At 69.9% G+C, this 57,671-nt stretch carries 51 protein-coding genes, 2 tRNA genes and 1 pseudogene (2 of these 54 running past the window's edge); 39 read left to right on the top strand and 15 right to left on the bottom strand.

The window, feature by feature from the left end; all coding sequences use genetic code 11:
* Positions 1-763, bottom strand: partial view of a GntR family transcriptional regulator gene (locus AQI88_RS34340; protein ID WP_067006988.1) — the 5' portion only. 17 nt of this gene lie to the left of the window's left edge; the window shows 763 of its 780 coding nt (coding positions 1-763); the start codon lies at positions 761-763; its stop codon lies off the left edge, out of view.
* A 163-nt stretch (positions 764-926) separates the two neighbouring features.
* Between AQI88_RS34340 and AQI88_RS34335 the strand changes: the two genes are divergently transcribed.
* From AQI88_RS34335 to AQI88_RS46205, 5 genes are all read left to right on the top strand, one after another.
* The gene (locus AQI88_RS34335; protein ID WP_067006984.1) at positions 927-1,280 is read left to right on the top strand and encodes an SCO3933 family regulatory protein; all 354 of its coding nucleotides are present in this window, start codon (positions 927-929) and stop codon (positions 1,278-1,280) included.
* The gene (locus tag AQI88_RS34330) at positions 1,280-2,581 is read left to right on the top strand and encodes an FtsK/SpoIIIE domain-containing protein (protein ID WP_067006981.1); all 1,302 of its coding nucleotides are present in this window, start codon (positions 1,280-1,282) and stop codon (positions 2,579-2,581) included. The genes AQI88_RS34335 and AQI88_RS34330 overlap by 1 nt, the downstream gene beginning before the upstream one ends.
* A complete protein-coding gene (locus tag AQI88_RS34325) occupies positions 2,578-2,775 on the top strand; it encodes a hypothetical protein (protein WP_067006978.1) in 198 nt (65 codons plus the stop codon). The genes AQI88_RS34330 and AQI88_RS34325 overlap by 4 nt, the downstream gene beginning before the upstream one ends.
* A 295-nt stretch (positions 2,776-3,070) precedes the next feature.
* On the top strand, positions 3,071-4,426 hold the full coding sequence (locus tag AQI88_RS34320) for a replication initiator (protein ID WP_067007023.1): 1,356 nt from the start codon (positions 3,071-3,073) through the stop codon (positions 4,424-4,426).
* 575 nt (positions 4,427-5,001) lie between these two features.
* The gene (locus tag AQI88_RS46205) at positions 5,002-5,928 is read left to right on the top strand and encodes a hypothetical protein (RefSeq protein ID WP_159050461.1); all 927 of its coding nucleotides are present in this window, start codon (positions 5,002-5,004) and stop codon (positions 5,926-5,928) included.
* A 62-nt stretch (positions 5,929-5,990) separates the two neighbouring features.
* On the opposite strand, the gene AQI88_RS34315 is transcribed toward AQI88_RS46205, so the two are convergent.
* On the bottom strand, positions 5,991-7,610 hold the full coding sequence (locus AQI88_RS34315; RefSeq protein ID WP_067006975.1) for a recombinase family protein: 1,620 nt from the start codon (positions 7,608-7,610) through the stop codon (positions 5,991-5,993).
* Between the two features lie 428 nt (positions 7,611-8,038).
* Between AQI88_RS34315 and AQI88_RS34310 the strand changes: the two genes are divergently transcribed.
* A complete protein-coding gene (locus AQI88_RS34310) occupies positions 8,039-10,096 on the top strand; it encodes a restriction endonuclease (protein WP_067006972.1) in 2,058 nt (685 codons plus the stop codon).
* Positions 10,097-10,110: 14 nt separating this feature from the next.
* Here AQI88_RS34310 and AQI88_RS34305 read toward each other — a convergent pair whose 3' ends face one another.
* From AQI88_RS34305 to AQI88_RS34295, 3 genes are all read right to left on the bottom strand, one after another.
* Positions 10,111-10,911, bottom strand: coding sequence for a maleylpyruvate isomerase family mycothiol-dependent enzyme (locus AQI88_RS34305; RefSeq protein ID WP_067007021.1), 801 nt, complete (start codon positions 10,909-10,911; stop codon positions 10,111-10,113).
* A gap of 199 nt (positions 10,912-11,110) precedes the next feature.
* Positions 11,111-11,806 (bottom strand): DUF899 domain-containing protein, encoded by a 696-nt coding sequence (locus AQI88_RS34300; RefSeq protein ID WP_067006969.1) that lies wholly within the window; start codon positions 11,804-11,806, stop codon positions 11,111-11,113.
* A gap of 302 nt (positions 11,807-12,108) precedes the next feature.
* Positions 12,109-12,345 carry a hypothetical protein gene (locus tag AQI88_RS34295; RefSeq protein ID WP_067006966.1) on the bottom strand — a complete coding sequence of 79 codons (237 nt, stop codon included), beginning with the start codon at positions 12,343-12,345 and terminating at the stop codon, positions 12,109-12,111.
* Positions 12,346-12,541: 196 nt separating this feature from the next.
* Here AQI88_RS34295 and AQI88_RS34290 point away from each other — a divergent pair, with 196 nt between their 5' ends.
* Positions 12,542-12,949 (top strand): PPOX class F420-dependent oxidoreductase, encoded by a 408-nt coding sequence (locus AQI88_RS34290; RefSeq protein WP_067006963.1) that lies wholly within the window; start codon positions 12,542-12,544, stop codon positions 12,947-12,949.
* Positions 12,950-13,015: 66 nt separating this feature from the next.
* Here the strand turns inward: AQI88_RS34290 and AQI88_RS34285 are convergent, their stop codons facing one another.
* The 5 genes from AQI88_RS34285 to AQI88_RS34265 all read right to left on the bottom strand — a co-directional run bounded on the left by AQI88_RS34285 (position 13,016) and on the right by AQI88_RS34265 (position 16,230).
* The gene (locus tag AQI88_RS34285) at positions 13,016-13,321 is read right to left on the bottom strand and encodes an SHOCT domain-containing protein (RefSeq protein ID WP_067006960.1); all 306 of its coding nucleotides are present in this window, start codon (positions 13,319-13,321) and stop codon (positions 13,016-13,018) included.
* Between the two features lie 3 nt (positions 13,322-13,324).
* Positions 13,325-13,801, bottom strand: coding sequence for a DUF6325 family protein (locus AQI88_RS34280; protein WP_244184450.1), 477 nt, complete (start codon positions 13,799-13,801; stop codon positions 13,325-13,327).
* A 287-nt stretch (positions 13,802-14,088) separates the two neighbouring features.
* Positions 14,089-14,607, bottom strand: a complete 519-nt coding sequence (locus tag AQI88_RS34275) for a hypothetical protein (RefSeq protein WP_067006955.1) — start codon at positions 14,605-14,607, stop codon at positions 14,089-14,091.
* 181 nt (positions 14,608-14,788) lie between these two features.
* The gene (locus AQI88_RS34270; protein ID WP_079057984.1) at positions 14,789-15,706 is read right to left on the bottom strand and encodes a YihY/virulence factor BrkB family protein; all 918 of its coding nucleotides are present in this window, start codon (positions 15,704-15,706) and stop codon (positions 14,789-14,791) included.
* A 170-nt stretch (positions 15,707-15,876) separates the two neighbouring features.
* On the bottom strand, positions 15,877-16,230 hold the full coding sequence (locus AQI88_RS34265) for a DUF805 domain-containing protein (RefSeq protein ID WP_067006954.1): 354 nt from the start codon (positions 16,228-16,230) through the stop codon (positions 15,877-15,879).
* Between the two features lie 434 nt (positions 16,231-16,664).
* On the opposite strand from AQI88_RS34265, the gene AQI88_RS34260 reads away from it, so the two are divergent.
* From AQI88_RS34260 to AQI88_RS34200, 13 genes are all read left to right on the top strand, one after another.
* Entirely contained in the window at positions 16,665-17,264 is a 600-nt protein-coding gene (locus tag AQI88_RS34260; protein ID WP_067006952.1) for a hypothetical protein, read from the top strand.
* 37 nt (positions 17,265-17,301) lie between these two features.
* Positions 17,302-18,210, top strand: coding sequence for a hypothetical protein (locus tag AQI88_RS34255; protein ID WP_067006950.1), 909 nt, complete (start codon positions 17,302-17,304; stop codon positions 18,208-18,210).
* 46 nt (positions 18,211-18,256) lie between these two features.
* A complete protein-coding gene (locus AQI88_RS34250; RefSeq protein ID WP_067006947.1) occupies positions 18,257-19,033 on the top strand; it encodes a TIGR03936 family radical SAM-associated protein in 777 nt (258 codons plus the stop codon).
* 262 nt (positions 19,034-19,295) lie between these two features.
* Positions 19,296-23,579: an Rne/Rng family ribonuclease gene (locus AQI88_RS34245; RefSeq protein WP_208615984.1), complete on the top strand. Its 4,284-nt coding sequence runs from the start codon at positions 19,296-19,298 to the stop codon at positions 23,577-23,579.
* Positions 23,580-23,815: 236 nt separating this feature from the next.
* A complete protein-coding gene (gene rplU, locus AQI88_RS34240; RefSeq protein WP_041819941.1) occupies positions 23,816-24,136 on the top strand; it encodes a 50S ribosomal protein L21 in 321 nt (106 codons plus the stop codon).
* A 14-nt stretch (positions 24,137-24,150) separates the two neighbouring features.
* Positions 24,151-24,405 carry a 50S ribosomal protein L27 gene (gene rpmA, locus AQI88_RS34235; RefSeq protein WP_067006944.1) on the top strand — a complete coding sequence of 85 codons (255 nt, stop codon included), beginning with the start codon at positions 24,151-24,153 and terminating at the stop codon, positions 24,403-24,405.
* 107 nt (positions 24,406-24,512) lie between these two features.
* A complete protein-coding gene (gene obgE, locus AQI88_RS34230) occupies positions 24,513-25,961 on the top strand; it encodes a GTPase ObgE (RefSeq protein ID WP_067006941.1) in 1,449 nt (482 codons plus the stop codon).
* A 247-nt stretch (positions 25,962-26,208) separates the two neighbouring features.
* Positions 26,209-26,646, top strand: a complete 438-nt coding sequence (locus tag AQI88_RS34225) for an FG-GAP repeat protein (protein WP_159050460.1) — start codon at positions 26,209-26,211, stop codon at positions 26,644-26,646.
* A 219-nt stretch (positions 26,647-26,865) separates the two neighbouring features.
* Positions 26,866-28,416 (top strand): alkaline phosphatase D family protein, encoded by a 1,551-nt coding sequence (locus tag AQI88_RS34220; protein ID WP_067006936.1) that lies wholly within the window; start codon positions 26,866-26,868, stop codon positions 28,414-28,416.
* Positions 28,417-28,503: 87 nt separating this feature from the next.
* On the top strand, positions 28,504-29,667 hold the full coding sequence (locus AQI88_RS34215) for a hypothetical protein (RefSeq protein ID WP_067006934.1): 1,164 nt from the start codon (positions 28,504-28,506) through the stop codon (positions 29,665-29,667).
* Between the two features lie 186 nt (positions 29,668-29,853).
* Complete coding sequence (locus tag AQI88_RS34210; RefSeq protein WP_067006932.1) at positions 29,854-31,353, top strand: bifunctional cytidylyltransferase/SDR family oxidoreductase; 1,500 nt, start codon at positions 29,854-29,856, stop codon at positions 31,351-31,353.
* A 139-nt stretch (positions 31,354-31,492) separates the two neighbouring features.
* The gene (locus tag AQI88_RS34205; RefSeq protein WP_244184448.1) at positions 31,493-33,604 is read left to right on the top strand and encodes a CDP-glycerol glycerophosphotransferase family protein; all 2,112 of its coding nucleotides are present in this window, start codon (positions 31,493-31,495) and stop codon (positions 33,602-33,604) included.
* Positions 33,605-33,905: 301 nt separating this feature from the next.
* Positions 33,906-35,120: a glycosyltransferase family 2 protein gene (locus AQI88_RS34200; RefSeq protein ID WP_398698685.1), complete on the top strand. Its 1,215-nt coding sequence runs from the start codon at positions 33,906-33,908 to the stop codon at positions 35,118-35,120.
* Positions 35,121-35,133: 13 nt separating this feature from the next.
* On the opposite strand, the gene AQI88_RS34195 is transcribed toward AQI88_RS34200, so the two are convergent.
* Positions 35,134-36,531, bottom strand: coding sequence for a polysaccharide pyruvyl transferase family protein (locus tag AQI88_RS34195; RefSeq protein WP_067006928.1), 1,398 nt, complete (start codon positions 36,529-36,531; stop codon positions 35,134-35,136).
* A gap of 232 nt (positions 36,532-36,763) precedes the next feature.
* Here AQI88_RS34195 and proB point away from each other — a divergent pair, with 232 nt between their 5' ends.
* The 5 genes from proB (at position 36,764) to AQI88_RS34170 (ending at position 41,676) form a co-directional block, all read left to right on the top strand.
* Positions 36,764-37,870, top strand: a complete 1,107-nt coding sequence (gene proB / locus AQI88_RS34190) for a glutamate 5-kinase (protein WP_067006925.1) — start codon at positions 36,764-36,766, stop codon at positions 37,868-37,870.
* Between the two features lie 159 nt (positions 37,871-38,029).
* Positions 38,030-38,464 carry a hypothetical protein gene (locus AQI88_RS34185; RefSeq protein ID WP_067007007.1) on the top strand — a complete coding sequence of 145 codons (435 nt, stop codon included), beginning with the start codon at positions 38,030-38,032 and terminating at the stop codon, positions 38,462-38,464.
* A 107-nt stretch (positions 38,465-38,571) separates the two neighbouring features.
* Entirely contained in the window at positions 38,572-39,858 is a 1,287-nt protein-coding gene (locus AQI88_RS34180) for a glutamate-5-semialdehyde dehydrogenase (protein ID WP_067006922.1), read from the top strand.
* A gap of 85 nt (positions 39,859-39,943) precedes the next feature.
* Positions 39,944-40,516, top strand: coding sequence for an SCO2584 family spore wall biosynthesis protein (locus tag AQI88_RS34175; RefSeq protein ID WP_067006919.1), 573 nt, complete (start codon positions 39,944-39,946; stop codon positions 40,514-40,516).
* Positions 40,517-40,605: 89 nt separating this feature from the next.
* Complete coding sequence (locus AQI88_RS34170; RefSeq protein ID WP_067006917.1) at positions 40,606-41,676, top strand: SCO2583 family membrane protein; 1,071 nt, start codon at positions 40,606-40,608, stop codon at positions 41,674-41,676.
* A gap of 83 nt (positions 41,677-41,759) precedes the next feature.
* Here the strand turns inward: AQI88_RS34170 and AQI88_RS34165 are convergent, their stop codons facing one another.
* Positions 41,760-42,866, bottom strand: coding sequence for a M48 family metallopeptidase (locus AQI88_RS34165; RefSeq protein WP_067006914.1), 1,107 nt, complete (start codon positions 42,864-42,866; stop codon positions 41,760-41,762).
* Between the two features lie 103 nt (positions 42,867-42,969).
* Between AQI88_RS34165 and AQI88_RS45350 the strand changes: the two genes are divergently transcribed.
* The 9 genes from AQI88_RS45350 to AQI88_RS34130 all read left to right on the top strand — a co-directional run bounded on the left by AQI88_RS45350 (position 42,970) and on the right by AQI88_RS34130 (position 48,214).
* Positions 42,970-43,134, top strand: coding sequence for a hypothetical protein (locus AQI88_RS45350; RefSeq protein ID WP_107118746.1), 165 nt, complete (start codon positions 42,970-42,972; stop codon positions 43,132-43,134).
* A gap of 143 nt (positions 43,135-43,277) precedes the next feature.
* On the top strand, positions 43,278-43,442 hold the full coding sequence (locus AQI88_RS46860) for a hypothetical protein (RefSeq protein ID WP_167357499.1): 165 nt from the start codon (positions 43,278-43,280) through the stop codon (positions 43,440-43,442).
* 56 nt (positions 43,443-43,498) lie between these two features.
* A complete protein-coding gene (gene nadD, locus AQI88_RS34160) occupies positions 43,499-44,224 on the top strand; it encodes a nicotinate-nucleotide adenylyltransferase (protein WP_067006911.1) in 726 nt (241 codons plus the stop codon).
* A 17-nt stretch (positions 44,225-44,241) separates the two neighbouring features.
* On the top strand, positions 44,242-45,966 hold the full coding sequence (locus AQI88_RS34155) for an LCP family protein (RefSeq protein ID WP_067006908.1): 1,725 nt from the start codon (positions 44,242-44,244) through the stop codon (positions 45,964-45,966).
* 124 nt (positions 45,967-46,090) lie between these two features.
* Positions 46,091-46,537: a ribosome silencing factor gene (gene rsfS, locus AQI88_RS34150; RefSeq protein ID WP_067006905.1), complete on the top strand. Its 447-nt coding sequence runs from the start codon at positions 46,091-46,093 to the stop codon at positions 46,535-46,537.
* A complete protein-coding gene (locus AQI88_RS34145) occupies positions 46,528-47,202 on the top strand; it encodes a histidine phosphatase family protein (RefSeq protein WP_067006902.1) in 675 nt (224 codons plus the stop codon). The genes rsfS and AQI88_RS34145 overlap by 10 nt, the downstream gene beginning before the upstream one ends.
* A gap of 106 nt (positions 47,203-47,308) precedes the next feature.
* Positions 47,309-47,381: transfer RNA gene (locus AQI88_RS34140), tRNA-Ala, on the top strand.
* 422 nt (positions 47,382-47,803) lie between these two features.
* Positions 47,804-47,977, top strand: a complete 174-nt coding sequence (locus AQI88_RS45345) for a hypothetical protein (RefSeq protein ID WP_107118745.1) — start codon at positions 47,804-47,806, stop codon at positions 47,975-47,977.
* A gap of 3 nt (positions 47,978-47,980) precedes the next feature.
* On the top strand, positions 47,981-48,214 hold the full coding sequence (locus AQI88_RS34130; protein ID WP_067006897.1) for a hypothetical protein: 234 nt from the start codon (positions 47,981-47,983) through the stop codon (positions 48,212-48,214).
* Positions 48,215-48,469: 255 nt separating this feature from the next.
* Here AQI88_RS34130 and AQI88_RS48030 read toward each other — a convergent pair.
* Positions 48,470-48,637, bottom strand: a pseudogene (locus AQI88_RS48030) (glycosyltransferase 87 family protein); the annotation flags it as partial.
* Positions 48,638-49,022: 385 nt separating this feature from the next.
* Between AQI88_RS48030 and AQI88_RS34125 the strand changes: the two are divergent.
* Positions 49,023-49,095, top strand: a tRNA-Ala gene (locus AQI88_RS34125).
* Positions 49,096-49,216: 121 nt separating this feature from the next.
* Here AQI88_RS34125 and AQI88_RS34120 read toward each other — a convergent pair.
* Together AQI88_RS34120 and AQI88_RS34115 are read right to left on the bottom strand one after the other, a co-directional pair.
* Complete coding sequence (locus tag AQI88_RS34120) at positions 49,217-50,827, bottom strand: NADH-quinone oxidoreductase subunit NuoF family protein (protein ID WP_067006894.1); 1,611 nt, start codon at positions 50,825-50,827, stop codon at positions 49,217-49,219.
* Positions 50,824-52,107 carry a cytochrome b/b6 domain-containing protein gene (locus AQI88_RS34115; RefSeq protein WP_208615982.1) on the bottom strand — a complete coding sequence of 428 codons (1,284 nt, stop codon included), beginning with the start codon at positions 52,105-52,107 and terminating at the stop codon, positions 50,824-50,826. Before AQI88_RS34115 ends, AQI88_RS34120 begins: the two co-directional genes overlap by 4 nt.
* A gap of 416 nt (positions 52,108-52,523) precedes the next feature.
* Between AQI88_RS34115 and leuS the strand changes: the two genes are divergently transcribed.
* The 4 genes from leuS to AQI88_RS43935 all read left to right on the top strand — a co-directional run.
* Positions 52,524-55,397, top strand: a complete 2,874-nt coding sequence (gene leuS, locus AQI88_RS34110; protein WP_067006887.1) for a leucine--tRNA ligase — start codon at positions 52,524-52,526, stop codon at positions 55,395-55,397.
* Positions 55,398-55,565: 168 nt separating this feature from the next.
* A complete protein-coding gene (locus AQI88_RS34105; RefSeq protein ID WP_067006884.1) occupies positions 55,566-56,306 on the top strand; it encodes a hypothetical protein in 741 nt (246 codons plus the stop codon).
* 72 nt (positions 56,307-56,378) lie between these two features.
* A complete protein-coding gene (locus tag AQI88_RS34100; RefSeq protein WP_067006881.1) occupies positions 56,379-57,224 on the top strand; it encodes a DegV family protein in 846 nt (281 codons plus the stop codon).
* A gap of 119 nt (positions 57,225-57,343) precedes the next feature.
* Positions 57,344-57,671 carry the start of a ComEA family DNA-binding protein gene (locus tag AQI88_RS43935; RefSeq protein WP_079057983.1) on the top strand. Its footprint extends 833 nt past the window's final position, so 328 of the gene's 1,161 nt are visible here — the first part of the coding sequence; it begins with the start codon at positions 57,344-57,346; its stop codon lies beyond the right edge, outside the window.

The following is a 57,671-nucleotide window of genomic DNA, read 5'->3' as shown; positions in this document are numbered from 1 at the left end:
GCGCGGGCTGCTTGTCGGCGGTGATCCGATAGGCGAGTTCGGCACGGTCCGCGCCGAAGCGCAGCTCTTCGAGCAACAGCGGGCGGTCGTCGGTGCCATGCGCGACGCGGGCGACGTACAGGATCGGGGTCGCGTCCGGCAGCTGGAGCGTGGTCCGCTCGTCGGGCAGGGGCATACGCGCGCGCACTGTCTCGGTCCAGGACAGCTTGTGGTCGGCCCGGGTGAGCACCGAGTAGATCGCCGCCGGCGGCTTGCACGGCTCTTGTCCAAGCAGGGGAACAGTGTCGGCGACCTCGAACGGGATCAGCGTCCGGTGCATGGCGCGCGTGCCGGTGCTGGGGTCGATGAGCAGCCGGTCACAGCCGAACAGTGCTTCTTCCTGGCCGAGTTGGAGGAGTCGTCCGGTCTCTTTCGTGGTGCGGGTGCGGTACGTGCTCGGTTCGTCGGCTTCCTGCCAGATGTCGCCGTTGGGCATCGCGAACTCGCCCTCGCCGGTGCGGCTGATGCGGCGCTCGATGGTCAGGACCGGTTGCCCGCTGGAGCGTACGAAGCTGCCCTTGCCGTGTCGGACGTCGATCAGTCCTTCCGCACGAAGAGCCGAGATCGCGTTGCGGACCGTAGGGCGGGAGACGGCGTAGCGGGCCATGAGCTGGGCTTCGGACGGCAACAGGGAGTCGGGCGCGAACTCACCGGACAGGATCGCTTCGCGGATCGCTGAGGCCACCTGTTGGTAGAGGGCGCCAGGGCGCTGGATCTCGGACATTCGGTCATCTCCGGATAGGTCATAGGCACGTCGCACGCGCGACATCACTCGTCAGCATAAGTACTTGCGCCATCGCCGTACAGGACTCCATAGTCGTCACTCGTAAGGACAAGTGACGTCAGGATATGGATGGCGTCTCGATCGGCCAAGGAGGCCAAAGTCAATGCAGTCCATCCCCGTGGACACGGCGCGGCTGGGCGTACTGCGGTGCGCCATCGCGCCGGAAGCGAAGCTCAGCAACCCCGAAACGCAGGAGGTGAAGAGGGACCGGGACGGCAACCCGGTCTGGACCGTGGCCGTCACTGTGCGGCAGGACGGACGGCGTATCTCCGTGATCGAGATCGCCGTCAGCGGACAGCCGAAGGGCATCGAGGAAGGGCAGATCGTCAAGGTCACCGGCCTGACCGCGTTCATGTGGTCGATGGGCGACCGGCACGGCGTCAGCTTCCGCGCAGACGCAATCACCCCCGTCCCCAGCGGCAGCACAGTGGCGCACGCGAAGGGCGGTGACGCGTGATGGGACCCGTCCTGCTCGCCCTCGTCCTCGCCGTGCTGGCGTGGGGCCTGGTCGTCGGTGACCTGGTCCGCCGACACAGTCCGGTCTGGCACTGGTACCTGGTCCGATACCCGGCCACCGCGTGCCGGGTGGTGTGCACCTGGCGCAAGGTCGCCCAGCTCAACGACCTCTCCGTATCCCGACGCCCGCCGCGCGGGCTGCTCGGCGACCTGGTCGTCAAGGGTGATCCGCTGCGGCCGGTGGCACCGCGGATCTCCTTCCCGCGCGCTACCCGTATGGGCCTGACCGTGATCGTGCGCCTGCACGCGGGCCAGACCCCGGCCACCTTCCTTAAGGCGGCGGATGCCTTCGTGCACGCCTGGAAGGTCCACGCTGTACGTGTCACCTCGCCGGAACGCGGGATCGTCCTGCTGACTGCGACGGCCATGGATCCGCTTCAGCGACCCGGCCTGGCCACGGCTCCCGCCGAGCTGCTGTCTGCGCTCATCGGTGTACTGGAGAGCGGCGGCGCATGGGTGATGAACCTGCGGCTGGTGCCGCACTGGCTCATCGCCGGGGCCACCCGGTCGGGCAAGTCCACCTTGCTGGCACGGCTGATCACACAACTCGCCCCGCAGCCGGTCGCCCTGGTCGGCATCGACTGCAAGGGTGGCATGGAACTCGGGCTGTTCGCCGGACGGCTCAGCGCCCTGGCGACCTGCCGCAGGGAAGCGGTCGCCGTGCTCTCGGCGCTCATGGTCGACATGCAGGAGCGCATGAGTGCCTGCCGGTCCGCCGGAGTGCGCTCGATCTGGGAGTTACCCGACAAGCTCCGGCCGGTCCCGGTCGTCGTGATCGTTGACGAGATCGCCGAACTGTACCTCTCCGACGGCACCCGCGAGAGCAAAGCGGAAGCCGAACAGTGCTCCACTCTCCTCCTCCGCCTGGCGCAGCTCGGTGCCGCGCTCGGCCTTCACCTGGTCGTCGCCGGGCAACGCGTCGGCTCCGACCTCGGCCCCGGCGTCACCGCACTGCGGGCCCAGCTCGGCGGACGGATCTGCCACCGCGTCAACGATCCCGGCACCGCCGAGATGACGTTGGGCGATCTGAACAAGGACGCCGTGGCTGTCGCCCAGTCCATCACAGCGGAGGAACGCGGAGTGGCCGTGTGCACCAGCCCGGACGGCGGCTGGAGCCGCGCCCGCTCCCACCTGACACCCACCGAAGAAGCCGTCGCCACCGCCCGCAAGTACGTCGCGATAGTCCCGGAACTGCCCGCCCTGGACAGCGCCCTCACTGCGCCGGAAGGAGACGACAAGTGATCAGCGAAGGAACAGCGTTCACGTTCGCGGTGATCTTCGGGATCATCACCGTCCTCCTCGTCCGCTCCCGCGACGTAAAGGCTTGGGAAGCGGTCTGCGTCGGCCTCTTCGGCCTCTACCTCGGTCAGACCCCCGTGGCCTTCACCGTCCACGACCTCGTCATGTGGCTGATCAACGGCTTCGCCCACCACTGAGCAGGAAGGACACGATCACATGCCCATGCCCCGCGTGAGGTGCCCCCACTGCAAGGGCGACGGAGCCCGCAGGACCTGGACCGGACGGATGCACCGCTGCCGCGTCTGCAGGGGCACCGGAACCATCCGCTGAACCTCACCCCGCCTGACCATGCAAGGGAGTAATCCCCATGACCGACAACGCGCCACCACCCATTCACTGTGCCGCCTCGGCGGCCCACCCCGGAAGGTCACCACCATCACCCCGGAGTACACACCGGCTGACCGGCGCGCCGTCCTCGACCGCGCGGCGCGCCTGCGTCAGCTTCCCGAAGCAGATCGCGACGCAATCCGTCTCGCACAAGACCCCAAGTTTCCCCGCCTGCTGGAGCAGATCGTCGCCACCGGCGGTTGCTCCCATCCCGTCCACCTCTCCGGCTCCACCACCACAGTGGACGGCACGACCGGCGAGATCCTCCACCACTACGACACCCGCAACGAGCCCGGCGAACGCCTCCTCGTCCGCTGCCGCAACCGCCGCGCAACCATCTGTCCGGCCTGCTCCCGCCTCCATGCCGGAGACACCTACCACCTCGTCCGCGCCGGCCTCCTCGGCGGCAAGAATGTCCCCGACTCCGTCCGCCATCGTCCCCGACTGTTCGTCACCCTCACTGCTCCGTCGTTTGGCCTGGTGCACCGGTCATCGGAGCCGTGCCGTCCCCGCCGCGACGGCGGCACGTGCGAACATGGGCGCCCCCTCGGCTGCGGCCTCGTCCACACATCGGATGTACTGAGTGCCGGCCAACCGCTCTGCCCCGACTGCTACGACTACACCGCCCACGTCCTGTGGCATGTACACGCGTCCAAGCTCTGGGACCGTTTCGTCATCGACGTCCGGCGGCGCCTCGCCTCGTCGGTCGGCCTGGTGCAGTCCCGCTTCGCCCGGCATGCCCGGCTGTCCTTCGCCCGCGTTGCCGAGTACCAGAGGCGTGCAGCCGTCCACGTGCATGCGGTCGTTCGCCTCGACGGCCCAACCGGCCCCGGAGACGAACCCCCGGCCTGGGGCACTGCCCAACTCCTTATCGACGCTGTACGCGCCTCCGCCCGGCGGGTCCTCGTCCGCACGCCCTATAGCCCGGCCGTAGGTGAGATGAGCCTGCGCTGGGGCGCCCAGATCGACGCACGTCCCCTACGGACCGATGGTGGCGGCCCGGATGATGATGCGGTGGCCGCGTACGTCGCCAAGTACGTCACCAAGGGCGCGAGCGACATAGGCGCCGGCACTGACTACCGGCTCTCGACCTGGGGCGACATCGAGTCGGCGCCCGTGACCGAACACGTCCGTACCCTCATGCGGACCTGCTGGCGCCTCGGGGGCCTTCCCGAGTATGCGCCCCTCCGCCTACGTGCCTGGGTCCACACGCTCGGCTATCGGGGCCACATCCTCACCAAGTCCCGCGCATACTCCACGACCTACACAGCACTCCGAGCTGAACGTGCCCACTATCGGGGCCACACCGACCTACCCCACGCGATCACCGAACGGCACTGGCGATACGTAGGCTCCGGTCACACCCCCGGCGCAGCACTCGTCGCCACTGGCATCGCAGAGGACCTTGCGGAGTCCCGGCGGCTGGCCCTAGTCACGGTGCAAGAGGGGGAGTGGTGCTGATAACTGCTCTGCCTGAACGTTACTCACGGCAGCCTCAGCCTGCGCCGAATCGCCAACGCTCCGACGGCCGACCGATGCCGCTGATCCAGAGTGAAATCGTGATCATCGATGATGATGGAACGGAAGAGCCGTTCGACCCAGCAACGTGGCGTGTTGAATGACCGGCGAGTCCCGTCAGCCGGTGAGGGGGAGGCCCCGAGCTGCTCCTCATGGCTGTGTGGGGTGTGTTGCCGTTTTCTGGTGAGGTCCTACGGTGTACCACCGACGGTCCACGGTAGGACCATTGTGGGTGTCCATAGATCATTTGCGGGGCACCCTTTAGTTAGTGCCCGTCACAGAAGTAATCGCCGAGGGCCTCCGGCCCTCACGCCCCCGCCCGCCGCCACCTGCTTCCAATTCATATCTGCTCCTCGGTCAGTAATTGCAGATTTGACTGAACTGGCAACCTGTTGCTGAGTCTCGCGGATGGTCGTACGTTGGGAAGGAAGGTTAGGTGACTGTTCCGCTGTGAACCAAGACATTTCCGCCGGTTTCTCAGTGGCTCTCCAGTCAATATTCTCGTCACGGAGAGCAAAATGCCTGAATACAATGAACCCGTGGTTGTCCACGAAGCGGATGATCGGGTTGGAATGCACGCGTATGCCATAGGTACCGGCGTGGCTGGAGAGAGCTCCACATGGATGGGTGTGTACGGCAAAACTGACAGTACGTCAGGCGGGGCGGGAGTCATGGGGGAAGGTGCGGCAGGCGGGCCCGGAGTCATAGGAAAAAGCGCGACGTGGCACGGGGTCTATGGGGAGACGTCGGGCTCGGGCCCGGCAGGAGCGGCAGCTGTTGTCGGAGAAAACAAGTCCAATGGGGCCGGAGTTGTGGGGATAGGCAAGGGCGGAGCGGCCGGAGTCGTTGGGCTCGGCGGTCCCGGGCCTGGTGTTCTTGCCAAGAGCAATAGCCCTGTTGCCGCGCGCGTCGAAGGAATCTTGGAACTCACCGGATACCTAGACGGGCAACGCACCCTCGTAGGTAGGCAGTCAGTCATCGACTCGTGGTCCGGGGAGTTCTTCGGAGATGTAAAGGTCCACGGTCACGTCCATCAAGATGGCCACGACTACGCTGAAACCTTTGCCACGGAGGAGGGCGCGGAGCCGGGAACAGTCCTAGTCATCAGCGAAAACGGACTTCTCACCCCGTGCAGCGATGAATACGACACGAGCGCCACAGGTGTCGTCTCCGGAGCTGGAGGACTGAGCCCTGGGAGCGTCCTGGAGGGCGAAGCCAATGGCCAGCATCCCGTGACAGTCGCCCTTGCGGGGCAGGTATATGTCAAGGCGGATGCCACCTATGGCGCCATCTCCGTCGGAGATCTCCTGACCACCTCGTCCCATCACGGCTTCGCTATGCGGGTCGAAGACCGTTCTCGCGCCGTTGGCGCAATCATCGGCAAAGCACTCGCACCGCTGCCCAGCGGAACTGGGCTAGTGCGCATGTTGGTCGTGTCCTCCTGACACAGAACGGGCGCCCGTCCCGGCACCTGTAAGGGGCGGGCTGCTTCTCGGCTGAGTTGCGGTCAGAAGGCTTGCGCGAAGTCGTCCTCCTTCAGTATCAGCCGGTCCCGCACATTCTTTGGAATCATGAGTTTCATGTGGATGTGTGGAGCGCGGACGCCCTTCACCCTGGTCCGTTTGATCTCGCACTTCACGCCGACCCTGAGCAGATCGGCGGCCATGGCTTCCATGCCGCCCTCCTCCCAGCGTTCCCGGAACGTCTTGCCGTTGTGGACGGCCACCCAGCGATCCTTGGTCGACTCGGGGTCGATGGCCTGCAGCTGCTTGATGAGGTCGTCCAGCGTCTTCTCGGCCTGCTCCTGAGTGAACTGGGTCTTCGTGAAGCGGCCTCCTGGTTCCAGGCCGGTCATGTAGTAGCTGACGGACTGTTCGAGGCGCTGCTGCTCCTTACGGGTTTCGGCTCCCTGGCGGTACTCGCGTGTCATGACCGGCTCGTCCCCGAGGACCTTCAGCACGTCGTCGACGAGTCGGCCGTAGACCCCCTCGGGGTTCGGGGCGCCTTGGCCTCCGCCCTTGCATTTCCCGCACCGCAGGTACTCGTACGATCGGCCTTTGCTCCGTGTCTTCTGCACGGTCATGTTGGTGACACAGTCGTGGCAGATCAGGACTCCGAGAAACCTCGTGGCTCCCTCGGGGTTGCGCGTGGGCTGGTTCTTTCCGTTCCCGTCCAGGACCTCTTGGAGGCTGTAGAACTCGTCTTCCGTGAAGACACCCTCGGCCACACGGATGGGCTTCCCATCGGACCTGAGCACGATTTTGGAGCGGCGTACGCCTCCGTTCTTTTCCTCTTCTACCCGGTAGCCCATGAGTGCCGGGTTCCGCAGTCGGCGTAGGTGGGTCGATGCGGTGAGGCTCGACTCGCACAGGCTGGCGCGAACGAGAACCTTGACCATGCGGCGGGCCGAAGCTGGGCGCTCTCTCATGGCCGCTTTGCGGCTCCAGTGGAGGGCCCTGTAGGCGGTCTCGTTGATGACGAGGATGGTTTTGCCGTCCCCGTCCACTGCTGTCTCGTAGCCATAGGCGGGCTTCCCCACAAGCCACTCGCTCTGGGTCTTCGTGTACTCCCACAGGCTCGCCACGCGGGTGCTGGTGTTGGCCGCCTCGATCTCAGCGATGCCGCCGACGATCGTGACCATGATTTTTCCGGCCGTCGTGGTGAGGTCGATGGAGTCGTTCTTGGAGACCAGGTTCTTCCCGTACTTCAGGCACCAGTCGATCACGGTGCTGAGGTCGGAGAGACGGCGGACGAAGCGGTCCAGCTTCCAGAAGAGGATCTCATCGAACTCAGGCGCCCTGTTGTTCAGCCAGCTTCCCAGCTCTTTGCGCCGCCATGGCGGAACCTTCGTGGCTGACACGTTCAGATCGCTCGCGACGCCGACCACCCGGGATCCCCGCTCCCGCGCGAGCATGCGGAGATCGAGTTCCTGTCGGACGGGCGATGTCGTCTCGTCGGTGAGTACCGACAGTCGGACTGACAACAGCGCTCGTGGTGCGTCGTCCGGCAGGAGTGCCTCCGCCCTCTTCAGCTCCTCTAATAGGGCTAAGTCAGCCTTCGTCCACTCGGTATCAACTGCGTACTGGGTGCGGTCAGTTGCCCCGCGAGTCCTCGTTCGCTTGGCCATGACCTGCACGGTACTGGATGTGGCTCTGTTGGTATATGGCCGCAGATGGACACCCACATCCAAATCGGCCCGACGGGCAAGAAGCTGCTGCCTCTGACGGTCAAGAACGCTGCGCCGGCGCCGGCTTCGAGTGGTCACGCGCACTGAGGTGGGCGAGGCGCCGGCGGGCGCGGCGAGGACGAGGTAACCGCCGTGTCGGCTGAAGCGCCGGCTGACAGTTGAGCCCCCTCTCGATCGGGAGAGGGGGCTCATGGCGTTCAGTGCAGCCGGGGCTTCGTCACCTGCGGGACGGGGGCCTTCAGGTTGCCTTTGGCAAGTTGATATGCGGCGCGGCGATTGCTGGATAAAGTCGATTCGTTACTGCTGGTTGTGGGGACAGCCAGAGTTCGGTCGGCGGTGCCGACTTCCTGGGGAGGGCTATCTAGGGCATGAGTCGTCGCTCTACTGGTTTGGTCGGGGTCTGGGCTGAGGTACAGCGTCAGCAACAGCGCGCGAGGGAAGCCGAGGCCAGGCAACGTAGGGAGCAGGAGCGGCAAGCGCGGGCCTACCAACGACATGTGGCCCAAAGCCACCGGGAGTACCGGCAGGCGGAAGCGCGGCGGCGTACGGAGGAACTCGAGGCTCAGGTCGCCACCTTGCAGGCCCTGCTGTCTGCGGGATGCCGGGCTTCTGCCTTCAGGGCAGCTGCGCTGATGCGGACCGAGGAGATACCCCCGTTTGATCCGGGACCACTCGCGTGGCCTGTGCCCATGCCGGATCAGAACCAGTACCAGGCGCAGGGTGGCTGGACGGCGAATCGGCGCGCGCAGGCACAGGCCGAGGCTCAGGCCCGCTTCGAACGGGACTGGCATGCCGCACAGACTGCCGAGGCCCAGCGGCGGCAGCAGCTGGCGGCTTATCAGCGCGAGTATGAACAGAGGGCAGAGGCCCAGCGGTCGGAGGTGCGTCGGCACAACGCCGGCATCACCGAGGTGACCGAGGGGGTGAGACAGGGCGATCCTGACTCCGTGGTCGAGTACTTCTCGGCGGCCCTCTATGCGTCGACAGCGTGGCCCGAAGGATTTCCTCGGCAGGTCTCGGCGGCTTACGACTCGGCGGCCCGGCAGCTGGTGCTGGACTGGGAACTGCCCGGGTACAGGGTTGTCCCCGAGGCGAAGTCGGTGCGGTACATGCCCACGCTCGATCAGGACAAGGAAACGCCGCGTCCCGTGGGGCAGCGTCGGGCGCTGTATCGGGAGGCCCTGGCGCAATGCATGCTGCTGGTGTTGCACCAGCTCTTCGCGGCCGATGAGTCGGCGGCACTTGAGTCCGTGGCGCTGAACGGATTCGTGGACGACCATGATCCGGCGACGGGGAGGCAGGCGCAGATCGTTCTGGCGACGGTCATGGCCCCGCGGGCTGTGTTCACCGAGTTGCATCTGGAACAGGTGGATGCGGTCAGCTGCCTGACCGAGGCGCTGAGAGGGCAGCTTTCATCGCGTCCCGATCAGCTCGTCTCCGTGCGGCCGAGTCGGCGGCCGCAGGACGTCGCAAACCGGGTGGCCACGCGTGGCGGCGATGAAGAGCCGGATCTCTATGAGATGGACCCGATCGCATTCGAGTCCCTTGTCGCCGACCTGTTCCGGGCCATGGGGATGCAGGCTGTGACGACCCAGCGCTCGAATGACGGTGGCGTGGACGTCGATGCCCTGGACCCGACACCGATCCGAGGGGGCAAGATCGTCGTACAGGTGAAGCGCTACCGCAACACCGTGCCACCCACAGCAGTACGCGACCTGTACGGCACGGTGCAGGACAGGGGTGCAAACAAGGGTGTCCTGGTGACGACGTCGGGGTTCGGCCCCGGCTCCCGCACCTTCGCCAACGGCAAGCCCCTGGAACTCATATCGGGCAGCGAACTGGTCGATCTTCTGCACCGCCACGGGCTTCGTGGATGCTTGGGGGAGCGGGGACGGACAACCCCGGCACAGCCTGCACCGTCCAGTCCCACAACTCGTTCTGACGACTACAACGTGTTGGGCATGTCCTGGTCCGGCAGCGTCGCTCTGGACGTGTGCGCGCTTGTCTGCACCGGCAATCAGGTCCTCAGCGACGACCACCTCGTCTTCTTCAACAACCCTCGAACTCCGGACGGTTCGGTACGAGCGGTCCCGGCGACGCCACCGGACAAAGCGGCCATCCGTGTCTCATTCGACGCGCTCCCGGACAGCGCAGACCGCTTTGTGCTGGTGGCTGCCATTGACCCAGAGGTCAACCCGGACGCTGACCTGTCTGGATTCACTGACGCCTGTATCCGACTGCTGAACCCCGCGATGGTCGAGCTCGGCCGGCTTGAAGTCTCCGACGGCCGTCCCCGGGAGACTGCCCTGGTTCTCGGATCCTTCCGCCGCAGATCCAACGGCGACTGGGATTTCGTGCTCGGAGGAAAGGGCTACACGGGCGGATTGGAGGAACTCGTTCGAGATCACGGCATCGAGGTCGAGTAGCGTGTCGTCGCGTCCTACTGCTCTGGGTCCCAGGCCACGAGCTGGTCGAAGAGACGTCGGTTGCCGTCGAGCTTCAGGGAGTCCAGCGGAATACGGCCGTAGAAGGCGAGGACCAGCTCATTGGCCGTGCCTCGGGCGGAGGCGTCGGCCGCGTCCGGGTCCTCGTCGGCGGCAATGGCGGGCAGGGTGCCGGGTGCGGGCAGGCGGGCGGCCCGTGCACCGTCGTCGGAGAGCCAGTTGCGCCAGGAGCGGCCCTCGGTGGCGTGGTAATCGACGGCAGCGGGCTCGTGCGGCCAGGCGACCGTCGTGGTGCAGAGGGTGGACAGGAACTCCTCGACACCGTCGAGTGCCACCTCGTCCGGCAACGGCTGCGGGGCGCCCAGGGTGAGCTGGGCGTCGTAGGTGTGTATCGCGACCTCGTGGAGCTGGTGCCGGGCGACGGCACCGCAGGTCTGCGGCGACTGCGACTTGCCCCACCACGTCCAGCAACCGCGATCCGGGCCGGCCTCCCGCAATGCGTCCAGTAGCTGCTGCGTCGATGCGGCCGGCCAGGCCAGCAGGGCCTCGCGCTCCCGAGGTGCGGCCGGGTCGCCCTGCGGTGCGGACTTGGCCGTGGCGTCAGGCCCTGCGGCGATGGTGGCGGCCCAGGCGCGGCGCCCTTCGCCCAGGTGCTGCGCCAGGTCGAACAGCGTCCACTCGGGGCAGGTCGGCACCTGCACGTCGAGGCTGGGCGCGGCGGCGACCGCGGCCCGGAACGCGATCGACCGCTCGTCGATCAGCTGCAGCAGAACGGGGAACTCCAGAGACTTTTCCACAGTGATCATCTGTCACCGTGCTCTGACAACCGCACGCGATTTTCACGGCCGACGCGGGGGCCCGGTGTGCCGGATCAGCCACAAGAGCCCACAGCGCCGGACAGAGTTCGGCTGTGCCGGACCCGTACAAGCGCGGCACCTACTTGCCGCGCACCGGCAGCATCACCGAGTCCCCCCCCGCTCATCGGCCGTGATCGGTTCAGCCGCCGCCGGAGCCCGAGCCATAGAGCGCAGCGATGTCCTCGGACGTCGCCCACCGGCTGTAGGTGGGCGACTGGGGCCAGCCCTCGGGCGAGTCCTGCCATTCCTCCTGCCGTCCGTACGGCAGGAGGTCGATCAGCGCGAAGGTGTGACTGAGCTGCTCGGTGCCCCGGCCGTTGGTGTGCCAGGTGCGGTAGACGGTGTCGCCGTCGCGCAGGAACACGTTGACCGCGAATCCTCCGTCGGGCGGTGCGCCGACGTCGGCCCCGAACGAGCTGTTGGCAGTCGAGTACCACGTCATCCGGTTGCCGACCCGCTGCTTGTAGGCGAGTGCCTCTTTGATCGGCCCCTGGGTGACGATGACGAATCGCGCATCGTAGTTGTCCAGGAACTCCAGGCGGGTGTACTGCGAGGTGAAACCCGTGCAGCCCGGGCACTGCCATTCCTTGCCGGCGAACCACATGTGGTTGTAGACGATCAGCTGCCTCTTGCCTTCGAAGACGTCCGCCAGCCGAACGGGGCCGTCCTCGCCCTCGAGGGTGTAGTCGGGCATCTCGACCATCGGCAGGCGACGACGCTCGGCGGCGATGGCGTCAAGCTCCCGTGTCGCGGCCTTCTCCCGGGCACGCAGTGCCTCGAGCCGGCGCTCCCAGGTCGCGGCGTCGACGACGGGTGGTAGTGCGTGGGTGGTCATGATCCCCTCACAGAGCTCGTGCGCAGCTTTCGCTTGTGCAGGGGTAGACCCCACCGGGCTCCGGAACTCATCGGTCGCAGGCCGGCGAGGCAGCAGGATGGATCGGCTCTGAGGCCCCGTTCCAGGCTTGTGCGTGACCGCCTGGCCTTTGAGCCCCCTCTCCTGGGGGGAGGAGGGGGCTCAATAGTGCTCCTATCCCGCACGCCATCGGCCCAGGCAGAGCCGAGCAGACGGGGTCCATGGCGCCCGCGTACGGGATGGGAGCTGGGGGGGAGAGGTGCGGTGAGGGGAGACCGTTCGGCCTAGAAGCCGAAGTGGTCGATCACGTTGCCGTTTCCGCACTTGTTGGTGGGGACGGGGAGGTAGCCACTCAGGATGGGTACCCCGATGGCTCCCGAGAGACAGGCGGGTGCCGGCGAGAAGGTCCAGTTGTTCCCGCCGGTGACGCCACCGCCCCAGTTGGCGTTGTCGGCGTTCGCGGGAGCGGCCATGGCCGCGGTGGCGAGAGCCAGCGCGGCAGTGATGATGATCTTTCGCATGCTCGCTGTAACGATCGGAATGATCGGAGGGCACCGCTGCCGCAGGCATATCCCCCGTCTGCCCCAAGCAACGAGCACCCAAGGCATGCAAGCAAGGGCGGTGAGGTGGGCGCGTTGGGCCGAGGGTGTTGAGGTGATCCTTCTACGCTGATCAGGCCGTTTCCGGAGGGGGGCAGCCAAGGAAAGGACCCGCACTGTGCCGGCTCGACTTTCGGATGACCTCAAGGCTCTCATCGACGACAATGCGCTCTTCGTGTGCCTGGCCACCATCCAGCCCGACGGCAGTCTCCAGCAGTCGATCACCTGGGTCACGCATGACGGTGACGACCTGCTGATCTCCACGACCGTCGGCCGTCGCAAGGAAAGGAATCTCCGACGGGACCCCCGCGTGTCCGTCATGATCAACCCGCCGGACGCGCCGTACACCTACGCCGAGATCCGGGGCACGGCCACGCTCACCACCGAGGGCGGGCAGCGGCTGATCGATGAGCTGTCCCGCAAGTACACGGGCAAGGAGTACGCGGACTTCAACCCGGCGGCGAAGGACGATGCGGAACGAGTCGTGGTCCGCGTCACTCCGCGCAAGGTTGTCGGTTCCATCTGAGGGCCGTCCGGTCGGCAGAGCGGCCCTCCACCTGGTTGCGTCGGCGGTGGAGGGGCCGTGGTCGGGTCAGCCCAGGATCGTGCGCTTCTGGGCTGCGAACTCCTCCTCTGTCAGGACGTCCTGCGCGCGCAGTTCGCTCAGCTCCTTCAACTGGTTGATCTTGGTGGTCATGTCGTCGCCGGTGGACGGTGGTGCGGGTGCGGGTGCGGGTGCGGGTGCGGGTGCGGGTGCGGGCTCGGGTGGCGGTGGAGCCTGTTGTTCGGCCTGGGCGGCCCAGCGGCCGGCCTGGCGGCGTGAGACGCGGTTGGACACGGCCGTTGCGGTTCCCGCGACGACCGCGGTGCGGGCGATACCGCGCAGCAGTCCGGGCATGGCTCACCTCCGAGGTGACGCCGAGGCGGGCTCGGCATTGTGGGACTCGGCGGCCTCCAGGGACGCGAGCAGCGCCTGCACCGGGATGCGTCCGGCCGCTACGAGCTGGGCGCCGCCGCGTCGGAGGGCGACGGCCAGGGGCGCCGCCCAGAGGTTCTCGTACACGATGATCGCGGCGGAGTTCCCGGGCTCCAGTGCCGTACCGGCGTCGTCGATGTCGGACTGGTCCAGCAGCCCGGAGGAGGCGCCCTCGAACACGGTCAGGTCGATGTCTCCTTCGAGGTCGCCCAGGTCCAGCGCGATGATCGTGCCGTCGCTGTCCTTGCGTACGAACAGGAGGTCGAGGACCCGGATGATGCCGCGCTCGACCAGGTCCAGGAGCAGGGGGAGACCCTCGCCCGTCAGACGGTGGCCCGGGAACTCCACGACCAGGTAGTCGACGGGCCCCATCTCGTCCAGGTATTCACTGTGTTCGCTCATGGCTGTCAACTCGCTAGGGGTGGTTGCGGTGGGAGTGCCCGATGGGGCGCCTGCGGCGAGTCCAGGAGCCCGAAGACCGCCAAGGTGATCATCGCCGCGGCACAGGCGCCGTGCCGAGGCCGAAGACGCGGATGGTGCCGGTGACGGCGGACTCCCTCCGTCACACCGCGGGGGCGGGGTGTGCCGGACGTGTGCCCGTAAAACGCTCGCCGAAGCGACCGCCCGTGGCTTCACCCGGAGTGGGTGACATCGGGGGTGGCATCGGACCGCTGGATGATCTCGCGACGTCAGTGCTTCAGGGCCAGTTTCAGGGCGACGATCAGCAGTCCGAGTACGAGGTTGACCGCATCGGTGAGCATCACCTGGCCCCGGGTGGCGCCCGAGCGCAACGCGGCAGCCGTCGACCAGCCCACCTGGCCGACCAGGGCGACGGCGAGGGCGAGCCAGGCCGCGCCCACGAGGTCGAGGCCCAGCAGGGGGCTGACGAGCACCGCCACCGTGGGCGGAACGGCGGCCTGCACGATCGGCCACTCCTCACGGCACACCTCCACGACGACCGCACGGTTCAGGGCGCGCTGCGCCATGCGGGCGCCGAACAGCTGGGCGTGGACGTGCGCCAGCCAGAAGATCACCCCGGTCGCCAGCAGCAGGAGCGCCAGTTCCAGCCGGGGGAAGGGGCCGAGCGCACCGGCTCCGATCACGACGGAGGCGGCGAGGAGCGAGCCGTAGAGGCCCCCGGTGTAGTCCGCGTGGGCCCGGCGCTCCGCTCGGCGCGCGCGTGCCTGTGTTCCGGTGTGTTTCGGCATCCTCGCTCCAGGGGCCCTCGGGAGGTTGTCGGGCCGGCCGCCGGACCGGCCCCCGGCGGCGGGTTCCGGAGCATCCAGGCTGCGCCGCCGGACCGCGGGGCGCCTCGCCTGCTCCGGGTGAGCTGCGGCGGGCGCTCGCACCTTGCTACGACGGCGGGGGCGGCGCAGGCCCAGGCCCTGCTCAGCGGTCGTGCGGGTTCTCGGGACGGTGGCGGGACACCTGCTGCCGTACGGTGCGCCAGCGCGAGCGGGTCTGGTCGACCACGCTGTCCCACTGACGGCGGACCTCGTCGTCCGGGGTGCGCTGTCCCTCGGCGATGCGGGACAGCTCGTCCTGCACCTCGCGCCCCAGCGCGGCCGACCCGACGACGACGAGCATGGCACCGAAGAGCGCCGAGATCATCGCGAAGACCGCGCCGACCACCCCGTACCGCTGGGCGGAGGAGTTGAACAGATGCGGCAGGTAGACGGTCGTGCCCACGGAGTAGACCGCCATCGCGACGGCCGCAGTGACGCCGAAGGGGACCAGGTCCCGCCAGGCGACCCTTCTGGCGGACAGGACGTGGCCGCTCCAGATCAGGAAGACGGCGCTCACCGGTACCTCGCAGACCGCGGCCGCAAGGCCGGTCGGGCCGGCGCCGAGGAGGGCGCTCAGCCACGCGGTGACCAGCGCGTAGCCGCCGGCGGACAGCAGCCACCACAGGCCGTTGCGGGTGTTGCGCACGCTGAGGGGCTTGAGTTCCCAGGTCTGTTCGAACATGCGCTGCAGGACCCGTGTGAAGCTCAGGGCCGAGATCGCCAGGAAGAGCACGCCGAACACGCTCACGCTGGTGCTGCCGCCCTCGGCAGGCGAGAAGAGGGCGTTCACCGCTTCGGCGCCCGCCCCGGTGAGGCCGTACCGCTTGATGATCCGCTGTGCGGCGTCGTAGGAGGTGAGGCTGCCCAGCAGGGTGCTGCCCAGGATCGCGACCGGGACCAGTGCGGTCAGGGCACTGGAGGCCAGAGCCATCGAGCGGTCGAAACCTGCGACTCGCTGGAAGCGGTTGAGGACCCGCAGCGCGAAGGCGGGACGCAGCCAGAACGTCAGCGTTCTGACCATGCGCCGGTGACTGTACTCCGCCGTTGTGCCCTCCCTGATGGCTGTTCAGGATGTATATGGGGATGGGGATATATGCGGGGAATCTGACGAAGTGACCCTAGCCGAACCGGGGATGGAGCGGCGAAAGGCCCGCCGGAGAACTCCGGCGGGCCTTTCGGTGCGTCGCGGGCTCAGGCGGCCGGCGCGTACTTCGGGTTGGGGCCGTGCTGGTTCGGCTCCGCCTTGCCCTCGGTGGCGAGGAAGACGATGAGGATGATCGCGCCGACCAGGGGGATCAGCGCGATGAGGATCCACCAGCCGGACCGGTCCGTGTCGTGCAGGCGGCGGACGGCGACGCCGAGGCCGGGCAGCAGGGTGGCGAGGCTGTAGATGATGCCCAGGATGCTCGATCCCATGGCACCGTCGATGATCGCCAGCACGATGCTGATGATCACGTTGAACAGGAAGAACATCCAGTATTCCTGCCGCCGCGCGCGGCCGCTGAACACCGCGTACTTCTTCAGTACGTCCACGTACCAGTGCATTGTCGCCCCCCAAGATGGTGATGTGCGTTACCCCATCGAATCAGTCGGCATGGCCGGAAGCCATCTCCCTGGCGTGCACAGCTCAAGGCGTTATCGTGCTGCGGCCGTTCGGTGACCAGGACCTCCCGAAGACGTGCCACCGAGCCCCGTCTGCCGGGGAGGGTGGGCCCGGTGGGGCCGGTCGCTCCCGTGGGGCGCCGGGCCCGCAGGAGGTGACGTACCGGCTCCCGAGGCTGTGCCACCGGCCCTCCGCGACTGCGACGACTCCCGGACCGGCGACCGCGGCCGCGCTCAGGACAGGCCGTGCCGGCACCCCTCGAAGGTCCGGACCGCATCGTCACCGTAGGAGTCCTGCCCGGCGGCATGCGGCCCGTTGCGGCCGGCAGCACGATGGGAAGGAGGGGTGGCCGCGACACCTGACGGGAGGTGTGCCCATGGCTCAGCAGGCGGCGACGAAAGCCCCGGCCAAGAAGCCCGTCAGTACGGGCAGCGTGTTCCTCTCCTTCGCCCCGTGGATCATCTTCGGAGTGGTCGCCAGTCCCAGTACCTGGGAGTACGCGGCGCTCGCCGCGCTGATCGCCGCGATCGTCCTGTCGGGGCAGGACATCCTGTACGGCAAGCTCCGCGTCCTCGACATGACCGGCATCGTGTTCTTCGCCGTCCTCTCGGTCCTCGCCCTGGCCCTGAACCGCGGACAGCTCCTCTGGGTGGAGACGTACGCCCAGGTCATCTCCAACGGGCTGGTGGCCGTCGTGGCCCTCGGATCGCTGTTCTCCGACCCCTTCACCTCCCCGTACGCCCGGGAGTCGGCGCCGCGCAGCCTGTGGGACACACCCGCCTTCAAGCACATCAACAGGGTGCTGACGGCGGCGTGGGGCGCGGTCTTCGCCCTGATGACGGTCTCGACCTGGCTGGCCATCCGCTTCCCGTCCCAGGACGACTGGTTCAACTGGGTCATCCCCATCGCGCTGCTGGTGTGGGCCGTGAAGTTCACCCAGCGCTATCCGGAGTCGTACAAGGCGCGCATGGCATAGCCGGATCCGGACGGGCAGTGCGGGCGTCTACTCCGGTATGGATCTGGAAAAGCCGCCGTCCCGGCCGCAGCAGCCCGAAGGGTGCCTGGTGGTCGCGCTGCGCCTGCCCGTACGGATCATCGCCCTGGTCGTGGTGCTGCCGGTGCGGATGGCGTGGGACGCGCTGGTCGTCGGTGGCCGGTGTCTGACCGACACCGTGCTGCGTCCCGCCGGACGCGTGCTCCAGTGGCTCTACGCGCGCGTGCTGACCCCGGTCGGGCACGGCCTCGCCCGCATCGCCCGGGGGATCGGGGCCGCTCTCGGGTGGCTGTACGCGCGCGTGCTCGCCCCGGTGGGGCGGGGCATCGCCTGGCTGGTGCGGTATCTCGTCGTCGTCCCCGCACGGTGGCTGTACGAGTGGGTCCTCGCCCCGGTCGGTCGCGGCATCGCCTGGCTCGCGGGCGTCATCGGCGCAGGGGTCGGCGCGGTCCTGTACTGGACGACGCGCGTCCTCGTGGTCCTGCCCGCCCTCGCCCTGTGGAACCGGCTCCTCGCCCCCGTCGGCCGCGCCCTCGCCGTCGTCGCACACGAGGTGGGGGAGGCCCTCGGGCATGCCTGGCGGATCGCCGGGCGGATCTCGCAAGCCGTCGGGCGGGGACTCGGCACCCTCTTCCGGTGGATCTTCGCGGATCCCCTGCGCTGGGTGTACCGGACCGTCCTCACCCCGGTCGGACACGTCGTGCGGGACGCCGTCGTGCGGCCCGTCGCCGAGGCCGCGCGCGTCGCGGGCCGGGCCGTGGGGCAGGCGCTGAGCGCCGCCCGCGACACCGTACGGCAGGCCCGCGCCGATCTGAGGCGGATGCTCCTGGGCGAGCCCCGTCCGCCGGCCGCGGTGGACCGGCGGGAACCCACGGGCCGCGCGACACGTACTCTTGGTAGCAGTACGACCGCTCTCACGAAGGACTAGGACACTGGGCAAGCGACAGCCCGAAGGCCCGCCGCCCGCACCCGCGGTGCAGCGCATCCGACTGCGCTACACCAAGCGCGGCCGCCTCCGGTTCACCAGCCACCGTGACTTCCAGCGCGCTTTCGAGCGTGCGTTGCGCCGTGCCGAGGTGCCCATGGCGTACTCGGCGGGGTTCACACCGCACCCGAAGGTGTCGTACGCCAATGCCGCACCCACCGGCACGGGCAGTGAGGCGGAGTTTTTGGAGATCGCCCTCACCGAGGCGCGGGACCCGGAGAAGCTCAGGGCGCTGCTCGACGAGTCGCTGCCCGCCGGGCTCGATGTCGTCGACGCGGTCGAGGCACGGACCTCGGGGCTCGCCGACCGGCTGACCGCTTCCGTCTGGGAGCTGCGGCTGGACGGGGTGGACCCGGCTCAGGCCGAGGAGGCCGTCGCGGCCTTCAACTCCGCCGAGTCCGTCGAGGTCCAGCGCAAGACCAAGAACGGCATCCGGACCTTCGACGCCCGCCCCGCGGTCGTAGGGCTGGAAACGCATAGTGAACCGGCTGATAGGCCGACCGACCAGCCCTGTGCGATACTGCGGCTGGTTGTTCGGCACGTGACGCCTGCCGTACGACCCGACGACGTCCTGTCCGGTCTCCGCGCCGTGGCCGACCTGGCGCCGCCGGTCCCCGCAGCGGTGACCAGGCTGGCGCAGGGGCTGTTCGATGAAGAGACCGGCACGGTGACCGACCCGCTCGCGCCCGACCGCGAGGCAGCCGAGGCCCTGACGGCCCAACCGGCTGCCGCCGCGACGGCGCCGACGCCGGAAGGTTCCGCGTAGGGACGGACGTCGAAGCGCCGCCCTCGTACTCGGGAGCCACCTGGGTCGGGCAGCGCACCGACCAGAAGACTTTCGCCAGGCCGTACCGACAAGGCGTACGGAACCGGCGAGACAGGACACAGAGTGCTCCCGTGCGGCGCCCGCGCCCCGGACGGCGGCCATTGCGCATCGCGCGGGCCGCGGACGTCAACGGCGGACGGTCCATCGAGACCGTTGCCGGACCAGGCGCGGCGCCCGGGAGCCTGACGGGAGATTCGCCCGCATGCTCGAACCGACCGAACCCACTGAGGGTTCCGAACTGAACACGCCTAGCGACACCCTGCCGCCGCGCAGGCGTCGCCGTGCCGCCTCCCGCCCGGCGGGCTCGCCGGCCGCGGCCGAGGCGCCCGAAGAGGTCACCGTGCCGGCCATACCGGCCGCGGAGGCCGACGAGATCACCGAGGCGGAGGAGAAGGCCGGGGCCGCGCAGCCCGCCCCCGTCGAGGAGCCCGCTCCGGCCGGCCGTCCGCGTCGCCGGGCCACCCGCCGCGCCTCCGCGCCCGCCGGGGCGCCCGCGTTCATGGAGGCCGTCGAGACGGTCGTACCGGCTGCCACGGCTGCTGCTGCCGAGACCGCCGAATCTGCCGGGGCCCCCGAGTCCGTTGAGACTGCCGAGGCTGTTGCGGCTGCGCAGGCCGTCGAGGAGCCCGCGCCGGCCGGCCGTCCGCGTCGCCGCGCCACGCGCCGCGCCTCCGCGCCCGCCGGAGCTCCGGCGCCGGTGGAAGCCGCGCTGTCCGCTGCCGCGTCCGGTGCGTCGGCCATCGCCGATGCCGCCGCGACCGAGATCGCCGCTGAGGCCGAGGAGAAGGCCGAGGCGGAGACCGTGCAGGCCGAGGCTGCGTCCGCCGGCCGTCCGCGCCGCCGTGCCACCCGGCGCGCCACCGCGCCCGCCAGTGCACCGAAGGCCGCCGAGACGCCCGAGTCCGTGCCCGCCGCGGAAGCTCCGGCCGCCGAGGCCGCCCCCGCCGCGGATGTTGCCTCCGAGGCGCCCGCTGAGGAGGCCAAGCCGGGTCGTACCCGTCGCCGTGCCACCCGCCGGGTGTCCGCGCCGGCCGCTGCTGCTGTGGCCGAGGAGGCCGCCGTGGCGGCTGCCGAGGTCGCCCAGCCCGTCGAGGAGACCGAGACCGCCGAAGCCGCGCCCGTCGCCGAGGCGCCCGCCGAGGAGGCCAAGCCGGGTCGTACCCGTCGCCGTGCCACCCGCCGGGTGTCCGCGCCGGCCGGTGCTGCCGTGGCCGAGGAGGCCGCCGAGGCTGCCCAGCCTGTCGAGGAGACCGAGATCGCCGAGCCCGCCGTCGTCGCCGAGACCCCCGCCGCCGAAGCGCCGCAGGCCCCCGTTGCCGAGGCCCCCGCCGAGGGCGCGGCCCCGCGTCGTCGCCGTCGCGTCGTGCGGCAGGCCGCGGCCGGGTTCTCCGCGCCCGCGCAGTCCCCGGCCGCCGAGCCCGCCGAGCCCGAGGCACCGCGTCGCCCGGCCCGGCCCGCCGTGGCCGTGTTCCAGGCGCCGGTGTTCACCGAGCCGAGGTTCCAGACCCCGCAGCGGGCCGCTGCCGAGGCCGCCGCCGAGGCCGAGGCCACCGAGGCGGAGGAGACCGAGGAGTACGCGGAGGAGCGCGCCGAGTCCGGCCCGCGTGGCCGCCGCCGTCGCCGCCGGGGCGCCGCCGAGGAGACGCAGGCCGTGGAGGCCCCCGCCGAGGCCGAGCAGCCGGCAGAGGCCGAGGAGCCCGAGGAGTCCGTCGAGGACCTCGCCGACGCCGAGGAGGCCGAGGAGGCCGAGGGCGCGGAGAGCTACGAGGAGTCCGGTTCGCGCCGCCGTCGCCGCCGGGGCGGCCGTCGCCGTCGCCGCGGTGACACCGCGGAGGGCGAGGGCATGGACGCCGAGGCCGACGAACTCGCCGCCGAGCAGGCCGCGCAGGACGCCGAGGACACCGCCGAGCAGGAGGAAGAGGACGCCGAGGACGCTTATGGCGACGAGTCCGGCGGCTCCAGCTCCAGCCGCCGTCGCCGCCGGCGTCGCCGCCGGGCCGGTGACACCGCTGCCGACGCCGAGCCGAACGCCGACGACCCGGAGCGCACGGTCGTCAAGCTCCGCGAGCCCCGCAAGCCCGCCGAGCCGTCCGACGAGGTCCAGTCCATCAAGGGCTCGACCCGGCTGGAGGCGAAGAAGCAGCGCCGCCGGGAGGGCCGTGAGCAGGGCCGCCGTCGCGTCCCGATCATCACCGAGGCCGAGTTCCTGGCCCGCCGCGAGGCCGTCGAGCGCGTGATGGTCGTGCGCCAGCACGGCGAGCGCACCCAGATCGGCGTGCTCGAGGACGGCGTGCTCGTCGAGCACTACGTCAACAAGGAGCAGTCGACCTCGTACGTCGGCAACGTCTACCTGGGCAAGGTCCAGAACGTGCTGCCGTCGATGGAGGCTGCCTTCATCGACATCGGCAAGGGCCGCAACGCCGTCCTGTACGCCGGTGAGGTCAACTTCGAGGCGCTGGGCATGGCCAACGGCCCGCGCCGCATCGAGTCCGCCCTGAAGTCCGGCCAGTCCGTCCTCGTCCAGGTGACGAAGGACCCCATCGGGCACAAGGGCGCCCGCCTGACCAGCCAGGTCTCCCTCCCGGGCCGTTACCTCGTGTACGTCCCCGAGGGCTCGATGACCGGCATCAGCCGCAAGCTGCCCGACACCGAGCGCGCCCGGCTGAAGACCATCCTCAAGAAGATCGTCCCCGAGGACGCGGGCGTCATCGTGCGCACCGCCGCCGAGGGCGCGAGCGAGGAGGAGCTGCGCCGGGACGTCGAGCGGCTGCAGGCGCAGTGGGAGGACATCCAGAAGAAGGCCAAGAGCGGCAACGCGCCGACGCTGCTGTACGGCGAGCCGGACATGACCGTCCGGGTCGTGCGCGACATCTTCAACGAGGACTTCTCCAAGGTCATCGTCAGCGGTGACGAGGCCTGGGAGACGATCCACGGGTACGTCTCGCACGTGGCCCCGGACCTGGCCGAGCGGCTGTCGAAGTGGACCTCCGAGGTCGACGCCTTCGCCACCTACCGGATCGACGAGCAGCTCGCCAAGGCGCTGGACCGCAAGGTCTGGCTGCCCAGCGGCGGTTCGCTGGTGATCGACCGGACCGAGGCGATGGTCGTCGTCGACGTCAACACCGGCAAGTTCACCGGCCAGGGCGGCAACCTGGAGGAGACGGTCACCAGGAACAACCTGGAGGCGGCCGAGGAGATCGTGCGCCAGCTGCGGCTGCGCGACCTCGGCGGCATCATCGTCATCGACTTCATCGACATGGTGCTGGAGTCCAACCGCGACCTGGTGCTGCGCCGTCTGCTGGAGTGCCTGGGCCGCGACCGCACCAAGCACCAGGTGGCCGAGGTGACCTCGCTGGGCCTGGTACAGATGACCCGCAAGCGGGTCGGCCAGGGCCTGCTGGAGTCCTTCTCCGAGACCTGCGTCCACTGCAACGGCCGCGGTGTCATCGTGCACATGGAGCAGCCCACCGCCCCCGGTGGCGGCGGCAAGCGCAAGAAGCGCGGCCGGGGCGGTGACGGACACGTGCCCGAGCACGAGATTGCCGCCGAGGCCGTGGAGACCGGCGAGGCCGTCGAGCCGGAGATCGAGACCGCGGTCGAGGTCGCGGCCGAGATCGCCGAGCCGGTCGCGCTGCCCGCCCCGGACTTCGCGGCGGACGAGGAGCTGTACAGCAGCATCGCCGAGGCGGAGGCGGCGGCCACCCGTGGCCGTACGCGTCGCCGCGCGAGCCGCCGGGCCTCGGCTCCGGCCGGCGCGCCGAAGGCCGAGAGCCGCAAGGCCAGGACCGGGAAGGCCGCGCAGTCCGCCGAGACCGCCGAGACCGCCGAGGCGCCGACGGCACAGGCGGTCACGCCCGCCGAGGAGGCCGCGCTTCCCGTGCAGCCGGTGACGGCCGCCGAGGCGCTCGCCGAGCCGGTCGCCGTCGAGGAGCCGGTGGTGGCCCAGGAGCCCGCCGCCGAGGAGGCCGCGCCCAAGGGCCGTACGCGCCGCCGTGCGACCCGGAAGGTGTCGGCGCCGGCCGGTTCCCCGGCGGGCGCGGAGGCGGCCGTGGTGACGGTCGCGGAGACCGCGCCCGAGGCGCCGGTGGAGCAGCCCGAGGCGGCCGAGGCCGCGGCTCCGGTCGAGGAGGCGCCCGTCGAGAGCGCCGCCCCGGCCCGCCCGCGGCGCCGTGCCGTGCGCAAGGCCACCGCGCCGACCGCGTCCGAGGAGACGGCCGTCGTGGTCGTCCCGGCCACCGAGGCGGAGCCCGCCGGGGCACCCGCTGCCGAGGAGGCGGTCGAGGAGGCCGTGCCGGCCAAGAAGACTGCCCGCAAGGTGGCCAAGAAGGCCACGGCGAAGAAGGCGGCCACCAAGAAGACCGCGGCCAAGAAGACGGCCGCCAAGAAGACGACGGCCAAGAAGGCGGCCAAGACCGCCAAGACGGCCGCCGCGAAGTCGACGGCGAAGAAGACCACCACGGTCTCCGCTGCCACCGACGAGGGCTGACGAAGCCCGACGGGGTGTGCGGCCGGTCCACGTGACCGGCCGCACACCCCCGGGGCCCGGTTTGACCCCCTCGGCCGTGGCCCCGTAACCTAGACCGTCGGCGTGTCCACTGAGCGCGCCACATCCCCGTAAACCTCTTCCTCCTGGGCGCAAGGCGGGCCGGGAGAGGTCGTCCGTGGTGATCCCGGGCGGCTGGCCTGCGGGGGTGCCGTTCATCGAGCGAAAGAGAGATCCGCGTGTACGCCATCGTGCGCAGCGGTGGTCGCCAGCACAAGGTTGCTGTCGGCGACATCGTTGAGGTTGACAAGATTTCCACTGCCAAGGTTGGCGACACGGTCGAGCTCTCGACCCTGCTCGTTGTCGACGGCGACTCCGTGACCAGCGACCCGTGGGTGCTGGCCGGCATCAAGGTCCAGGCCGAGGTCGTGGACCACCACAAGGGCGTCAAGATCGACATCCTTCGCTACAAGAACAAGACCGGCTACCGCCGTCGTCAGGGCCACCGCCAGCAGTACACGGCGATCAAGGTCACTGAGATCCCCGCGGCTGCGAAGTAAGGGACTGAGGAGAGATGGCACACAAGAAGGGCGCATCGTCCACCCGGAACGGTCGCGACTCCAATGCCCAGCGGCTCGGCGTGAAGCGCTTCGGCGGTCAGGTCGTGAACGCCGGTGAGATCCTGGTTCGCCAGCGCGGCACCCACTTCCACCCCGGCGCGGGCGTCGGCCGTGGCGGCGACGACACGCTGTTCGCGCTGCAGTCCGGTGCGGTGGAGTTCGGTACCCACCGTGGCCGCAAGGTCGTGAACATCGTTCCGGTCGCCTGACCGAACGTTCACTTCGCGAGGCGGACCTCACTTCCCGGTCGGGAAGGCGGGTCCGCCTTTCGCGTGTTACTCAAGAAACACCCGTACTTCCCTGGAGGCACTGAACCATGACCACCTTCGTGGACCGCGTCGAGCTGCATGTCGCCGCGGGTAACGGAGGCCACGGCTGTGCCTCCGTCCACCGTGAGAAGTTCAAGCCGCTCGGCGGCCCGGACGGCGGCAACGGCGGCCGTGGCGGTGACGTGATCCTGACTGTCGACCAGTCGGTCACCACGCTCCTCGACTACCACCACTCCCCGCACCGCAAGGCCACCAACGGCAAGCCCGGCGAGGGCGGCAACCGCTCCGGCAAGGACGGCCAGGACCTGATCCTGCCGGTGCCGGACGGCACGGTCGTCCTGGACAGGGCGGGCAACGTGCTCGCCGACCTGGTCGGCCACGGCACCTCGTACATCGCCGCGCAGGGCGGCCGGGGCGGCCTCGGCAACGCGGCGCTGGCGAGCGCTCGCCGCAAGGCGCCCGGCTTTGCGCTGCTCGGCGTGCCCGGGGACCTCCAGGACATCGTCCTGGAGCTGAAGACCGTCGCCGACGTCGCCCTGGTGGGCTACCCGAGCGCCGGCAAGTCCTCGCTGATCTCCGTACTCAGCGCGGCCAAGCCGAAGATCGCCGACTACCCGTTCACGACGCTCGTGCCCAACCTGGGCGTGGTGACGGCCGGTTCCACCGTCTACACCATCGCCGACGTGCCCGGTCTGATCCCGGGCGCCAGCCAGGGCAAGGGCCTCGGCCTGGAGTTCCTGCGGCACGTGGAGCGGTGCAGTGTGCTGGTGCACGTGCTGGACACCGCGACCCTGGAGTCCGACCGCGACCCGGTCTCCGACCTCGACATCATCGAGGAGGAGCTGCGGCAGTACGGCGGCCTCGACAACCGCCCCCGGATCGTCGTCCTGAACAAGGTCGACGTGCCGGACGGCAAGGACCTCGCCGAGATGGTCCGCCCCGACCTGGAGGAGCGCGGCTACCGCGTCTTCGAGGTGTCGGCGGTGGCCCACATCGGGCTGAAGGAGCTGTCGTACGGGCTCGGCGAGCTGGTTGCCAAGGCGCGCGCCGCGAAGCCGAAGGAGGAGGCGACGCGGATCGTCATCCGGCCGAAGGCCGTGGACGACGCGGGCTTCACGGTCACCCGCGAGGAGATCGGCGGCGAGCCGCTGTTCCGGGTGCGCGGCGAGAAGCCGGAGCGCTGGGTGCGCCAGACCGACTTCAACAACGACGAGGCCGTCGGCTACCTCGCCGACCGGCTCAACCGCCTCGGTGTCGAGGATCGGTTGATGAAGGCGGGCGCCCGGACCGGCGACGGCGTCGCCATCGGACCCGAGGAGAACGCGGTCGTCTTCGACTGGGAGCCGACGGTCATGGCGGGTGCGGAGATGCTCGGTCGCCGTGGCGAGGACCACCGCTTCGACGCGCCGAGGCCTGCGGCGCAGCGCCGACGGGACAAGGACGCCGAGCGGGACGATGCTCTGCGCGAGTACGACGACTTCGACCCGTTCGAGTAAGGCTCGGGTGGTCTGGGGGTGCCGTCTGGGGGCCGCCGCCCCCAGACGGCACCCGCTTCAGCCCTGAACGGGCCTTGCCCTCAAGCGCCGCCCGGCCGGGGTGAAGAAGCGCACGCTCGGCCCGCCGGCGCCGTGCCGGTCCCGGCGGCGAACGCCGCCACCCGGGCGCCGGTCAGGCACGCGGCATGAACTCCGGCTGCGCGGAGGTCCTCTGGGTGAACGGGGACGGCGCGACGGACCAATGCTGGTGTGCGGCATCGACGCCGCCGGACTCCGGAGCGGCGAGAGCCTCGCCCGGGGGCGGATCGCCCGGATCCCGGGTGCCCCGGACGGCCCCGACGGGGTGAAGGCCGCCTTCCTCGACCAGGACAGCCCGGGCGTGCCCGGCACCGCGGAGCGCGGCGACGTTTTCGGTACCGATGTGCGGGTCGCCGACGTCGATGGTGACGGCTGCCCGGACGTCCTCGCCGGGCGCCGGGCGAGGACCTGGGCACCAGGAGCAGCCCGGGCACGGTCGTCGTCCTGCACCGCGGGGGCTTCGGGGCGGACCGGGACCGGCGCCCGGGTGATCGGCCAGGACACGCCCGGCGTGCCCGGCACCGCGGAGAAGGGCGACCCCTTCGGCGCCCTCGTGCTCTGCACTCCCGCGGCGAATGGCCGGATTGGTTCGGGATTCTCCTACTGAACACCCGTTACGGTAAACATTCCCTGACACTTGGTTAGACCCGTTGTGGCAAGATCACGTCTTTTGCTGTGGTTCCGGTGCCGCAACGGGTCTTCTGTTGTCTGGCTATTTGTCATGCACGCGAGTGCTCCCGTTCAGCGGACGGACCGGCCGGCCGTGGGAGCTTCCGTAGGTCCGCGAGAGAAGTCCAAGAGGCCCCCGTGGCAAGGGAGTTAGCGAATGACCGCAGCACTGACCCCCGACCGACGCCGCTTTCTGACCGCCGGTGCCGCCGTCCTCGGCGCCGCGGCCTCCGCCCAGCTCTGGCTGCCGGCCACCGCCCGTGCCGCCGAAACCCCGCTGCCCGACGGCGTGTTCACCCTCGGCATCGCGTCCGGCGACCCGCTGCCCGACGGCATCGTGCTGTGGACCCGGCTCGCTCCCGACCCGCTGGGCGGCGGTGGCATGCCGGACGCGGTGTTCTCCGTGGACTGGGAGATCGCCGAGGACGAGCGGTTCAGAAAGACCGTGCGCAGAGGCACCACCGAGGCCCGGCCCGAGTACGGGCACAGCGTTCATGTGGATGTACGGGGGCTGCGCCCGGACCGCCCGTACTGGTACCGCTTCCGGGCGGGCGGCCAGCTCTCGCCCACCGGCCGCACCCGCACCGCTCCCCACCCTCACCGCAAGGGCGGCTCGCTGCGCGTCGCGCTCGCCTCCTGCCAGAACTGGCAGCACGGCTATTTCACGCCATACGCTGACATGCTCGCCCAGGACCCCGACTTCGTGCTCTTCGTCGGCGACTACATCTACGAGTCCAAGCCCTCCGCCGCCGCCGTACGCCGGCACGAGGGCAGCGACGAGCCGTACACCCTCGTCCAGTACCGCAACCGCTACGCCCAGTACCGCACCGACCCGGACCTCGCCGCGATGCACGCGAACACCCCCTGGGTGGTCACCTTCGACGACCACGAGGTCGACAACGACTGGGCCGGCGAGATCCCGCAGGACCCCGACAAGCAGTCGCACGACGCGTTCGTGGCCCGGCTGACCGCGGCCTTCCAGGCGTACTACGAGCACATGCCGGTCCGCGCCACCGCGATCCCGAACGGCCCGCACATCCAGATGTACCGCCGGCTGGAGTTCGGCCGGCTGGCCCGGCTCAACGTGCTGGACACCCGGCAGTTCCGCACCGACCAGGCGACCACCCAGGACGGCGCCGAGTCGCCGTCGATGACCATGCTCGGCGCCCAGCAGAAGCAGTGGCTGCTGGACGGTCTCCACGACTCGCCGGCCCGCTGGAACCTGATCGCCTCGCAGATCATGATGGCCGAGACCGACCTGCTGCTCGGCGAGGGAAAGCTCTGGTACTACGACGCCTGGGACGGCTACCAGGCCGAACGCAACGCCCTGCTGGAGGAGTTCGCCGGTATCCGCAACCCGGTCGTGCTCAGCGGCGACCGGCACCTGACGATGATCAGCGACCTCAAGGAGGACTTCGCCGACCCGGACTCCGACGTCGTCGGCGCGGAGTTCGTCGGCACCTCCATCTCCAGCAACGGCGACCAGGACCAGGCCGCCTTCCACGCCCAGTGGGACCCTCTGAAGGCGGACAACCCGCACTGGAAGGTGATCGACGCCCACCGCGGCTACCACCTCTTCGACATCGACCGCGACGGCATCGACGCCCAGGTCCGGATCGTCGACACGGTGGTCAAGCCGCAGGCCACGGCGAGCACGCTGGCACGCCTGCGGGTGGAGTCGGACGAGCCGGGCGTCCAGGTCGTCTGAACCCTGTGTGACGGGAGCCTGGGACTCATCTGCGTCCCAGGCTTCTCTCAGCTCCGCCCAAGGCAACGCTCTTACCGTTCGTTGACCATGGAGACGGACTGTACGAGAGCGACCCCCGCGCCCCTGCCCGCCGGCACCCGCCTGCTGCACATCGGCCCGCACAAAACGGGGACCACCGCCATCCAGGGCGCGCTGTTCGCCGCGAAGGACACGCTGCCGCAGTACGGCGTCGCGTTCCCGGCGCACAGCAGGCACCCCATGGAAGCCGTCCTCGCCGCCTGCGCCCGGCCCGCGATGATGGGCGACACCGCGCCCACGGACCGGCACTGGACCCGGCTGCTGGACCGGGTCCGGGCCACCGGGAAGCTGGCCTCGGTGATCAGCAGCGAGTTCTTTGCCGACGCCCCCGACGACGGGACGATCGCCCGGATCGTGCGGCAGCTCGGCGGCGACCGTGTGCACGTCCTGGTCACGCTGCGCCCGCTGGCGAGGATCATGCCCTCGCAGTGGCAGCAGTACGTGCAGAACGGGCTGCGCATGGGCTACGAGGACTGGCTGGAGCACATGCTCCGCACACCGCCGTACGAGAAGCCGAACCCCAGTTTCTGGCAGCGCCACCGGCACGACCGGCTGATCGAGCGCTGGGCCCGGGCCGCCGGGCCCGAGCGGGTCACTGTCGTCGTGGTCGACGACAGTGACCGAAACGGACTGATGCGCACGTTCGAGTCACTGCTCGGGCTGCCGGAGAATCTGCTGCGGCCGGTTCCGGACACCGCAAATCGGTCCCTTACTCTGGCCGAGACCGAAATGCTGCGGAATCTTAATGTGGAATTCCGCGGCAATGGACTGCCCGACGAGCTGTATTCCCGGCTCGTCCGTAACGGTGCCGTGCCGCATATGAAGAACGCGTGCAGCCCCACATCCGGGGACGTGAAGATCTCCACGCCCCGCTGGGCGGTCGAGGCCGCCCCGGCGATCGGGGCCCGGGCGGCCGAACGGATCGGTGCGCTCGGCGTCCGCGTCATCGGCGCCCCGGCCCTGCTGTCCGCGCTGCCCGAGCGGCCGGGACAGACCACGTCCGAGCCCCGGATCACCCCGGAAACGGCGGCCCGGGCGCTGTACGGCGCGCTCGCCGCGGCCGCCTCCACACCCCTTGGCCAGGCGCCTGCGCGCAGTGTGCACCAGACGTCGTCGAAGGAACTCGTCCGGGTGCTCGGCCACCGCTGTCTGAAGCGGCTCGGGCGGCGCTGAACGGCACCTGTGGACTTACTCACAGCAATTTCATGGGCGTTCACGGCGGCCGCGCCCAATCACCAGGAGTGCTAGGTGAATGACAGGTTGCGTGCACATATGCATGGGACGTCACTCACCTTGCACTGCGGTTACCCGAAGTGGGACCATTTCCCGGTTCCCTGTCGCCCCAAGGTAGGTCAGCCTGTGTCCCAGCACATAGCCAAGCCCCGAACCACCGCAGTGATCCTGGCCGGTGGCACCGGTCAGCGGGTGGGTCTGTCGATCCCCAAGCAGTTGCTGAAGATCGCCGGCAAGGCAGTCATCGAGCACACACTGACCACCTTCGAGAACGCCGATTCGATCGACGACATCATCGTCCTGATGGCGCCGGGCTATGTGCCGGACATCGAGAAGATCGTCGCCAAGGCCGGGTTCCAGAAGGTCAAGAAGATCATCGAGGGCGGCTCGACCCGGAACGAGACCACCGAGCGCGCCATCTCGGCCCTCGGCGAGGGCCTGGCCGAGGGCGAGGACCGCAACGTCCTCTTCCACGACGCCGTACGCCCCCTGCTCTCGCAGCGCGTCATCGACGACTGCGTCACCGCTCTGGAGCGCTACCAGGCCGTCGACGTCGCGATCCCGTCCGCCGACACCATCATCGTGACGCGCACCCACGGCGAGGACGGCGAGTTCATCACCGAGATCCCGGACCGCTCCCGGCTGCGCCGCGGCCAGACCCCGCAGGCCTTCAAGCTGTCCACGATCCGCCGCGCCTACGAGGTCGCCGCCGGCGACCCCAACTTCCAGGCCACGGACGACTGCTCGGTGGTCCTCAAGTACCTGCCCGACGTGCCGATCCACGTGGTCGCGGGCGACGAGTACAACATGAAGGTGACGCAGCCGGTCGACGTCTTCATCGCCGACAAGCTCTTCCAGCTCGCCTCCACCGCCGCGCCCGAGCAGAACGGCGAGGAGGCCTACCGCGAGCTGCTCACCGGCAAGACGATCGTGATCTTCGGCGGTTCGTACGGCATCGGCAAGGACATCGCCGAACTCGCCGGGTCCTACGGCGCGCACGTCTACGCGCTCGGCCGCTCCACCACCGGCACCCACGTGGAGAACCCGGAGGAGGTCGACGACGCGCTGTCCAAGGCGTACGCGGAGACCGGCCGGATCGACTACGTCGTCAACACCGCGGGCGTGCTGCGCATCGGCCGCCTCGCCGAGACCGACAACGCCACCATCGAGGAGGCGCTGAAGGTCAACTACCTGGCCCCGGTGCAGATCGCCCGTTCGTCGTACAAATACCTGGCCGAGACCAAGGGGCAGTTGCTGCTCTACACCTCCAGCAGCTACACCCGCGGCCGCGCCGAGTACAGCCTCTACTCCTCCACCAAGGCCGCCATGGTGAACCTCACCCAGGCCCTGTCCGACGAGTGGGCCGCCGAGGGCATCCGCGTCAACTGCATCAACCCCGAGCGCACCGCCACCCCGATGCGCACCAAGGCCTTCGGCCAGGAGCCGGCGGGCTCGCTGCTCTCCTCCGAGGCCGTGGCCGGGACCTCGCTCGACGTGCTGCTGTCGGAGCTGACCGGCCATGTGATCGACGTCCGCCAGCAGGACCCGACGGCGCCCGCGGGCAAGGCCTCCGGGTTCGAGCAGGCACTGGCCACGGTTCTGGACCGCCAGGACGGCGTGGCATAATTAACCGCAAATAGGTAACTGTCATTCAGGCCTCTGTGGCTGCGCGTTTGCGGAGCATTCACAGGGGCCTGAATCCGTAAAATCCCCCGATCGCCCGCAAGGTCTGAATTCCGGCCTTTTTGTCAGTAAAAGGTTATCCGTGATATCCACCGCTATTCGCGTCGCCCGGGTGGGCAGCGCGGCCGAGCTGGCCGCGGCGGCCCTCATGATCCTGGGCTTCCCGGCGCTCATGCTGGCCGCGCTCGTCCCGAGCGCTCCCGCCTTCGCGGCCGCGGCCGCCGTGACGTACCTGGCGGACCACTATCTGCACCGCAAGAGCAGCTACCTGATCAACCGCCTCAGCAAGGTCCGGGCCGGAGTCTCGATCCGCTTCCTGATCCGGCAGCTGCTGCTGATCCTGCTGCTGGCCCGCATGTCCCACGCGGACGACCTGATCTTCTATGGCGCGATCGCCTGCTTCATCGCCTTCTACGGTCTCCAGGCCCCGCACGGCGCGCTGGTCACCCTCATCCGCAACCGCCGCCGGATGCCGGTCGCCACCCGCAACATCGACCTGAAGTCGCGCATCCGCATCCCGGACGCCCCGCCGCGCCGCCTGCTGCACCGCTCCGCGGAGAAGATGCTCCACCTCGACCTGTTCGCCGTCATCGGCATCCTGGTCTCCGCCGTCGTGGACCCGGACGTCGTGGGCTTCGTGGGGATCGGGCTCACTGTGGGCCTCGGCTGCCTGTACGTGGCGGTGCTGCTGCCGTACGTGCGCGGCAAGAAGGTCCCGCCGAAGGCCGACGTCGTCCTCGCCTCCGTCGACGACTGGCTGGGCGTCTACAAGCCCGAGACGGTCCTGTACTTCTCCGGCTCCAGGGACTCCGCGTACCAGGTCAACATGTGGCTGGAGACGATGGAGCAGCTGGACACCCGGCCGCTGATCATCCTGCGCGAGCGCGCGATCCTGAACAACCTCGCGCCCACCACGGTCCCCGTCGTCTGCGTGCCCGGAGGGGTGCACCTGATGAACATGGACCTGTCGAACGTGCGGGTCGCCCTCTATGCGGCGAACGTCGGCAAGAACATCCACCTGCTGCGCGTGCCCACCATGAAGCACGTCTTCATCGGCCACGGCGACAGCGACAAGCTGGCCAGCGTCAACCCGTACAGCAAGGTGTACGACGAGGTGTGGACCGCCGGCCGCGCGGGCCGCGACCGCTACGCCATCGCCGACGTCGGCGTCCGTGACGACGACATCGTCGAGGTCGGCCGCCCGCAGCTCGCGCCCATCCAGAGCTGGCAGGGTGTGCCGGACGGCCGTATCCCGACGGTTCTCTACGCCCCCACCTGGGAGGGCTGGGACGGCAACCCCGGCAACACCTCGATCGTGCTCGCCGGCGAGAACATCGTGAACAAGCTGGTGCAGGCCGACCCGCCGGTCCGCGTCCTGTACAAGCCGCACCCCTTCACCGGCACCGTCAGCAAGGAGGCCGGTGCCGCGCACCGGCGCATCACCGCCCTGGTGGAGAAGGCCGCCGCCGAGCGCGCCGGCGACCCGCGCTTCACCGCCGACACGGCCGCCCAGGCCAAGGCGACGGCGGACCTGGCCCGGATCGAGGCCCGGATCGCCGAGCTGACCGGCACCGGCGGCGACCGGGGCGACGAGGCCGAGGCCACCCGCGAGGGAATGGTCGACGTCCACAAGCACGAGGAGATCGCCCGGCTGCGCGCCGAGTGGAACGACGCCTACTGGCGCTCCTTCCCGGCGTACGAGCACCGGGTCATCAAGGGCGCCCAGCCGCGCCTGTACGACTGCTTCAACGTCTCCGACGCGATGGTCTCCGACATCTCCTCCGTGGTCTCCGACTTCATCGCGAGCGGCAAGCCGTACGCGGTCACCGACTCCGCCGAACTCGGCGTGGAGGAGTTCAAGCGGCAGAACACGGCGGTGCGCGCCGCGGTGATCCTGTCCAACAGCGCGGCCGAGCTGGGCGGCCTGCTGGACGCCGTAGGCGACCCGTCCACCGACCCGCTGGCCCAGGAGCGGGGGGAGCTCAAGCGCTATCTGCTGGGCCCGGACGAGCCGAAGTCCATCGACCAGTTCAACACCGCCGTGGCCGACCTCGCCCTCAAGGCCGAGGCCCGCAACGTCGGCCAGGAGTCCCGGCTGGGCGCGGTGGGCGCCGACCCCGCCGAGCTGACCAACGCGGTGCCGGGCCAGCGCGGGGCGTCCGCCGGTGAAACGGACGGCGTGAGCGCGGGCTGACCGATCCTGCCGTGACAGGGCCGGCCCCCGGGAGCGATCCCGGGGGCCGGCCCTTTTGGTCCCGTTCCCTCTTTCAGGTTCCTTACCGAGCTCTCTTACCCGTGCCGCCGGCCGAGAGTGAGAACCTCTTACCAGCCGTGCGTATTGTCCGTTGTCATCCCCCGCGGCCCAGCTCCGCCGCGCAGTCATGTGACGTATCCCACTCATCACCCTCTGTGGGGCAACCGCTTCCATGGCATGTCCGTCTAACAAATTGCGATTGAGGCGATACGGGGTAAATGTTCGTTGACAAGGGGGAAACGTGACCGTCGTGACGCAGCCTGATGTGAGCGTGATCATCGGGGCGTACGAAGCGATGCCGTACCTGGTCGAGTGCCTGGCATCCGTCGAGGCACAGACCATCGACCCGGCACGGCTCGAGGTCATCGCGGTCGACGACGGCTCGACGGACGGCAGCGGCGAGTACCTGGAGGAGTTCGCGGCCCGCGCCCCCATGCAGGTCACCGTCATCCGCCAGGAGAACTCCGGCGGCCCCAGCGGCCCGCGCAACGTCGGCCTGGGCAAGGCGGCCGGGCGCTACGTCTTCTTCCTCGACGCCGACGACCGGCTCGGGCCCGAGGCCCTCGAGCGCATGGTCGCCATGGGCGACAAGAACGGCACCGACGTGGTGCTCGGCAAGGTCGAGGGCGTCAACCGCACCGCGCCGAAGTCGATGTGGGGCAAGACGCTCGACCGTACCGACGTCTTCTCCTCCAACATCAAGTTCACCCTCAGCGCCCAGAAGCTGTTCCGCCGCGCGCTGCTGGCGAAGCACGGCATGCGGTTCGACGAGTCCCTGTTCACCGGCGAGGACGCGCTGTTCACGCTGGAGGCCTATCTGCGGGCCGACGGCGTCTCCGTGGTCGCCGACTACCCCTGCTACTACCTGGTCGGCCGGGACGACGGCAAGCACGTCACGAAGACCGGCAGCTACACGCTCCGCTTCGACTCCGCGCGCGCCCTGATGAAGCTGATCGCGGACATGGTGCCGGCCGGCCCCAAGCGTGACCTCCTCATGATCCGGCCCTTCCTGATCACCCTGCTGCCGCAGTTCGGGCCCAAGTTCCTCACGGACAGCGAAGAGGTCCGCCGGCACAAGTTCGAGCTGGCCAAGCCGCTGATGGACGCCCACTGGACGCCCGGGGTGGCCCGTGGCCTGAAGGTCCACGAACGGCTCCGGCTGCACCTGGTGGCCCTGCAGCGGGCCGACCTGCTGCTGGACGTCGTGAAGTTCGTCAAGGCGAAGAAGCAGGCCGCCGCCATCCTGGAGAGACGCGGCACCCGCGTCTACCTCGTCTACCCGCACTTCCGGTCCAAGACGGCCCGCATCCCCGACGACATCTACCTCGCCGAGGCCCGCGAGGCCCGGGTCTTTCCCGGTTACCGGGAGGCCGCCGCCAACTCCTTCTTCCGCCGGGCCCTGCGCAAGGCACGGCGGATGCTGTCGGGCAGGAACTTCAAGGCAGCGGCGGCCTGACGGTTTCGTCGGCCTACTGCTTGCCCGACTGAAGCGCCCGCCGCAGCGGCCGGCCCACCACCCGGCGGGCCCGCCGGTAGACGGAGGCGGCGGGCGCCGGCACCCCGTCCCTGGCCTTGCTGGCCCGCGCCAGCTCCCGCTTCAACCGGTCGTTGTCCTCGGCCAGTTCGCCGACCCGCGTGTGCAGCCAGCCGAACCGGCCGGCGAGCGAGGCCAGGTCGGTGTCGTTCCACGGGCGCACACCCGGCGGGAACGGCAGCGACCGCATCCGCTCCTCGAAGGCCGCGCCGCCGTCGCCGTGCGTGAAGGTGTTGCGCAGCCCGTTCTTGTCCAGGAAGGCCGTGAACCGCGCGAAGCGCTCCGCGTGACCGCCCGTCAGCCCGCCGAAGTCCGACTGCGCGTACAGCCGCGCCGGGTCCGCCGCCTCGGGGTCCTTGGCGACCTGGTCCAGCCGCTGGTGCGGGATCTCGAAGTAGCGGCACAGCTCCAGCGTGCGCGAGTCGCTGCACAGCACCGTCGCGGGCGTGCCCGCGAGCAGCGCCGCGATGTTGCCGTGGATGCGGGAGCCGAAGGAGAAGTCGAAGGAGCGCAGGTCGTCGAACCAGGTGATCGGGTCGACGTACATCCGCGCCTTGCCCTCCCGGTACATCGGATGGTCGGGGTGGGTCGGCATCGCGGTCACCCGGGCGTTCGGGTCCGTGAGGTCCCGCCAGTGCAACTGCCGTGCGTCGCTGAGGTTCTGGCCGACGAAGCACAGGTTCGGGTAGCGCGCGTGGGTGCGGCTGATGATCCTGCCGAGGCCCTGCTTCTGCACGGCGCTGTGCGAACCGTTGACCGCGATCCGGGACTCGGCCGTCAGCTCGGGCACCCGCTTGCGCACATCGAGGTCACGGCCGTACATGAACAGCGACGGGCAGCCGATGACCTCCACGTCCCTGAAACCCATGTCCCGCAGGTACTGCTCGGTGAACTCGCCCCGCGCGCCGATCGAGGCGCTGCGGTCCAGCACCGCCGAGCAGAACTCGCGCACGGACTGCTCCATGGGCTTCAGCCGCGCCGGGTTGTAGCTCACCCCGGTCTGCGCGCCGACCCCCAGCACCACCACGGGGATCCGCAGCTTGCCGATCAGCCGGGTCAGCCGCTTCAGCCGGCCCTCGAACGACGGGCGGAAGGCGTTGGCGAGCGGGATGACGAAGGCGTCGTACTCCTCGTTGATCCGGGCGGCCGCGGCCACATCCGTACCGATGCCGTTCGAGACGACCTCGGTGTCCGGCGTCTCGAGGATCTTGTGAGCGGCGTCGCTGAAGATCAGGTTGCCCGCGTTGGTGGCGATGACGTCCCGGTGGAGAGCCTCCTCGATCGACAGGACGTCGTAGGGGCTTTTGCCGGATCTGAGCAGGATGCGCTTCACGGGATGAGCAATATGAGACACAAAATTCAACTTATGTTTGAGACAGCTTTAATTTCTATAAGCAACCAACACAACCTTTTTGCCGTACGCGAACCGTGAGCAAACGGCTACGCCCCGCCTGTCCGGGGGCTGGACCGGCGCGCACCGCACGGCCCACTTCGCGTAGATTGCCGGACAGGCAGCCGGATGCGCGCGAGGGGACGGCAGGCAAGTGGCAAGGGCAAGGCAGGCCGTGGGCGAGGCCCGCAGGATCGTCGTCAAAGTGGGCTCCTCGTCGCTGACCACCGCCGCGGGCGGCCTGGACGCCGACCGCGTCGACGCGCTGGTCGACGTCCTCGCCAAGATCCGCAGCGGGGGAGAGAGGGAGATCGTCCTCGTCTCCTCGGGCGCCATCGCCGCGGGGCTCGCCCCGCTGGGCCTGCGCCGCCGCCCCAAGGACCTGGCCCGCCAGCAGGCCGCCGCCAGCGTCGGCCAGGGCCTGCTCGTGGCCCGCTACACCGCCTCCTTCGCCCGCTACGGCGTCCGTGTCGGCCAAGTCCTGCTCACCAGCGACGACATGAGCCGGCGCGCCCACCACCGCAACGCCTCCCGCACCCTCGACAAACTGCTGGCCATGGGCGCCTTCCCCATCGTCAACGAGAACGACACCGTCGCCACCGACGAGATCCGCTTCGGCGACAACGACCGCCTCGCCTCCCTCGTCGCCCACCTCGTCCACGCCGACCTGCTGGTGCTCCTGTCCGACATCGACGGCGTCTACGACGGCGACCCCGGCAAGCCGGGCACCTCCCGGATAGCGGAGGTGCGCGGCCCCGAGGACCTCACCGGGGTCGAGATCGGCAGCGCGGGCAAGGCGGGCGTCGGCACCGGCGGCATGGTCACCAAGGTCGAGGCCGCCCGGATCGCGGCCGCCGCGGGCATCCCGGTGGTGCTCACGAGCGCCGTCCACGCGGCGGAGGCGCTCCACGGAGGCGACACCGGCACCTACTTCCACCCCACCGGCAAACGCTCCGCCGACCGGCTGCTGTGGCTCCAGCACGCCTCCACCCCGCAGGGATCCCTCACGCTGGACGAGGGCGCCGTCCGCGCGGTCGTCGAGCGGCGCAAGTCGCTGCTGCCCGCCGGAATCGCCGCCGTGGAGGGCGAGTTCAGCGCCGGCGACCCCGTCGAGCTGCGCGACGGCAGCGGGCACGCGGTGGCCCGCGGGCTCGTCAACTTCGATGCCAAGGAGATCCCCCAGCTGATCGGACGTTCGACCCGGGAGCTGGCGCGCGAACTGGGCCCGGCGTACGAACGCGAGGTCGTACACCGGGACGACCTGGTGCTCCTGCACCCGTGACTCCCGTCGAACTGCCAGTAAAACGGGGCGTATGGAATGCCCCGGTGGGGGACGTTCCGTAAAACCGCCACGCGGAGCCCTGCGGCCTGCTCAACTTTGACTCAGAGGCATGTTGCAGGGACACGTTCCGTCGAGGGGCATTGCGTGAAGGAGGCCGTCGTGAGACGAGTGCGCCCTGGGGCGGCGTCCCGCGGTGCTCTGACGAGCGTCGCGCCCGGGGACACCTACCAGGACTACGAGGAGCCCAAGGACCTGCCCCGCCTGTGGCACGTCACCCTCAGCGTCTCCGGCAAGAAGGTCGCGCTGCCGGACCTGCGGCGCGCCCTGGAACAGCTCGCCCACGACCACCCCTTCCTGCTGACCAGCAGATACGCGAGCGACCACGCGGAGATCCGGTACTGGGAGGAGGCCCGCGACCTGCACGACGCGGCCGCCGTCGCGCTGCGCCTGTGGGGCGAGCACCGGCAGAGCGCCGGACTGCCGCCCTGGGAGATCGTCGGCCTGGAGGTCATCGACCGCGAGACCTACCACCAGCGCATCGCCGACGGCTACGGGCCCGCGCCTGCGACACCTGTCGGGGTACATCCGTTCTGACCAGGGTGACGTGGAGGCACAGAGCGGCGGGGGCTCGTCCCTTTTGACCCGTCTCGGGGTGTGGGACGACGGCTGAACCGCCGCGCGCCGCGCACTACCCTTCCCCCATGACCACGCTTTCGCCGTACGACTCCATGTCCCCGGTCACCCAGGCCGCCTACCGGGCCAAGGCCGCCGCCGCCGACCTCGCGCCGCTCCCGCGCGCCGTGAAGGACGACGCGCTGCTCGCCATCGCCGACGCCCTGGAGGTCCGGACCGGCGAAATCGTCGAGGCCAACGCCAAGGACGTGGCCAAGGCCCGGGCGGGCGGCATCAGCGAGGCCATCGTCGACCGGCTCACCCTCACCCCCGAGCGGGTCCGCGCCATCGCCTCCGACGTCCGTGACGTCGTGAAGCTGCCCGACCCGGTCGGTGAGGTCGTCCGCGGCTCCACCCTGCCCAACGGCATCGACCTGCGCCAGGTCCGCGTCCCGCTCGGCGTGGTCGGCATCATCTACGAGGCCCGCCCGAACGTGACCGTGGACGCCGCCGCCCTGTGCCTGAAGTCCGGAAACGCGGTGCTGCTGCGTGGCTCGGCCTCCGCGTACGAGTCGAACACCGCCCTCGTCCGGGTGATCCGGGACGCCGTGGGCGGGGCCGGGCTGCCCGCCGACGCCGTGCAGCTCGTACCCGGCGAGAGCCGCGAGTCCGTGCGCGAGCTGATGCGCGCCCGCGGCCTGGTCGACGTCCTCATCCCGCGCGGCGGCGCCTCCCTGATCCAGACCGTGGTCAGCGAGTCCACCGTCCCCGTCATCGAGACCGGCACCGGCAACTGCCACGTCTACGTCGACGCGGCGGCCGACCTCGACATGGCGATCGACATCCTGATCAACTCCAAGGCGCAGCGGGTCAGCGTCTGCAACGCCGCCGAGACCCTCCTGGTCCACCAGGACATCGCCCCCGAGTTCCTGCCGCGCGCCCTCGACGCCCTCGCCGAGGCCGGGGTGACCGTCCACGCCGACGAGCGGGTCCTCGCCTACGCCAAGGAATCCAAGGCCACCGTGGTCGAGGCGACCCCGGAGGACTGGGAGACCGAGTACCTCTCCTACGACATCGCCGCCGCCGTCGTGGACTCGCTGGACAAGGCCGTCGAGCACATCCGGCTGTGGACCTCCGGCCACACCGAGGCCATCGTCACCACCTCCCAGCAGGCGGCCCGCCGCTTCACCCAGCTGGTCGACTCCACCACCGTCGCCGTGAACGCCTCCACCCGCTTCACCGACGGCGGCCAGTTCGGCTTCGGCGCCGAGATCGGCATCTCCACCCAGAAGCTGCACGCCCGCGGCCCGATGGGCCTGCCGGAGCTGACCAGCACGAAGTACATCGTCACCGGCGACGGGCACGTGCGCCGCTGACGGGTCTGACCAAAAGGCGTCTCACCAGGCAGACGAATTTCCATACCGTCTGCCCAAATTGACCCCCCAGGTCTACTCTGGATCCGTGCCGGAGGACGTGGGGGGCACGCCGTTCCCTGACGGCTGGGAGCCCGACGACGACCACGACCACGGGGTGTCGGACGATGAGTTCGCCTCCGTGGTCTTCGACGAGGCCTTCGTACGCGCGGCCGTGGTGCACGAGCCGAGCGCGGTCGAACGCCTCCTGGCCGCCGCGCAGGCCAGAGCCGAGGCCTCCGAGGCAGAAGCCCGCCGCGCCCACGCCAGAGGCGATCACTACGAGGACGGGTACGGCCCCGAGGGGACCGATTTCGGTCAAGATCGGGACGACGACGAGCTGGACGACACCTACGTCCTCGGTGACCACCGCGGCCCCTTCGGGGCCTACGGCAAACAGGTCCGCTGGCACCGGCCCGTCGCCTGGGTGCTCGCCCTCGTGATGGGGATCGGCATGGTCGCGCTGGCCTTCGCCGCGGTCTACCGGGGCGCCTCCTCGGGCACCCGCGACCGGGTGCCCGCCCCCGCCTCGACGGGCCTGGAACAGGGCAGTGCCGCGGCCCCCTCCGTTTCCGCCGACTCGGCCCAGCCGGCGATCTCTGCGATCCCGCGAACGCCCTGAACACCCTGCCGCGCTCCTGGTGAGAACCTGTCAGAAGTTGTCGCGTAGCAGGGCGTTTACCTGAGGCCTACGAGACCTACTCTGAAAGTATGGGCGGGCCTGGAGACCCACCGGAGGGGACACCCGAGGGCGGCCCCGGCGGTGCAGAGGACGAGTACCGATCCGTCGTGTTCGACGAGTCGTTCGTCCGCGCTGCCCGCCTCCAGGAGTACTCCGCACAGGAGCGCATGGCCGATCATGCGCCCGCCGTCCGCCGCCGCCCGCCCCTGCACCGGGGGCTGACCCGGCAGGCCCTGATCCTCGTCCTGCTGATCGCCGTCGCCTTCGGCACCGCGATCTACATGGGCGTCCGCCACCCCTACAGCTCCCCCCAGGCCCGGCGCTCCGCCGAGCCCCTGCGGATGAGCGTCATCCCGCTCGCCCCGCAGGGCAAGGTGCCCGGCGCCGCGGACGCCGAGCTCCTGTACGCGCACAGCCCCGCCGCCCAGTTCGAGGTCGGCGCCGCGGGGATACCGCTGCCGGCCACCCGCAGCACCGCGCACTTCTCCGACAGCCAGGTCACGTCCGCCCTGAGCAGCGCCAGGAACTACCTCGTCCGTTCCTCCCTCGACCCCGACGTGCTCGCCGGCCGCCAGGTCCGGCCCGCCCGGTCCCTGCTCGACTCCGACCAGCTCGACCAGTTCGACCAGAGCTTCGACCACCCGGCGGCGGACGGCCGGCACAGCCCCACCGGCTGGGTGGTCCGCCTCGACCCCTCCCGCGCCCAGCTGGCCGACGACAGGATCCGCGTCCAGGGCACCCTGCAGGCCGCCGAGTCCGACTCGGCCACGCTGGAGGTCACCACCGACACGATCTTCGTCTACGCACTCCGCCCGACCGGCGCCGCCGCCGGAGCCCCGGTGTCCCTGTTCACCGTCCGCCGCGAGCTGACCTTCCGCTTCGACCGCGACAACCTGCGGGTGGGCCAGCTCCAGCTGGCCGGCTCCTACGCCCAGGCGGGCCCCCTGTCCTGCGCCGAGGACGCCACCTCCTACCTCCGCCCCCTCCTCTCCGGCCAGACAGCCCGCACCGGCGCCCCGGCCGGCACCAACCCCTTCGCAACGGACAGCGCAGCGTCCCTGTGCGGCACGCTGGCCCATGAGGCTCAGCCGAAGGTGTGAGGGTCACTGGTGGGGCTGCGCGTTCTGCGGCCCGGGCCGGCGGTGCCCCGCCCCGACGGGCCCGCTGCCGCCGACGCCGGCCCCTACTCCTCGTCCTGGGGCTCTGCGTCCCTCGGACCGTCCTTCGGACTGCCCTTCGGGGGAGCCGGGCTGGTGAAGCCGTTGAAGCCGCGGCGGACCCGGCCGCCCAGGTCGCCGGCGCCGCCCGCGATGTCCGTGACCAGCTTCATCAGCGGGTCCTTGGAGCTCTTGACATCGCTGGCATAGCTCGCGGCGGACTCGCGGAAGGAGTCGCTGACCGAGGTGTCCTTGTCCTCGTCACGGCGCGGGTAGTGCCCGTCCATGATCCGCTGGTAGTCCCGGGACTCGGCCCACTTCTTCAGCTCGGCCGCCCGGACCGTGGTGAAGGGGTGCGAGCGGGGCAGCACATTCAGGATCTTCAGCACGGAGTCCCGCAGATCGCCCCCGGAGTCGTACTCCTCGGCCTGCTCCAGGAACGCGTCCACGTTCATCTCGTGCAGATGATTGCCACCCGCGATCTTCATCAGCCCCCGCATCGAGGCCCGCACATCCTGCCCCACCAGCAGCCCCGCCCGGTCCGCGGACAGCTCCGACTTGCGGAACCACTCCCGCAGCGCCGTCACGATCGCCATGATCGCGAGATTGCCCAGCGGGATCCAGGCGACCCTCAGCGCCAGGGTCGTCAGGAACAGCAGGATCGTGCGGTACACCGAGTGCCCGGACAGGGCGTGCCCCACCTCGTGCCCGACGACCGCACGCATCTCCTCCTCGTCGAGCAGCTCGACCAGCCCCGTGGTGACCACGATGATCGGCTCGTCCAGCCCGATGCACATCGCGTTCGGCTGCGGATCCTGCGTGACGTACATCGGCGGGACCTTCTCCAGGTCCAGGATGTAACAGGCATCCAGCAGCATGTCGTTCAGATGCGAGAACTGCCGCTCCGAGACCCGCACCGAGTCGGAAAGGAACAGCAGCCTCAGGCTCCGCTCCGGAAGCAACCCGCTGAGCGCCTTGAAGACGGTGTCGAAACCGCTCAGCTTGCGCAGCGCCACCAGGGCAGAGCGGTCGGCCGGGTGCTCGTACGCGCGCGAGGAGATCCCCGGGAAGCGCCTGCGCTGCCTGCTCGGCACGCGCTCGTGCCCGGTCTGCTCGCGGCCGTCGTCGGACATGTCTTCCCCCATGTGCGTGTGAGTGCCCACTGTGCCCCCGAGGCAGAGGCCAGCCTAGGCGGAGATACCGTGGACGGGCAGTACAGCCGAAGGAGTCCACGTCATGGAGCATCACCCCGCAGCCACCTGGCTGACCGAGGCCGCCACCAGCGCCGTCCAGCAGCACGGGGCGGGGAATCTGCTCCGGATCGTCCTGATCGTGATGATCCTTGGCTGCGCACTGACCGCATGGCTCCTGCTGCGCGGCTACAAACGGAAGGACGACTGAAGGGCGGCGAAAGTTCCCCGCCGGCGGTCAACCCGCGCCCCGCGCCCGCCCCAACGGCGGAGTCGGCGTGATCGCCGCCGGGCCGCCCGCTTACGATGAGCCGACGTCTTTATACCGCCCACACGCGATAGGTCCTGACGAAGATGAGCTTCCACAGCGCCGCTGCCCAGTTGGTCACCCTCGCCGCCGAGGGCGAGGAGCACGGCGGCCACCACAACAGCCTGAACCCGGCCATCACCGGCGGCAGCGCCCTCGTCATCCTGCTGCTGCTCCTGTGGATCACCACCCGCTTCAACCGCGACCGCTGACCCCGGACACCGTCCCCGGCCGGGGCCCTCACACCGGGCCGGTAGGGTCTGCACGCATGGGAGAGCAGGACATGCCTACCGGTCCGGCGAACGAGACGGCCGTACACGCCGCCGACGCCGCTCAGCACGCCGACCCGGCGGCCGGCACGGCGCAGACCCCGGCGTACGGGCCGGGCAGCGGACCCGCCCACACGGGCAAGCGCCGCCTCGGTGTCATGGGCGGGACGTTCGACCCGATCCACCACGGGCACCTCGTGGCGGCCAGCGAGGTCGCCGCGCAGTTCCAGCTGGACGAGGTGGTGTTCGTGCCCACCGGCCAGCCGTGGCAGAAGTCCCACCGCAAGGTCTCCCTGGCCGAGGACCGCTATCTGATGACGGTCATCGCGACCGCCGAGAACCCGCAGTTCTCCGTCAGCCGCATCGACATCGACCGCGGCGGCCCCACCTACACCGTGGACACCCTGCGCGACCTGCGCGCCCTCAATCCCGACACGGACCTCTTCTTCATCACCGGCGCCGACGCCCTCGCGCAGCTGCTGACCTGGCGCGACTCGGAGGAGCTGTTCTCCCTCGCGCACTTCATCGGCGTCACCCGCCCCGGCCACCATCTGACCGACCCCGGCCTGCCGGAAGGCGGCGTCACGCTCGTCGAGGTGCCCGCGCTCGCCATCTCGTCCACCGACTGCCGCGCGAGAGTCGCCAAGGGCGAGCCCATCTGGTACATGGTGCCGGACGGAGTCGTGCGCTACATCGACAAGCGCGAGCTGTACCGCGGCGAGTGAGCCGAGAGGGGCTACCGGTGAACGACCGATACGACGCGGGGTACGGGAGCGACCAGTACGAAGTCGTCGGCTACGACGAGTACGGGCAGCCCGTGTACCGGCAGGTCGCGGCCCAGCGGCCGCAGCAGCAGACATACGACCCGTATGCCCAGCAGGGCTACGGCTACGACCCGTACGACACGGGCCGGCAGCAGCCCGCGCCGTCCTACGACCCGTACGACACCGGTCAGCAGCCGCCCGCCACGCCCCCCTACGACTCCTACGGCTCCCAGGCCCCCTACGACCCGTACGGGACCGGCGCCCACGGCGCCGGCGCCCCCTACGACCCCTACGGGCAGGCGGCGACCAGCGGGCAGCAGCCACGGGTCGCCGAGCAGACCGCCTACATCCCGCACCAGGCCGGCCCGGCCGAGGAGGCGCGGCCCCCGCAGGAGCCCGAGGAGCAGCCGGCCTCGGGCGAACGGGATTATCACACCGAACAGTTCGCCTTCGTGGAGGAACCGGACGGTGACTCCGAGGACGTCATCGACTGGCTGAAGTTCACCGAGAACCGCACCGAACGCCGCGAGGAGGCCCGCCGCCGCGCCCGCAGCCGGATCATCGCCCTCCTCGTCGTCCTCGCGCTCGTCGCCGTCGGCGGCGTCGGCTACCTCTGGTACGCCGGAAAACTGCCCGGCCTGTCCTCCTCCGGCTCCAAGAACGGCGCGGCGACACCGGCGGGCGCCCAGAAGCGCGATGTGATCGTCGTCCACCTGCACAACACCGGCAAGGGCGGAACCTCGACGGCGCTGCTGGTCGACAACACCACCACCGATCAGGGCACGACCGTCCTGCTGCCCAACTCCCTCGCGCTCACGGGCGACGACGGCTCCACCACGACCCTCGCCAAGTCGGTCGACGACGACGGCGCCTCCGGCACCCGCGACCAGCTGGGCACCGTCCTCGGCACTGACATCCAGGGCACCTGGCGCCTGGACACCCCGTATCTGCAGAACCTCGTCGACCTCGTCGGCAACATCGACGTCGACACCAACGCCGACGTGCCCGACCCGGACGCCAAGAAGAAGGGCGCGTCCCTGCTCGTCCACCAGGGCAAGGCCCAGACCCTCAGCGGCAAGATGGCCGTCGCCTACGCCACCTACCGCGCCGCAGGCGAGTCCCAGAACGCCCAGCTGGAGCGGTTCGGGCAGGTCCTGCAGGGCGTGCTGCGCAAGGTCTCCTCCGACGCCAGGGACGCCACGACGACCGTGCAGACCCTCGCGCAGATCCTCGACCCGCCGCTGACCGACAAAGACCTCGGCACTTTCCTGGCCAAGCTCGCCGACCTCGCCAAGGGCGGCGACTACAAGACGGCCCTGCTGCCCGTGGGGTCCGACGGCACACTGAGCGCGCAGACCAGCGACAGCGTGGTCAAGGACATCCTCGGCGGCACCGCCAAGAGCCCCGACGCGGGCTCCGCGGTCCGGGTCTCCGTCCAGAACGCCACCGGTGTGAGGGACGACACCGAGAAGGCCCGCGTGGTGCTCCTCAACGGCGGCTTCACCTTCCTCGAGGGCGGCACCGCGTCCGGCGTCCGGGCCACCTCCCAGGTGCTCTATTCCGATGCCGCCGCCAAGGCGAACGCCGCCGAGGTCGCCAAGACCCTGGGCCTGCCGGCCGGCGCCGTGGCCAAGGGCACCGTCTCCTCCGGAGCCGACGTCTCGGTCGTCCTCGGCCACGACTACAAGCCCGCCTCCTCCTGATACAAGCCCGCCTCCTCCTGACAGCGGCCGGGCGCACCCCACGTGCTGCCGTAATCACGTGGGGTGCGTCAGGCGGTCCGTGAGACCCTTGATGTCAAGTGACCGCCTGACGGAAAGCCATGTAGTGACCGCCACTGACCGTTCCATTGAGCTCATCAACACCGCCGCCCAGGCAGCGGCCGACAAGCTCGCCCACGACGTCATCGCCTACGACGTCAGCGACGTGCTGTCGATCACGGACGCATTTCTGCTGGCCTCCGCGCCGAACGACCGCCAGGTCAAGGCGATCGTCGACGAGATCGAGGAGCGCCTGCTGAAGGAACTGGGCGCCAAGCCGGTACGCCGCGAGGGCGACCGCGACTCCCGCTGGATCCTGCTCGACTACGTGGACATCGTCGTGCACGTCCAGCACAGCGAGGAGCGGGTCTTCTACGCCCTGGAGCGGCTGTGGAAGGACTGCCCCGAGATCGAGCTGCCCGCCGACGCCAAGGCCACCCGCGGCAAGGCCGCGGAGCACGCCAAGCTGCAGGCCGCCGAGGACGCCGACGAGCCGGGCGGGGAGTGGCGGTGAGCGCCACCGGCGAGGTGAGCGATCGCAAGGGCCGCGGCCGTCGCATCATCCTGTGGCGGCACGGCCAGACCTCGTGGAACGTGGAGCGCCGCTTCCAGGGCACCACGGACGTCGAGCTGACCGAGACCGGCGTCGGCCAGGCCCGCCGCGCCGCGCGCCTGCTCGCCTCCCTGGGGCCCGACACGATCGTCTCCTCGGACCTGCAGCGGGCGGCCCACACGGCCGCCGAGCTGGCCGCCCTCAGCGGTCTCGACATCATCCGCGAGGAGGGCCTGCGCGAGACCTACGCGGGCGTCTGGCAGGGGCTGACCCACGGGGAGATCATCGCCCGCTACGGCGAGCAGTACGCCGCCTGGAAACGCGGCGAGGCGGTCCGCCGCGGCGGCGGCGAACTGGAGACCGAGGTCGCCGACCGCGCCGCTCCCGTCGTGCTGCGGCACGCCGAGAAGCTGCCCGAGGACGGCACCCTCGTGGTGGTCAGCCACGGCGGCACCATCCGCACCACCATCGGCCGTCTCCTCGGCCTGGAGGCCCACCACTGGGAGAGCCTCGGTGGCCTCTCCAACTGCTGCTGGTCCGTGCTCGGCGAAGGCGCCCGCGGCTGGCGTCTGCTGGAGCACAACGCGGGCACCCTCCCGGAGCCCGTCCTCGGCGACGACGACTGAGCCGCCGAAGGGCCCGCCGTTTCCGGCCGGGGGCCCGGATTTCACTTTCCGGCAGGTCGCAGGCTAAAGTTCTTCTTGTTCGCCCCGCCGAGCGGGAAGAACACCAGGGGCTATAGCTCAGTTGGTAGAGCGCCTGCATGGCATGCAGGAGGTCAGGAGTTCAATTCTCCTTAGCTCCACTGGTCAACACTCTGTTGAGTGTCAAAGATCGGTGATGAGGATCCCGTCCCCTCAGGGGGCGGGATTTTCTGCGTTCCATCGTCGGATGATCTCAGTGATGTCCGCGGCCGTGGTGGGCCTGGCCTTCCACGACGGCGGCGACGGGAGAGTGCTGAGGACGCGGCGGACGCCGACGGGCTGCCGGCGACGTGATCGGGTGGCGGCGTTCGGCACACTGTTCCTGGACCGGTTTGAGTCACTCGGGGCCCTGCGGGCGTATACCTCTGCGGAGGCGTTCTCGGTGTGCGCGTGGGCACTGGCCGGAACGGCCGCAGTGGGGGCCGTGTCCGGACTGGTACTGAGGCGTCGCTGACCGTGTTGGTCCGGCCGTGGCAGAATCAAACGGCCGGAAGGGGGCGCGGCCCGACGGGAGGGAGTAGCGATGCCTGCGAGCATCCTTGAGGGGGGCGGCCACCTCCTCGGTGCGGCGTTGATACGGGATACGACCACCCGGCTCAGCTGCCCTTCCTGCGGTTCCGCGCATGTGGCCCAAGTTCTCGGCGACAACGGCGGAATCTCCTACGTGTGCACGGCCTGCGGCCACAGCTGGAGCTGATCGATGGGTGCACACAGGCGAAAGTGCGACTGGTGTGGGAGCGGTACGCCGATCGTCCGTGACATGGAGCCGATCAATGCCGACTACCAGTACTGGTGCGAGGAATGCGCGCGGGCGCTGATCATAAAGGGCGACCCGATCGAGACCTACCGCGAGCTGGAGGGCGAGCCGATCTATGGTCGCCTGCTCGAAGAGCACTGCACACTCAAAAGGTTCTACTCCTTCGTCACCGCTTGACCCGGTCCTGACCGCGGCCGGGGTCTCGGCAACGATGTCCGGGCCGGCACGAGGAACAGCACACCGGTCCCTGTGTAGCGGGCCGATACGGCCAACTGGGCACCCCTCTGGTGTAGTTCGGGTCGCCCGGTGCCCGTGTGCCCACAGCGGCAGTACCAGCGGCACCCACCACACCCAGTGGTGGGCCCACAACAGGGGACTGGCCGGCAGCGCGGTGACCGCGCAGGCACACCCCGCCCAGGGCCGCCGCCCCCGCAGCTCCGCCGTCACGGCCGCCGCGAGCCCCAGGGCGGCCGCCGTGGCCGCGGCAGCGGCCCAGGAGGCTCCCGGGGCGGATGCGGGCAGCAGACGGGCCAGAACGCCGCGCAGGGCCTGGTTGGCAGTGCCCTCGGCGTGCCCGGCCCGGTTCGCGCGGAACACCATGTCCGTCCAGAACCGCCGTGAGTCGTACGGCAGGACGGCCGCGCCGGCAGCGTCGCCCGGCGAACGCGGTGACCGCCCCGCGCGCGTGCCGCAGCCGCGGCCCTCCGTCCCCGCCCCGGCCGTAGCGCGGGGTCGTCCACACCGGCTCGCACCACACGGCCACCACCGCGACCCACCGGACGATCTCCACGCGCGCGTGGCCATGGACACCCGGCGCCGGGCTTCGGAAGACGCGATCGCGGTCACAAAAGCCGACATCAGTGCCCGTATGGGGGCAGAACGGAAACTGATTTGGTGATGCACCCGGGGGACCGTGTAATGTTGGCGTCGCCGCCGGGGAAACCGGGCGACACGGTCAATATGCGGCTCCGCCGCGTGGCGACAAGGGGCTATAGCTCAGTTGGTAGAGCGCCTGCATGGCATGCAGGAGGTCAGGAGTTCAATTCTCCTTAGCTCCACAGAAGTCGAAGGCGGATCATCCGAACGGATGGTCCGCCTTCGGCGTGTTCTGGGGTGTGCGATGCCCGGGCGCAATGCGACGGCGGGTCACCCGAGCCCGGGTGACCCGCCGTCGTGTGCTCAGCGTCCGAGGGCGCGGCGGCCGCGGCCCTGGGAGAGGACCGGCAGATTGCGCGACGGCGCCTGCCCGCGCGTGTCCTCCTCGATGCGCAGCGCCAGCGCCGGGCAGCGGCGCACCGCGCGCAGCGCCTTCGCCTCCGCATAGCGCGGCACCTGCGCCTGCGCCACGGTCGGGAAGCCGTCCGCGCCGAGTTCGAAGACCTCCGGGAGGATGTCCGCGCACAGGCCGTGGCCCCGGCACAGCGTCCAGTCGACGTAGATCTTCTGGCGGCTGGAGCCGGCCTCCTCGGGCTCTGCGCCGCCCGGGATGCCCGTAGGCGCCCTGCCCCCCTCGAAGAGCGGCAGAACGCCCTCCACGGGCCGTCCGCAGCCGTTTCCGAGGACATGGGCGGCCAGGTCGTCGGTGAACGCCTTGATGGTCGACTCCAGGAACATCGCGGAACCGTCCGGGTGCGAACACGCCCCGCGGCGCTTCACGTTCTTCGCGACCTGCTTCAGCGCCTCCAGAGCGGCCGGCCCGCCGCCGTTCAGGATGTCCTCCATGCCGCGCGCGGCGGCGGGCAGTCCGAGGTAGCAGGGGCCGCACTGGCCCGCGCTCTCCTCGGCCAGCCACTGCGCCACCCGCAGCGACTCGCCCAGCGGGCAGGTCTCCTGAGTGATCGGCAGGATCGCGCCGGCGCCCAGTGCTCCGCCCACCGCGTCCAGGGAGTTGCGGGAGACGATCGCCTCGTTGACCGTCGCCGCGTCGATCCACTTGCCGTGGTAGCCGCCGGTCAGCACGCCCTGCGGCACCGGCGGGGCGCCGGCCAGTTGCAGAACGTAGCGCAGCGGCACGCCCGTGGGGACCTCGATCACCATCGGGCGGGCCACCGCACCGGAGACCGTGAGCATGACGGTGCCCGGCTCGTCGTACAGGCCGGTGTTGCCGTAGCGCTCGGGGCCGATGCGGGCGGCGATGGCCAGCTGGGCGAACGTCTCCGCGTTCGACAGCAGCGTGGGCGCCCCGCCGACCCCGCTCTTCGAGGCGCTGATCTTGCGGCCGGGCGGGATCGCCGGGCCGCCGTCGACCGAGCGGATCAGCGACGCGGCGGCGCCGGTGACCATGCGCACGGGGTTGCGCTGCACCCACGCGCGCAGCGCCGACCTGCGGCTGTTGCTCAGGCCGCGTTCGGCGAGCGCGGCCTCCATGGAGCGTTGGGTGGACTCGCGGGTGACCCCGATGACGAGCGTGCGCGCACCGAGGGCCTCGGCGCACAGCAGGGCGCCGTCCAGGATGAGGTGCGGGGCACGGTTGATGAGCACCGTGTCCTTGCGGCAGGCCGGTTCGTCCTCACTGCCGTTGACGACGACGACCGGCCGTACCCCGCGCTTGATCGCCGACTCGGCGACCGAGCGCAGCTTCTTGTGGAAGGGGAAGCCGGCGCCGCCGCGGCCCTTGAGGTTGATGGCTTCGGCAAGCTGGGCGAGCTGTTCGCCGCCCAGGGGGTCGAGCGGCCCGTGCACCTTCAGGTGCATGGGCAGGTCGAGCCGCTCCACAAGGTCGAAACCCGACGTGAGCTGGGGAAGGCCGACTACGCGGACTTCGGGTACGTCGGGCAGGGCCTCGTTCACCTATAGCCTCCGGAAGGCATGTTCCAAGGTTCGCCCGAACCCGGCGCGTCGAAGGAGGCGCCGGGGGATGGTTCAGTGGCGGGACCGCTGTTGAACGTGTCACCGGAGTTGTACGTCCCATAGAGGGTGCTCGTCTCACCGGTGTCGTACATGTCACTTCCGCCGTATCCGCCGGTGCCCGAATTGCCGTAGACGGGGATGTTGTATCCGGTGTCCTGGAGCGGGTCGTACGCCGACGGCGGGGCTTCGCCGACCGGCGGCGGGGACGGGATCGGCCAGCTGCCCGAGGTGCTGGAGGGGCCGTCCACCCGCGGGACGGCCTCCGTCGCCTGCAGATCGAGCGGCAGGTCCATGCGCGCGGTCTGGCCGGCCGCGAACGGCTGCTGGGGGCGGCCCGGAGTGGACACCGCGCGGTAGGCCGCAGCGAAGCCGGTCGCGGGCTCCGCGGCAGGGGCGGCCGGGGACTGGTACAGCGGGGCGGCCGCCGGACCCGCGGGCGAGGCCTTGGGCTCGCGCCGGCCCTCGAAGCCCTGCGGGGCGGACTCGGCGACTCGGGAGCGGCTCGCCTCCAGGTCGTCGAGGTCCGGCCGCTCCGAGCTGCCCAGGAGGGCGACGAGCCGGTCGGCGACCTTGCGCTTGAACGGGCGCGGAGCGGAGCGCAGCGCGAGGGCCCCCATGACGCCCAGCAGGGACAGGCTGTAGAGGATCACGAAGATCGGCTTGGCCTGGCGACCCGCGTAGAGTCCGTGGATCAGCGCCGCACACCAGGCCGGATAGGCCAGCATGTGCATGGCCCGCCAGCGCGCGGCGACGGGGGCCGGGGTGGCGAAGTTGCTGCGCAGGGCTCCCGTGATGCCCACGAAGATCATCAACAGGCCCGCCAGCGAGCCCAGGCCGATCAGGCCGCCGCTTCCGGTGACGCCGAGCGAGAACGGGATGATCGCGGCGATCAGCTGGGTGTGGTCCAGCGCGATCTTGGTGGTGATGTGCAGCAGCAGGAACGCGATCGAGGCGACCGCGGTCGTCCGGTGCACCGCCTGGCCCACGATCCGCTGGCGCGTGTTCAGGAAGATCCGGTCCTGGGCGAACAGGCCCCAGATCACCGAGCAGCTGAGCGAGACGAGGGACAGCACGCCCGCACCGAAGTTCAGGAACTCGCGGAACTGGCTGCCTCCGACCAGCACGACCACGGGTATGAGCAGGAGGACGACTGCGGACGCCACCCCATAGGCCGACCGGCCCGGTTTGGGGAGCGAGCTGTTACTACGACGAGGGTTCATGGGGGCAACTCCGAGCAGTTTCGGGAAAGCGGTCCCGCTGCCGAACTCTAAGTGGCGCCATACCGATCAGTACGAGGTTTGAGTTATTGCGTTGTTATCAAAGGACAATGCGACTGGATCGATGTCCCTTAGTGGGTGTTACGCGAAGTAATCCTTGACCTTCGTTCAGTTCTGGTCGGGTTCGTGGCATGTCAACAAGGCATACGGAAGCGCGTCGCGGCTTACTCAAGGGCTGCGGTACCCTAGCGCCATGCGTGCCGTACGCCTTCTGCTTAGCGGGCCGCGCTGATCAGTACCGACCCCCGGTCGAGCCGTGTGGTCGGCATCGGCGCGGCGTCCCCTCCTGTGCGAGGGGATTTTTCGTTTCTTGAATGTCACAGCCGCAGGCAGAGACGATCGATGGAGCTTTGAGGATCATGAGCGAGACGAACCCCGCTGCCACCACCGAGGTGGCCGCGCCGCACCGCTACACGGCCGCCGTGGCAGCCGAGGTCGAGGCACGCTGGCAGGACTTCTGGGATGCCGACGGCACCTACGCGGCGCCGAACCCGAAGGGTGACCTGGCCGGAGACCCGGAGCTGGTCGCGAAGCCCAAGAAGTTCATCATGGACATGTTCCCGTACCCCTCGGGTGCGGGCCTGCACGTCGGCCACCCGCTGGGCTACATCGCCACCGACGTCTACGCCCGGTTCCAGCGCATGACCGGCCACAACGTCCTGCACACCCTGGGCTTCGACGCCTTCGGCCTGCCCGCCGAGCAGTATGCCGTGCAGACCGGCACGCACCCCCGCGTGTCCACCGAGGCCAACATCGAGAACATGAAGTCCCAGCTGCGCCGGCTGGGCCTGGGCCACGACAAGCGCCGGTCGTTCGCCACGATCGACCCGGACTACTACAAGTGGACCCAGTGGATCTTCCTGCAGATCTTCAATTCCTGGTACGACGACGAGGCCGGGACGGCCCGTCCGATCTCCGAGCTGATCGCCCGGTTCGAGTCCGGTGCGCGCCCGGTCCCGGGCACCACGCGCGCGTGGAGCGAGCTGAGCGGCAGCGAGCGCGCCGACGTCCTGAGCGAGTACCGCCTGGCCTACGCCTCCGACGCGCCGGTCAACTGGTGCCCCGGCCTGGGCACCGTGCTGGCCAACGAGGAGGTCACCGCCGACGGCCGCTCCGAGCGCGGCAACTACCCGGTCTTCAAGGCCAAGCTGCGCCAGTGGAACATGCGCATCACCGCCTACGCGGACCGGCTGCTGGAGGACCTGGAGGAGCTGGACTGGCCCGAGGCCATCAAGCTGCAGCAGCGCAACTGGATCGGCCGCAGCGAGGGCGCCCGCGTCGACTTCCCGATCGACGGCGAGCGCATCACGGTCTTCACCACGCGCCCGGACACCCTGTTCGGCGCCACCTACATGGTGCTGGCTCCCGAGCACCCGCTGGTCGAGAAGTTCACCCCGGACGCCTGGCCCGAGGGCACCCACGAGGTGTGGACCGGCGGCCACGCGACCCCGGCCGATGCCGTCGCCGCCTACCGCGCGCAGGCCGCCTCGAAGTCCGACGTCGAGCGGCAGGCCGAGGCCAAGGACAAGACCGGTGTCTTCATCGGCGCGTACGCGACCAACCCGGTCAACGGCGACCAGGTCCCCGTCTTCATCGCCGACTACGTCCTGATGGGCTACGGCACCGGCGCGATCATGGCCGTCCCGGCGGGCGACCAGCGCGACTTCGAGTTCGCGCGCGCCTTCGAGCTGCCGATCCACTGCATCGTCGAGCCGACCGACGGCCGCGGCACGGACACGTCGACGTGGGAAGACGCCTTCGGGTCGTACGACGCGAAGATCATCAACTCCGCCAACGACGAGATCTCGCTGGACGGCCTGGGCGTCGCCGAGGCCAAGGCCCGCATCACCGAGTGGCTGCAAGGCAAGGGCATCGGCGAGGGCACCGTCAACTTCCGCCTGCGCGACTGGCTGTTCAGCCGCCAGCGCTACTGGGGCGAGCCCTTCCCGATCGTCTACGACGAGGACGGCGTCGCCCACGCGCTGCCCGAGTCGATGCTGCCGCTGGAACTGCCGGAGGTCGAGGACTACAGCCCCCGCACCTTCGACCCGGACGACGCGAACACCCAGCCCGAGACCCCCCTGTCGCGTAACGAGGAGTGGGTCAACGTCACCCTGGACCTGGGCGACGGGCCGAAGAAGTACCGCCGCGAGACCAACACCATGCCCAACTGGGCCGGTTCCTGCTGGTACGAGCTGCGCTACCTGGACCCGCACAACAGCGAGAAGCTGGTCGACCCCGAGATCGAGCAGTACTGGATGGGCCCGCGCGAGGGCCAGCCGCACGGCGGCGTCGACCTGTACGTCGGCGGTGCCGAACACGCCGTGCTGCACCTGCTGTACGCGCGCTTCTGGTCCAAGGTCCTGTACGACCTGGGGCACGTCTCCTCCCCGGAGCCGTTCCACAAGCTGTTCAACCAGGGCATGATCCAGGCCTACGTCTACCGCGACAGCCGAGGCATCGCGGTGCCGGCCGCCGAGGTGGAGGAGCGCGACGGCGCCTACTACTTCCAGGGCGAGAAGGTCACCCGCCTGCTGGGCAAGATGGGCAAGTCCCTGAAGAACGCGGTGACTCCGGACGAGATCGCCGCCGAGTACGGTGCCGACACGCTGCGCCTGTACGAGATGGCGATGGGCCCGCTGGACGTCTCCCGGCCGTGGGACACGCGCGCGGTGGTCGGCCAGTTCCGGCTGCTGCAGCGGCTGTGGCGCAACATCGTCGACGAGAACACCGGCGAGGTCACCGTCACCGACGCCGAGCCCGACGAGGAGACGCTGCGCGCCCTGCACAAGGCGATCGACGGCGTGCGCCAGGACCTGGAAGGCCTGCGCTTCAACACCGCCATCGCCAAGGTCACCGAGCTGAACAACCACCTGACGAAGGCCGGTGGCGCGGTGCCGCATGCGGTCGCCGAGCCGCTGGTGCTGATGGTCGCCCCGCTGGCCCCGCACATCGCCGAGGAGCTGTGGCGCAAGCTGGGCCACACCGACTCGGTCGTCCACCAGGACTTCCCGGTCGCCGACCCGCAGTACGTGGTGGACGAGACCGTGACCTGCGTCGTGCAGATCAAGGGCAAGGTCAAGGCCCGGCTGGAGGTGTCGCCGGCCATCTCCGAGGAGGAGCTGGAGAAGGTGGCGCTGTCCGACGAGAAGGTCGTCGCGGCGCTGGACGGCGCGGGCATCCGCAAGGTGATCGTGCGGGCGCCGAAGCTGGTGAACATCGTTCCCGCGTGACAGTTCACGCAGGACAGTTCCTGTGTGACACAGGAAGCCGGGTGCACCTGGCGTCGGGGTAGTCCCCTACGGGCAGGTTCGGGGTTTTTCTGGAACTCCGGGCCTGCCCGCCGCGTTTACTGTGGAGAGCGCGGCGGGTAGTGCAGCATCGGCTTGAGGAGCAGCGTCATGGCAACTGTGATCACCGTGTTCGCCCTGCTCTTCCTGATCTTCATCGGCCTCGGCGCGTACGCCACGGTCAAGGCGGTCGGTGCCGCCAAGCGCGGCGTGGACCGTACGATCGCGCAGGCCCGCCGCACAGTCGAGGACCACACCCTGCGCGCCAAGTCCTTCGCCCAGCCCGGCCCGGCCGGTGAGATCGCCCAGCTGCGCCTGACACTGCGCACCTCGATGCGCGCCACTCAGGACGCGCTGTACGCGGGCACGGCAGAGGACGAGTCGCTGAAGGAGTCCGTCGGCCTCTTCGAGCGGCTCAGCGCACACGGGCACGAACTGGACGCCGAGCTCAAACGCTTGGAGTCCGAGCCGGACCGGGCCACGCTCGTCGCGCGGCTGCCCGAGCTGCGCCACCGCACCGAGCGCATCACCAAGTCCGCGGACTCGCTGCGCTGGGCCGCCCGCGACCGGGCCCGCCGCTTCGCCGACGACGACCTGGACACGCTCAGCGCCCAGATCGACGTCGAGGCAGGGGCCCTGCGGCACTGGACGCAGACCGAACCCGGGCCGGAGCCCGCGCCGTGGCCCGACGCCCCGGCCGCCGCCGACGACCCGGCAGCGCAGCAGCAGACCTGGCCACCGACACCCGGGTCCCGCCCGGCCGAGGAGCCGACGACCCCGGAGATCACCCCGCCGAGGCGGAGCCAGGCCTACCCCTGGCAGAAGAAGCCGCGCCCCGAGAGCACCACATGACCGGTCCGCTCCCGGCCCGGAGGGCAGGGGCCGGGCTGCCGCACGGGCACTACGGCAGGTAACCTCCAGCTCATGTCCCGCCATGTCGCGATCGTCACCGATTCAACGGCCTACCTGCCGCCGCGGACGATGGAGCGCCACGGCATCACAGCGGTGCCCCTGACCGTGGTCCTGGGCGACCAGGTGCTCGAAGAGGGTACGGAGATCTCGACCCGTTCCCTGGCCCAGGCGCTGCAGAAGCGGCGGCCGGTCACCACCTCCCGCCCCAGCCCTCAGATGTTCGCGGAGACCTACCGCAGGGTCGCCGAGTCAGGGGCGAGCGGCATCGTCTCCCTGCACCTGTCCGCCGAGCTGTCCGGCACCTACGACGCCGCGGTCCTCGCGGCGCGCGAGGCACCGGTGCCGGTGCGGGTGGTGGACACCGGGATGGTCGCGATGGCCCTGGGCTTCTGCGCGCTCGCCGCGGCCGAGGCGGCGGAGGCCGGCGGCACGGTGGACGAGGCCGTGACGGCCGCCGAGAAGCGGGCCGCGGGTACATCTGCCTACTTCTACGTCGACACGCTCGACTATCTGCGCCGTGGCGGCCGCATCGGCGCAGCACAGGCCCTGCTCGGTTCCGCGCTGGCCGTCAAACCGCTGCTCCAGTTGGACGGCGGCCGTATCGAACTCCTCGAAAAGGTCCGTACGGCGTCCAAGGCGATCGCCCGCCTCGAAGAGATCGCAGCCGACCGGGCGGGCAGTGCCGAGGTCGACATCGCCGTGCACCACCTCGCCGCCCCCGACCGGGCCTCCGCCCTCGCCGACCGGCTGCGGGCCCGGGTGCCCGGACTGGCCGACCTGCATGTGAGCGAGGTCGGCGCGGTGATCGGGGCGCACACCGGGCCCGGGCTGCTGGGAGCGGTCGTCTCGCCGCGCTGACGCCGGATCCTCGGCCCGCCCTCACCCGTGTGAGTGGTGGAGTTTTCCACAACTAGCCGGTAATCCCCGGGAATTGACCAAGATCATCGCGAAGTGGCGAGATGCCTCATCCTCGTCGCATGGCACTTCGATCACGTTCACGCACAGCCACCCCGACCAGCGGGCCCGGGCGTGGCCCCGCCTCCGACGGCCGCATCCGCCGGCGCTCCACCGACCGCGGCCGGGCCCGCCACCGGGCGCCCGCCCCGGCGGAGGAACTGCGCCGCCGCGCGGAACTCCTCTTCGGCGAACGGGCCGTGCAATGGCGCGAGTCGGGGAACGCCCCGCCGGACGGGCCGACTCCCGCGCGTACGGCGACCGTGACGGGAGCGGCGCCCGGGTTGCGTACAGCGGCGGCCACGGGGGCGGCGCCCAGGTTACGTACGCCGACGTTGTCGTGGGCGGCGC

Source organism: Streptomyces cellostaticus (assembly GCF_001513965.1).
GTDB lineage: Bacteria > Actinomycetota > Actinomycetes > Streptomycetales > Streptomycetaceae > Streptomyces > Streptomyces cellostaticus.
This window is presented reverse-complemented; position numbering and strand designations above follow the sequence as displayed.

Bases quoted from the DNA above. Each gene is read 5' to 3' on its own strand.
- AQI88_RS34335 (WP_067006984.1), top strand. From the start codon at position 927: ATGCAGTCCATCCCCGTGGACACGGCGCGGCTGGGCGTACTGCGGTGC.
- AQI88_RS34330 (WP_067006981.1), top strand. From the start codon at position 1,280: ATGGGACCCGTCCTGCTCGCCCTCGTCCTCGCCGTGCTGGCGTGGGGC.
- AQI88_RS46205 (WP_159050461.1), top strand. From the start codon at position 5,002: ATGCCTGAATACAATGAACCCGTGGTTGTCCACGAAGCGGATGATCGG.
- AQI88_RS34315 (WP_067006975.1), bottom strand. From the start codon at position 7,610: ATGGCCAAGCGAACGAGGACTCGCGGGGCAACTGACCGCACCCAGTAC.
- AQI88_RS34310 (WP_067006972.1), top strand. From the start codon at position 8,039: ATGAGTCGTCGCTCTACTGGTTTGGTCGGGGTCTGGGCTGAGGTACAG.
- AQI88_RS34300 (WP_067006969.1), bottom strand. From the start codon at position 11,806: ATGACCACCCACGCACTACCACCCGTCGTCGACGCCGCGACCTGGGAG.
- AQI88_RS34295 (WP_067006966.1), bottom strand. From the start codon at position 12,345: ATGCGAAAGATCATCATCACTGCCGCGCTGGCTCTCGCCACCGCGGCC.
- AQI88_RS34285 (WP_067006960.1), bottom strand. From the start codon at position 13,321: ATGCCCGGACTGCTGCGCGGTATCGCCCGCACCGCGGTCGTCGCGGGA.
- AQI88_RS34280 (WP_244184450.1), bottom strand. From the start codon at position 13,801: ATGAGCGAACACAGTGAATACCTGGACGAGATGGGGCCCGTCGACTAC.
- AQI88_RS34275 (WP_067006955.1), bottom strand. From the start codon at position 14,607: ATGCCGAAACACACCGGAACACAGGCACGCGCGCGCCGAGCGGAGCGC.
- AQI88_RS34270 (WP_079057984.1), bottom strand. From the start codon at position 15,706: ATGGTCAGAACGCTGACGTTCTGGCTGCGTCCCGCCTTCGCGCTGCGG.
- AQI88_RS34265 (WP_067006954.1), bottom strand. From the start codon at position 16,230: ATGCACTGGTACGTGGACGTACTGAAGAAGTACGCGGTGTTCAGCGGC.
- AQI88_RS34260 (WP_067006952.1), top strand. From the start codon at position 16,665: ATGGCTCAGCAGGCGGCGACGAAAGCCCCGGCCAAGAAGCCCGTCAGT.
- AQI88_RS34255 (WP_067006950.1), top strand. From the start codon at position 17,302: ATGGATCTGGAAAAGCCGCCGTCCCGGCCGCAGCAGCCCGAAGGGTGC.
- AQI88_RS34245 (WP_208615984.1), top strand. From the start codon at position 19,296: ATGCTCGAACCGACCGAACCCACTGAGGGTTCCGAACTGAACACGCCT.
- rpmA (WP_067006944.1), top strand. From the start codon at position 24,151: ATGGCACACAAGAAGGGCGCATCGTCCACCCGGAACGGTCGCGACTCC.
- obgE (WP_067006941.1), top strand. From the start codon at position 24,513: ATGACCACCTTCGTGGACCGCGTCGAGCTGCATGTCGCCGCGGGTAAC.
- AQI88_RS34220 (WP_067006936.1), top strand. From the start codon at position 26,866: ATGACCGCAGCACTGACCCCCGACCGACGCCGCTTTCTGACCGCCGGT.
- AQI88_RS34215 (WP_067006934.1), top strand. From the start codon at position 28,504: ATGGAGACGGACTGTACGAGAGCGACCCCCGCGCCCCTGCCCGCCGGC.
- AQI88_RS34180 (WP_067006922.1), top strand. From the start codon at position 38,572: ATGACCACGCTTTCGCCGTACGACTCCATGTCCCCGGTCACCCAGGCC.
- AQI88_RS34170 (WP_067006917.1), top strand. From the start codon at position 40,606: ATGGGCGGGCCTGGAGACCCACCGGAGGGGACACCCGAGGGCGGCCCC.
- AQI88_RS34165 (WP_067006914.1), bottom strand. From the start codon at position 42,866: ATGTCCGACGACGGCCGCGAGCAGACCGGGCACGAGCGCGTGCCGAGC.
- AQI88_RS45350 (WP_107118746.1), top strand. From the start codon at position 42,970: ATGGAGCATCACCCCGCAGCCACCTGGCTGACCGAGGCCGCCACCAGC.
- AQI88_RS46860 (WP_167357499.1), top strand. From the start codon at position 43,278: ATGAGCTTCCACAGCGCCGCTGCCCAGTTGGTCACCCTCGCCGCCGAG.
- nadD (WP_067006911.1), top strand. From the start codon at position 43,499: ATGGGAGAGCAGGACATGCCTACCGGTCCGGCGAACGAGACGGCCGTA.
- AQI88_RS45345 (WP_107118745.1), top strand. From the start codon at position 47,804: ATGCCTGCGAGCATCCTTGAGGGGGGCGGCCACCTCCTCGGTGCGGCG.
- AQI88_RS34130 (WP_067006897.1), top strand. From the start codon at position 47,981: ATGGGTGCACACAGGCGAAAGTGCGACTGGTGTGGGAGCGGTACGCCG.
- AQI88_RS34115 (WP_208615982.1), bottom strand. From the start codon at position 52,107: ATGAACCCTCGTCGTAGTAACAGCTCGCTCCCCAAACCGGGCCGGTCG.
- leuS (WP_067006887.1), top strand. From the start codon at position 52,524: ATGAGCGAGACGAACCCCGCTGCCACCACCGAGGTGGCCGCGCCGCAC.
- AQI88_RS34105 (WP_067006884.1), top strand. From the start codon at position 55,566: ATGGCAACTGTGATCACCGTGTTCGCCCTGCTCTTCCTGATCTTCATC.
- AQI88_RS34100 (WP_067006881.1), top strand. From the start codon at position 56,379: ATGTCCCGCCATGTCGCGATCGTCACCGATTCAACGGCCTACCTGCCG.